50 protein-coding genes are annotated in these 57,131 nt (G+C 66.4%); 26 read left to right on the forward strand and 24 right to left on the reverse strand.

Going from position 1 to position 57,131, the window contains the following annotated elements:
* The first annotated feature begins 1 nt into the window (after position 1).
* Both DES52_RS09970 and DES52_RS09975 read left to right on the forward strand, forming a co-directional pair.
* Complete coding sequence (locus DES52_RS09970; protein ID WP_110886675.1) at positions 2–367, forward strand: roadblock/LC7 domain-containing protein; 366 nt, start codon at positions 2–4, stop codon at positions 365–367.
* Positions 368–535: 168 nt separating this feature from the next.
* Positions 536–1,015 carry a hypothetical protein gene (locus tag DES52_RS09975; protein WP_110886836.1) on the forward strand — a complete coding sequence of 160 codons (480 nt, stop codon included), beginning with the start codon at positions 536–538 and terminating at the stop codon, positions 1,013–1,015.
* Between the two features lie 32 nt (positions 1,016–1,047).
* Here the strand turns inward: DES52_RS09975 and DES52_RS09980 are convergent, their stop codons facing one another.
* Positions 1,048–1,425 carry a hypothetical protein gene (locus DES52_RS09980; protein ID WP_146237245.1) on the reverse strand — a complete coding sequence of 126 codons (378 nt, stop codon included), beginning with the start codon at positions 1,423–1,425 and terminating at the stop codon, positions 1,048–1,050.
* 109 nt (positions 1,426–1,534) lie between these two features.
* Between DES52_RS09980 and DES52_RS09985 the strand changes: the two genes are divergently transcribed.
* From DES52_RS09985 to DES52_RS10000, 4 genes are all read left to right on the forward strand, one after another.
* Positions 1,535–1,900, forward strand: coding sequence for a roadblock/LC7 domain-containing protein (locus DES52_RS09985; protein ID WP_110886675.1), 366 nt, complete (start codon positions 1,535–1,537; stop codon positions 1,898–1,900).
* A 40-nt stretch (positions 1,901–1,940) separates the two neighbouring features.
* Positions 1,941–2,417, forward strand: a complete 477-nt coding sequence (locus DES52_RS09990; protein WP_110886677.1) for a hypothetical protein — start codon at positions 1,941–1,943, stop codon at positions 2,415–2,417.
* An 81-nt stretch (positions 2,418–2,498) separates the two neighbouring features.
* Positions 2,499–2,687 (forward strand): hypothetical protein, encoded by a 189-nt coding sequence (locus DES52_RS09995; protein ID WP_146237246.1) that lies wholly within the window; start codon positions 2,499–2,501, stop codon positions 2,685–2,687.
* 298 nt (positions 2,688–2,985) lie between these two features.
* Positions 2,986–6,420 (forward strand): EAL domain-containing protein, encoded by a 3,435-nt coding sequence (locus DES52_RS10000; protein WP_110886679.1) that lies wholly within the window; start codon positions 2,986–2,988, stop codon positions 6,418–6,420.
* Between the two features lie 220 nt (positions 6,421–6,640).
* Here DES52_RS10000 and DES52_RS10005 read toward each other — a convergent pair whose 3' ends face one another.
* Both DES52_RS10005 and DES52_RS10010 read right to left on the reverse strand, forming a co-directional pair.
* A complete protein-coding gene (locus tag DES52_RS10005) occupies positions 6,641–7,927 on the reverse strand; it encodes a D-alanyl-D-alanine carboxypeptidase/D-alanyl-D-alanine-endopeptidase (protein ID WP_110886680.1) in 1,287 nt (428 codons plus the stop codon).
* Between the two features lie 104 nt (positions 7,928–8,031).
* A complete protein-coding gene (locus DES52_RS10010) occupies positions 8,032–8,649 on the reverse strand; it encodes a DJ-1/PfpI family protein (protein ID WP_170130987.1) in 618 nt (205 codons plus the stop codon).
* Positions 8,650–8,744: 95 nt separating this feature from the next.
* Between DES52_RS10010 and DES52_RS10015 the strand changes: the two genes are divergently transcribed.
* From DES52_RS10015 to DES52_RS10025, 3 genes are all read left to right on the forward strand, one after another.
* The gene (locus tag DES52_RS10015) at positions 8,745–9,431 is read left to right on the forward strand and encodes a hypothetical protein (protein WP_110886682.1); all 687 of its coding nucleotides are present in this window, start codon (positions 8,745–8,747) and stop codon (positions 9,429–9,431) included.
* A gap of 57 nt (positions 9,432–9,488) precedes the next feature.
* Positions 9,489–10,751, forward strand: coding sequence for an MFS transporter (locus DES52_RS10020; protein ID WP_110886683.1), 1,263 nt, complete (start codon positions 9,489–9,491; stop codon positions 10,749–10,751).
* A gap of 174 nt (positions 10,752–10,925) precedes the next feature.
* Positions 10,926–13,574: a GAF domain-containing protein gene (locus DES52_RS10025; protein ID WP_110886684.1), complete on the forward strand. Its 2,649-nt coding sequence runs from the start codon at positions 10,926–10,928 to the stop codon at positions 13,572–13,574.
* A gap of 52 nt (positions 13,575–13,626) precedes the next feature.
* On the opposite strand, the gene DES52_RS10030 is transcribed toward DES52_RS10025, so the two are convergent.
* Entirely contained in the window at positions 13,627–14,139 is a 513-nt protein-coding gene (locus tag DES52_RS10030) for a GNAT family N-acetyltransferase (protein ID WP_110886685.1), read from the reverse strand.
* A gap of 93 nt (positions 14,140–14,232) precedes the next feature.
* Here DES52_RS10030 and DES52_RS10035 point away from each other — a divergent pair, with 93 nt between their 5' ends.
* Complete coding sequence (locus tag DES52_RS10035; RefSeq protein WP_110886686.1) at positions 14,233–15,879, forward strand: sensor histidine kinase; 1,647 nt, start codon at positions 14,233–14,235, stop codon at positions 15,877–15,879.
* Between the two features lie 40 nt (positions 15,880–15,919).
* Here DES52_RS10035 and DES52_RS10040 read toward each other — a convergent pair whose 3' ends face one another.
* Entirely contained in the window at positions 15,920–16,588 is a 669-nt protein-coding gene (locus DES52_RS10040; protein WP_110886687.1) for a GntR family transcriptional regulator, read from the reverse strand.
* 48 nt (positions 16,589–16,636) lie between these two features.
* Between DES52_RS10040 and DES52_RS10045 the strand changes: the two genes are divergently transcribed.
* The 5 genes from DES52_RS10045 (at position 16,637) to DES52_RS10070 (ending at position 21,382) form a co-directional block, all read left to right on the forward strand.
* Positions 16,637–17,770, forward strand: a complete 1,134-nt coding sequence (locus DES52_RS10045) for an ArgE/DapE family deacylase (protein ID WP_110886688.1) — start codon at positions 16,637–16,639, stop codon at positions 17,768–17,770.
* 22 nt (positions 17,771–17,792) lie between these two features.
* Positions 17,793–18,941, forward strand: a complete 1,149-nt coding sequence (locus tag DES52_RS10050) for a diaminopropionate ammonia-lyase (RefSeq protein ID WP_110886689.1) — start codon at positions 17,793–17,795, stop codon at positions 18,939–18,941.
* A 252-nt stretch (positions 18,942–19,193) separates the two neighbouring features.
* Entirely contained in the window at positions 19,194–19,652 is a 459-nt protein-coding gene (locus DES52_RS10055) for a hypothetical protein (RefSeq protein WP_110886690.1), read from the forward strand.
* Positions 19,653–19,780: 128 nt separating this feature from the next.
* Complete coding sequence (locus DES52_RS10060; protein WP_110886691.1) at positions 19,781–20,545, forward strand: hypothetical protein; 765 nt, start codon at positions 19,781–19,783, stop codon at positions 20,543–20,545.
* 447 nt (positions 20,546–20,992) lie between these two features.
* On the forward strand, positions 20,993–21,382 hold the full coding sequence (locus DES52_RS10070; protein WP_110886837.1) for a tautomerase family protein: 390 nt from the start codon (positions 20,993–20,995) through the stop codon (positions 21,380–21,382).
* 6 nt (positions 21,383–21,388) lie between these two features.
* Here DES52_RS10070 and DES52_RS10075 read toward each other — a convergent pair whose 3' ends face one another.
* Both DES52_RS10075 and DES52_RS10080 read right to left on the reverse strand, forming a co-directional pair.
* A complete protein-coding gene (locus DES52_RS10075) occupies positions 21,389–22,279 on the reverse strand; it encodes a DUF1349 domain-containing protein (protein WP_110886693.1) in 891 nt (296 codons plus the stop codon).
* Positions 22,280–22,393: 114 nt separating this feature from the next.
* Positions 22,394–23,746, reverse strand: a complete 1,353-nt coding sequence (locus DES52_RS10080; protein ID WP_110886694.1) for an alpha/beta hydrolase family protein — start codon at positions 23,744–23,746, stop codon at positions 22,394–22,396.
* A gap of 245 nt (positions 23,747–23,991) precedes the next feature.
* On the opposite strand from DES52_RS10080, the gene DES52_RS10085 reads away from it, so the two are divergent.
* Positions 23,992–26,487, forward strand: coding sequence for an Ig-like domain-containing protein (locus DES52_RS10085; protein WP_110886695.1), 2,496 nt, complete (start codon positions 23,992–23,994; stop codon positions 26,485–26,487).
* A 312-nt stretch (positions 26,488–26,799) separates the two neighbouring features.
* On the forward strand, positions 26,800–28,812 hold the full coding sequence (locus DES52_RS10090) for an AAA family ATPase (RefSeq protein ID WP_110886696.1): 2,013 nt from the start codon (positions 26,800–26,802) through the stop codon (positions 28,810–28,812).
* A 105-nt stretch (positions 28,813–28,917) separates the two neighbouring features.
* Here the strand turns inward: DES52_RS10090 and DES52_RS10095 are convergent, their stop codons facing one another.
* Positions 28,918–31,443 (reverse strand): HelD family protein, encoded by a 2,526-nt coding sequence (locus tag DES52_RS10095; protein WP_110886697.1) that lies wholly within the window; start codon positions 31,441–31,443, stop codon positions 28,918–28,920.
* Between the two features lie 340 nt (positions 31,444–31,783).
* On the opposite strand from DES52_RS10095, the gene DES52_RS10100 reads away from it, so the two are divergent.
* Both DES52_RS10100 and DES52_RS10105 read left to right on the forward strand, forming a co-directional pair.
* Complete coding sequence (locus tag DES52_RS10100; protein WP_110886698.1) at positions 31,784–32,119, forward strand: SH3 domain-containing protein; 336 nt, start codon at positions 31,784–31,786, stop codon at positions 32,117–32,119.
* Between the two features lie 127 nt (positions 32,120–32,246).
* A complete protein-coding gene (locus DES52_RS10105) occupies positions 32,247–32,564 on the forward strand; it encodes a cupin domain-containing protein (protein ID WP_110886699.1) in 318 nt (105 codons plus the stop codon).
* A 10-nt stretch (positions 32,565–32,574) separates the two neighbouring features.
* On the opposite strand, the gene DES52_RS10110 is transcribed toward DES52_RS10105, so the two are convergent.
* Positions 32,575–33,852, reverse strand: coding sequence for a deoxyguanosinetriphosphate triphosphohydrolase family protein (locus tag DES52_RS10110; protein ID WP_110886700.1), 1,278 nt, complete (start codon positions 33,850–33,852; stop codon positions 32,575–32,577).
* A 206-nt stretch (positions 33,853–34,058) separates the two neighbouring features.
* Positions 34,059–34,622 (reverse strand): hypothetical protein, encoded by a 564-nt coding sequence (locus tag DES52_RS10115; protein ID WP_110886701.1) that lies wholly within the window; start codon positions 34,620–34,622, stop codon positions 34,059–34,061.
* Positions 34,623–35,266: 644 nt separating this feature from the next.
* Between DES52_RS10115 and DES52_RS10120 the strand changes: the two genes are divergently transcribed.
* Positions 35,267–36,409, forward strand: coding sequence for a hypothetical protein (locus DES52_RS10120; RefSeq protein WP_110886702.1), 1,143 nt, complete (start codon positions 35,267–35,269; stop codon positions 36,407–36,409).
* A 70-nt stretch (positions 36,410–36,479) separates the two neighbouring features.
* Here the strand turns inward: DES52_RS10120 and DES52_RS10125 are convergent, their stop codons facing one another.
* The 3 genes from DES52_RS10125 to DES52_RS10135 all read right to left on the reverse strand — a co-directional run bounded on the left by DES52_RS10125 (position 36,480) and on the right by DES52_RS10135 (position 40,554).
* Complete coding sequence (locus DES52_RS10125; RefSeq protein WP_110886703.1) at positions 36,480–38,561, reverse strand: ATP-binding protein; 2,082 nt, start codon at positions 38,559–38,561, stop codon at positions 36,480–36,482.
* A 219-nt stretch (positions 38,562–38,780) separates the two neighbouring features.
* Entirely contained in the window at positions 38,781–40,190 is a 1,410-nt protein-coding gene (locus tag DES52_RS10130; protein ID WP_146237247.1) for a hypothetical protein, read from the reverse strand.
* A gap of 169 nt (positions 40,191–40,359) precedes the next feature.
* Positions 40,360–40,554 (reverse strand): hypothetical protein, encoded by a 195-nt coding sequence (locus DES52_RS10135; protein ID WP_110886838.1) that lies wholly within the window; start codon positions 40,552–40,554, stop codon positions 40,360–40,362.
* Positions 40,555–40,770: 216 nt separating this feature from the next.
* On the opposite strand from DES52_RS10135, the gene DES52_RS10140 reads away from it, so the two are divergent.
* Both DES52_RS10140 and DES52_RS10145 read left to right on the forward strand, forming a co-directional pair.
* The gene (locus tag DES52_RS10140) at positions 40,771–41,166 is read left to right on the forward strand and encodes a MerR family transcriptional regulator (protein WP_110886705.1); all 396 of its coding nucleotides are present in this window, start codon (positions 40,771–40,773) and stop codon (positions 41,164–41,166) included.
* 62 nt (positions 41,167–41,228) lie between these two features.
* On the forward strand, positions 41,229–41,990 hold the full coding sequence (locus DES52_RS10145) for an MBL fold metallo-hydrolase (RefSeq protein WP_110886706.1): 762 nt from the start codon (positions 41,229–41,231) through the stop codon (positions 41,988–41,990).
* 34 nt (positions 41,991–42,024) lie between these two features.
* Here the strand turns inward: DES52_RS10145 and DES52_RS10150 are convergent, their stop codons facing one another.
* The 3 genes from DES52_RS10150 to DES52_RS10160 form a co-directional block, all read right to left on the reverse strand.
* On the reverse strand, positions 42,025–42,585 hold the full coding sequence (locus DES52_RS10150) for a hypothetical protein (RefSeq protein WP_110886707.1): 561 nt from the start codon (positions 42,583–42,585) through the stop codon (positions 42,025–42,027).
* A gap of 71 nt (positions 42,586–42,656) precedes the next feature.
* The gene (locus DES52_RS10155; protein ID WP_110886708.1) at positions 42,657–43,634 is read right to left on the reverse strand and encodes a metallophosphoesterase family protein; all 978 of its coding nucleotides are present in this window, start codon (positions 43,632–43,634) and stop codon (positions 42,657–42,659) included.
* 121 nt (positions 43,635–43,755) lie between these two features.
* Complete coding sequence (locus tag DES52_RS10160; protein WP_245900896.1) at positions 43,756–44,598, reverse strand: alpha/beta fold hydrolase; 843 nt, start codon at positions 44,596–44,598, stop codon at positions 43,756–43,758.
* Between the two features lie 218 nt (positions 44,599–44,816).
* Between DES52_RS10160 and DES52_RS22900 the strand changes: the two genes are divergently transcribed.
* Complete coding sequence (locus DES52_RS22900) at positions 44,817–44,978, forward strand: hypothetical protein (protein ID WP_170130988.1); 162 nt, start codon at positions 44,817–44,819, stop codon at positions 44,976–44,978.
* A gap of 231 nt (positions 44,979–45,209) precedes the next feature.
* On the opposite strand, the gene DES52_RS10165 is transcribed toward DES52_RS22900, so the two are convergent.
* From DES52_RS10165 to DES52_RS10185, 5 genes are all read right to left on the reverse strand, one after another.
* Entirely contained in the window at positions 45,210–45,617 is a 408-nt protein-coding gene (locus DES52_RS10165) for a response regulator (protein ID WP_110886710.1), read from the reverse strand.
* On the reverse strand, positions 45,614–47,122 hold the full coding sequence (locus tag DES52_RS10170) for a sensor histidine kinase (protein ID WP_110886711.1): 1,509 nt from the start codon (positions 47,120–47,122) through the stop codon (positions 45,614–45,616). The genes DES52_RS10165 and DES52_RS10170 overlap by 4 nt, the downstream gene beginning before the upstream one ends.
* Complete coding sequence (locus tag DES52_RS10175; protein WP_110886712.1) at positions 47,119–47,574, reverse strand: response regulator; 456 nt, start codon at positions 47,572–47,574, stop codon at positions 47,119–47,121. The genes DES52_RS10170 and DES52_RS10175 overlap by 4 nt, the downstream gene beginning before the upstream one ends.
* Positions 47,564–50,317, reverse strand: a complete 2,754-nt coding sequence (locus DES52_RS10180) for a GAF domain-containing protein (protein ID WP_110886713.1) — start codon at positions 50,315–50,317, stop codon at positions 47,564–47,566. The genes DES52_RS10175 and DES52_RS10180 overlap by 11 nt, the downstream gene beginning before the upstream one ends.
* A gap of 176 nt (positions 50,318–50,493) precedes the next feature.
* Complete coding sequence (locus DES52_RS10185) at positions 50,494–51,681, reverse strand: sensor histidine kinase (RefSeq protein WP_110886714.1); 1,188 nt, start codon at positions 51,679–51,681, stop codon at positions 50,494–50,496.
* Positions 51,682–51,766: 85 nt separating this feature from the next.
* Between DES52_RS10185 and DES52_RS10190 the strand changes: the two genes are divergently transcribed.
* On the forward strand, positions 51,767–52,243 hold the full coding sequence (locus DES52_RS10190) for a response regulator (protein WP_110886715.1): 477 nt from the start codon (positions 51,767–51,769) through the stop codon (positions 52,241–52,243).
* A 375-nt stretch (positions 52,244–52,618) separates the two neighbouring features.
* Here the strand turns inward: DES52_RS10190 and DES52_RS10195 are convergent, their stop codons facing one another.
* From DES52_RS10195 to DES52_RS10205, 3 genes are all read right to left on the reverse strand, one after another.
* The gene (locus tag DES52_RS10195) at positions 52,619–54,268 is read right to left on the reverse strand and encodes a CocE/NonD family hydrolase (protein WP_110886716.1); all 1,650 of its coding nucleotides are present in this window, start codon (positions 54,266–54,268) and stop codon (positions 52,619–52,621) included.
* A gap of 529 nt (positions 54,269–54,797) precedes the next feature.
* On the reverse strand, positions 54,798–55,280 hold the full coding sequence (locus DES52_RS10200; protein ID WP_110886717.1) for an ATP-binding protein: 483 nt from the start codon (positions 55,278–55,280) through the stop codon (positions 54,798–54,800).
* 299 nt (positions 55,281–55,579) lie between these two features.
* Positions 55,580–55,795 carry a hypothetical protein gene (locus DES52_RS10205; protein WP_146237248.1) on the reverse strand — a complete coding sequence of 72 codons (216 nt, stop codon included), beginning with the start codon at positions 55,793–55,795 and terminating at the stop codon, positions 55,580–55,582.
* Positions 55,796–56,229: 434 nt separating this feature from the next.
* Between DES52_RS10205 and DES52_RS10210 the strand changes: the two genes are divergently transcribed.
* Together DES52_RS10210 and DES52_RS10215 are read left to right on the forward strand one after the other, a co-directional pair.
* Positions 56,230–56,490, forward strand: a complete 261-nt coding sequence (locus DES52_RS10210) for a cold-shock protein (protein ID WP_110886719.1) — start codon at positions 56,230–56,232, stop codon at positions 56,488–56,490.
* Between the two features lie 217 nt (positions 56,491–56,707).
* Positions 56,708–56,944, forward strand: coding sequence for a hypothetical protein (locus DES52_RS10215; protein WP_110886720.1), 237 nt, complete (start codon positions 56,708–56,710; stop codon positions 56,942–56,944).
* The last annotated feature ends 187 nt before the right edge of the window (positions 56,945–57,131 follow it).

Here is a 57,131-nt window from a genome sequence, read left to right on the forward strand (position 1 = left end):
CATGAGCAAGCAAGAGCAACTTCAAGCCGTGATCGACCAACTGCGCGTCGCCCTGCCCGACCTCAAAGGCGCCATGATCGCCTCCACCGACGGCCTGCCCATCGCGACCGCCTTGTCGCGCGGCTCGGACCCCAACCGCATCGCGGCGATGAGCGCCACGGCGTTGGGGTTGGGCAAGCGCATCAGTGACACGGTGGGCGTCGGGGAGTTCAGCGAGACGAGCGTGTCCGGCAAGGACGGGCAGATCTACTTGTACTCGGTGGGCAGCAAGGCGGTGCTGGCGTTGGTCGCGCCGCTCGGGGCGAACGTCGGCCTCATCCACCTCGAAGCGCGCGACTCCGCCCGCTCCATCAGCGACATCCTCTGACAGCGTCTGGAACGTTCCGTGCGCCTTCTGCAAGCGCTGCTCGGCACGTGGGCGAGCATCACGCCGCGCCCGCCGCTTCCCCGATCTCCCGAACGTCTCGACTTCGACCGCCCGTCGCCCGTCACCCCTCCCCCCCTCTCACCGCTCGTTTCAAGGAGTGAACCTGATATGACTGCCACGACTGCCCGCCCCCTTCGCCTCGACCTGGGCGATTTCAGCTCCATCGTCTGCTTCAAAGCCGTCATCACCGGCGTCGAGGACACTCTCGGCGAAGACGGCGCCGCCGTGGTGTTCATTCGCGCGGGTAAAGTGCGTGGACGAGCCTTGGCGACCTCGCTGAACCTCGCGAACACGAACGTGCCCGTCGAGCAACTCGCGCCCTTGCTCGATCAAGCGATCGGACAGTCCGGCACGCGCTTGTGCGCCGTGACGAAGTCGTACCAGTCGGGCGAGGACATCGTGATCGAAACGCAAGAGACGGTGTGCAGCGCGGGCGAACCCGACGGAAGCGAGCGCAAGTGCACCTTCACGCTCGGCGCGGTATGGGGCGCGCTCGAAGCCGTCACGGGCGGCATGTTCCTCGGGGAGCACACCGAGAGCGTGCTGCGCGGTGGCACCAGCGACAAGTTCGTCTTCTCGCCCCTTTGAAGGACGAAGTCGTGAGCGCTTTCGTCGACCCTTCAATTCAACGTGGTCACACCGTCGTACGGAAGCTCTCCACGCTGCGCACGCAGCCCGTCCAACTCCTCCTTCAACGCTTGCACGCTGTCGTACAACGTCGTCGTGGTGTCGCGCGTCCAGTCCAGCAGCGTCTCCAGCACCGTCGATTCCACGCCCGACGAGGCGTCGAGCAGCGAGTGCAGCCGGTCCATCAGCGCGTGCGTTTGCTGCAAACGCTCCAAGACCTCGGACGTCTTGCGCTCGAACTCCGGCGCGTGCGACCGCCAACCCGCGTACGCCGGGTCCGCCTGCAACGCTCGCACCAGCGCGACGTACCGGTGAGACAACGCTTCCTGCTGACGACACGCCATCCGCAGCTCCTCGGGTAAGACAGACACGTCTCAGCTTACACACCCGCTTCCGACGCGTCGAGCGACTACTCGACGCGAACAGCGAACCCCCTTTGGCTTCAGGGACTTCCCGAGGGAAGTCGAGAAAGGAACGACCATGAGCAAGCAAGAGCAACTTCAAGCCGTGATCGACCAACTGCGCGTCGCCCTGCCCGACCTCAAAGGCGCCATGATCGCCTCCACCGACGGCCTGCCCATCGCGACCGCCTTGTCGCGCGGCTCGGACCCCAACCGCATCGCGGCGATGAGCGCCACGGCGTTGGGGTTGGGCAAGCGCATCAGTGACACGGTGGGCGTCGGGGAGTTCAGCGAGACGAGCGTGTCCGGCAAGGACGGGCAGATCTACTTGTACTCGGTGGGCAGCAAGGCGGTGCTGGCGTTGGTCGCGCCGCTCGGGGCGAACGTCGGCCTCATCCACCTCGAAGCGCGCGACTCCGCCCGCTCCATCAGCGACATCCTCTGAGCGTTTCCGCGTTCACACTGCCTTTTTGGAGGTTCTTACCATGACCGCGACCGTTTCGACGTTGCGCCCCACCCTGGGCGATTTCAGCTCCATCGTCTGCTTCAAAGCCGTCATCACCGGCGTCGAGGACACCCTCGGCGACGACGGGGCCGCCGCCGTGTTCATTCGGGCGGGTCGCGTTCGCGGCCATCAACTCGCCAAGAGCTTGGGCTTGTCCAACGCCGAACTGCCGATCGAGCAAGTGGCGTCGGTACTCAACGAAGCGATCGGCAAAAGCGGGACGCGGCTGTGCGCGGTCACGAAGGCGTACCGTGACGGCGAAGCGATCGTGGTGGAAACGCAGGACACCTTGTGCAGCGCGGGCGAACCGGTGGGCGGCGAGCGGAAGTGCACGTTCACGCTGGGAGCAGTGTGGGGCGCGCTGGAGGAAGTGTCGGGGACGATGCTCCGGGGTGTGCACACCGAGAGCGTGCTGCGCGGCGGAAGCTGCGACAAGTTCGTCTTCACGCCCTTCTGAAGTCGAAGGGTGCTGAGGTGGGGCGGCACGAGGACGACACTTCGCGTCAAGAGCGACGACCGGTCGCATTTCGAGGACTCCATGACTCGTCAAGAACAACTGCAAGCGGTGATTCACGAACTGCGGCTGGCGTTGCCCGACCTGCAACGCGCGCTCGTCCAGTCCACGCACGCCTTGCCCGGCGCCCTTCTCGGAGCGGCCACCGAAACAATCGATCGACGCGGAGACCGTGACGTGACGCGTTCAAGTGACGGCGACACGACGACGTGAAGCCGCGGTGCCGAGCCTGAACTCATCTCCTCGTGGGTGCGTGGTGCCGCCCGAGCGCGGCCTCGAAGGATTGTTGTCCCTTCGAGGCCGCGCTCGTCGTGGCTTCCTCGCTTCGCCGCGGGTGCGAACGCCAAACGCCGACGCCGCCCAGGACACACGGTCCTGCTTCGAGGCGACGTGCGTCCCCGAGGAAAGGTCGGCGAGATAGGTCCGGCTCGGCGGCCGCTTCAAACATATGCACATGATGAAGACTTTTCTCAGATTTCCTTTAGAATAGGCGGATCGAGAGGAGCGCGCGATGCCGACAGGGCTCAAAGAACAGTCACACCAGCGTGAACTGAGCTTGTACCACATCCTCGACGCGCTTCCGGAAGAAGCCTTCGACCGTATCGCGCGACTCGCCGCGCAGCACTACCGCACGCCCATCGCCCTGATTTCCCTCGGCGACCGAGATCGGCGGAAGCTCACCGCCTGCCTTGGCCTCGACGCGCATCAAGCCGACCGCTTCCTCGGCGCCCGAAGCTTCGACGGCGCGGACCTCCTCGTCGTTCCCGACGCGGCACGCGACGCACGGTTTGCCGCCGATGACCTCACGGTCGGCGATGCCCACGTTCGCTTCTACGCGGCCGCGCCCGTCACCACCCTCCAAGGTGACGTCCTCGGCATGCTGTGCATCGCCGACACCGAACCTCGCCCGTTCGGCGAAGACGAGGCCGCCTTCCTGCGTGAACTCGCCGTGATCGCGGCCCAAGCGCTCGAACTGCACGCCTCCACGACTTGGCGCATGTACGAACGCGCCATGCTCGAAAGCGTCACAGACGCCATCGTCGGCGTCGACGCCGCCTTCGACGTCTCGTACCTCAACGAGGCCGCCTGTCGCTTGTACGACGTCACGCCAGGCCACGTGGGACGTCCCCTGGCCGAGCTCTTTCGCGCGGCCTTCCCCTGCGACGACGACGAGCGAACGTACCGCGAAGCGATCCGCGAGCGGCGCGCTTGGTCGGGAGAGGTGCATCACCACCTGCCGTCCGGACGGACCCTGCTCGTCAGCCTCCTTTTGAACCCGCTCGTCGACGCGACCGGAGAACGCGTCGGCATCCTCGCGTTCATTCGGGACATCACGAGACAACGCGCCGAAGAAGAGCGCCTGAAGCTCCTCGAGAGCGTCACGGTGAACGCCAACGACGCGGTGCTCATCACGCCCGCGCGTCCCATCGACGCGCCGAACGGCCCTGAAATCATCTACGCCAACGACGCTTTTTGCCGCATGACCGGCTATACCCTCGAAGAAGTCATCGGCCGAACGCCGCGCTTTCTGCAAGGCCCCAAAACCGACCGTGAGCAACTCGGCAAGATCCGGCACGCCCTGGAAACTTGGACGACCGTCACGGTGGAACTCGTCAATTACCGCAAGGACGGCAGCGAATTCGTCGTGGAGTTCAGCGTCGTGCCCGCCGGAAACAAAGACGGATGGTACACCCACTGGATCAGCATTCAACGCGACGTCACCGAGCGACGCCGCCAAGAAGAACGCTTGCGCCTACTCGAATCCGTGGTGGTGCACGCCAGTGACGCGATCATCATCAGCGAGGCCGAACCCGTCGACGCCCCCGGGCCGCGCGTGCTCTACGTCAACGACGCGTACACGCGCATGACCGGGTACGAACCGCACGAGATCATCGGACAAAGTCCGCGCATCATGCAAGGCGAGGGAACCGACCGCGCGACGCTCGACCGCATTCGCGCCAACTTGAAAGCGTGGCGACCCGTCAACGAGACGGTGCTGAACTACACGAAGGAAGGCCGTCCGTTCTGGGTGAGCCTCGCCATCACGCCCGTCGCGAACGAGGCAGGGTGGTACACGCATTGGGTGAGCGTGCAGCGTGACGTCACGAAGGAAAAACGGCAGTTGGAGTTGGAGCGTGACCGCCGAGCGGTCCTCGAACTCGTCACGGCCGGTGCGCCCTTGCCGCAAGTCCTCACGGCGACCCTCCAACTCCTCGAGCACCAACTCGAGGGCATGACCGCGTCCATCTTGCTGCGGCAAGACGACCACTTGTACGAGGGCGTGCGGTCCGCCTTGCCGCTCGAGTACCGAGAAGCCGTGAACGGCTTTCTCATCGGCCCGGGCATGGGCACGTGCGGCGGCGCCGCGTTCGAGCGCCGCACGATCGTCACGGCGGACATCTTGACGGACGAACGCTGGATTCGCCACCGCCACCTCGCCTTGCGTCACGGCTTGCGCGCGTGCTGGAGCACGCCCATTCTCAGCAAGAACCACACCGTCCTCGGCACGTTCGGCGTGTACGCGTACGAACCTCGCGCTCCGACCGCCGACGAGCTCGCGCTTCTCGAGGACAAAGCGCGGTTGGTCGCCGTGATCTTGGAACGCTATCAAGCGCTCGACGACATGCAGCGCCTCGCGCTCTACGATCCGCTGACGGGACTCGCCAACCGAACGTTGTTCCACGAGCAGCTTCGCAACGCCTTGGCGTTGCGCGATCCGGCCGTGTTCGTCGGGGTGGGTCTGCTGGACGTGGACCGCTTCAAGCTCGTCAACGACACGCTCGGGCACGGGGCGGGCGACGAGTTGCTGTGCATGATCGCGCGGCGCCTCGCCCACAACTTGTCGAGACGCGCGAGCATCGCCCGCATGGGCGGTGACGAGTTCACCTTGCTGCTCGAGCACGTCACGAGCGAAGGCGAGCTCGAACAACTCGCGCAACGCGCGCTCGACGTCTTTCGCGCGCCCTTCCTCGTCTCGGGCCAGGAGTTGTTCGTGCAAGGCAGCCTCGGCTTCGCGCTGCATCCCAAAGACGCGAGCGAACCGCAAGACCTGCTGCGCTTGGCGGACGTAGCGATGTACCACGCCAAGCGCAAGCATCTCGGGTGGGCGCTGTACACGCCCGACATCAAGACGCCCAACACGCGCGCCATCCAATTGGAAGCGGCGCTCAACCGCGCGCTGGAACGCCACGAGTTGACGCTGCACTACCAACCGCTCGTGCACGCCCACGAGGAGGACCCGTGCGCCGTCGAAGCGTTGCTGCGCTGGAACAGCCCCGAGTTCGGCAACGTCAGCCCGGCCGAGTTCATCCCGATCGCCGAGGACAGCGGCCTGATCGTCCCCATCGGGGAGTGGGTGCTGCGGCAAGCTTGCCGAGACGGCGCCGAACTGCGTCGGCACTGGCCGGACTTGAAGATCGCCGTGAACTTGAGCTTCAAGCAGTTCAGTCACGCGAATCTCGTGTCCGTCACGCATGAAATCCTGCAAGGCACGACCTTGCCTCCCGACGCGTTGACGCTCGAGATCACGGAAAGCGTCGTGATGGAGTACGACGAGGTGATGCCGAAGATCGAAGCGCTGCGGGCCTTGGGCGTCAGTTTGGCCATCGACGACTTCGGCGTGGGGTACAGCAGCTTGAGCTACCTCAAGCGCCTGCCCGTGCAAGCCGTGAAACTCGACCGGAGCTTCATCGTGAACGCGCACGTCGATCCCGAAGGCGTGGACGCTCACTTGGTCCGAGCCATGGCCTTGCTGGCGCGCGGGATGAAGATCGGGCTGGTCGCCGAAGGCGTCGAAACGCGAGCGCAAGCGGCGTTTCTTCGTGCGGCGGGCGTGCAATCGCTGCAAGGCTGGCTGTACAGCCGCGCCGTTGCGTTCGAGGACTTGCTCGACGTGTTGACGCGCTTGCGGCCTCGCGCGACCCTTGGGCCCGACCTTCGAGCTTGACGAGCGCAAGGGCCACGGAGAGCTCCTCGCGTCCAGCCCGTGAAAAGAGAAAAGCGGCGTTTCCGCCGCTGATAAAACAAGTTGATAAAACAAGTATAGCGTCTTATGCACGCCGAGCCAAGACGTATTCGGAGCGCCGCCTCGACGTCACGAGAGCAAAAGGACTCTCGCGGTTCACTTCGAGCCGGGGACGTCCTCGCCGACGGCTTCACGTTGACGCTCAGTACGCACCGGCGATCGCCTTGACGAGTTCATCTTGAAAGGCGCGCAACTCCGAGCCGAACCCGCCGTAGCCGTCCATCAGCAAGCTGAACGCCAACACCCGCCCCGACTTCGCCACGACGTACCCTGACAGCGCCGACGCCCCGACGATCGTTCCGGTCTTGGCGCGCACGTCCAATCCCGCGTTCACGAACCGTGTCGCGAGCGTTCCCCCGTTCGCTGCCGCTTGCGAAGTCGCCGTGCCCGTCCCGCCCACCGCGAGGGCTTCCACGAAGGGATTGCGGTGCGTCTTGAACGCCTCGAGCGGCGTCAAAGTCTCGCCCGGAGCGAGCAACGGCGTGCGGTAGGCGAAGCGAAGCAACTGCACCACCGCGTTGGGCGTGAGGCGATCGTTGCGCGACAAGCCCGAGCCGTCCACCAGAGAAATGCCCGCGCGGTCCACCCCGGCTCGGTCGAGGAAGGCGGCCACGGACGCCCGTGCCTGCGCGGGCGTCACCGAAGCCCCCTTCTCGCTGACGCCCGTCAACGCGAGGAGGTGCTCGGCGGCGGCGTTGTCACTTGGCTTGAGCGTTCGCGCGAGCACCTCCGAGAGGGGCGCGCTTCGCACGGACGCGATCACCGTGTCGTCCGGGGCGGCCTGTCCTTGCCGCGCCGCGCTCGTCACGCGGACGCCCGCGTCCTCCAGCGCCGCGCGCAGCGCCTCCCCGACGGCCGAGGCGTACCGCTGAGGTGCCGACGGGGTGAACGGCTCCGCGCCACTGGACGGCCGGAGGTCGCCGACCCGCACGGCGCTCACGAGTTCCCCGTTGTCGGGCAGCAGCCACGGACGAGCGAGCAGGGAATCGTCGATGACGAGATCGCCGACTTCGAGAACGCCGGCGTCCGCGACTTGCCGCGCAAGGCTCGCGAGAGAGTTCGGGCCGCTCGACGTGAAGGTCGGATCGCCCGAACCGACGAGCGTGAGGCGCGTGACGCCCGTGTCCGCACCGCGCGCGAGCAGACGCGTTTCCAGCTGGACCCGAGGGCCGAGGGCGTACAGGAGGGCGGCGGCGGTGGCGAGCTTGGTGTTCGAGGCGGGCTGGAAGGACTCGTTGGCGCGCACGTCGATGAGGCGCTCGTCCGTCGAGAGGTCTTGAACGAGCACGCCGACGTGAACGGCCCTGACTTTCTGGCCGGGCGAGGGAAGGGGTCCGCGCGCGAGGATGGCTTGAACGGCCGCCGGGGGCGAAGCGGCCGTGGCAGTGGCGAGCAGGGCGAGCGCGAGGATCAGGATTCGTGAATGCATCGGGGCTCCATGAAAGGCGAGGGGAAGCGGCGCGCGGCCTCGAGTTGGCGTCGCGAAGTCGCGTGGACGCCGCCCGTGCGAAGTCGGTTCGTGAGGAGACGCGCTCAGGACGTCATGATCTGCGCGTTCAACGCGGGATTGCCGTGCCCTCGGTAGAAGGTGCGCGCACCTTCGACGTTCACCACCGCTCCCAAGGCTTCCGCCACGGCCAACCCGAACTCGACGAAGGCGTGGCCTTGCGCCGTGATGACGTTTTCGGAGCGCACGACGTCCCGAAATTCGAAGGTTCCCTCCGGAAAGACACCCAGAACGGCACGTTGCTCGGCCGTGAAGGTGACGGTGTAGGGTACGCCGTCCAAGACGCCCGCTTGCCCCAAGGCGAAGGGGCCGCCGCACACCGCTCCCAACAACGCGCCCCTAGCGTGCGCGCCGCGAAGCAAGGCGCTGAGGGCGGGTTGATCGGCCAACACGGCCATGTCGGCCGCCCCGGGAACGAGGATGGCGGCGAACTCTTCGGATCGCACGTCGTCCAGCGAGCGCTCGGGTTGCACGAGCAGGCCGCCTTCTCCGCGAACGGGTTCGCGCGAAAGGCCGACGTTGACGACTTGATAGCGACGGTTGAGGAGCGTCAAGGCGACCGTCACCTCGAACTCCGAGAACCCAGGGTAGACGAGGACGGCCACGAGCGGTCGTGAAGAGGATTCGGCAGAGTGAGGAGGCACGTCGGTCAGGGTAGAGGGGCCGACGTGCGGTGTCCAGAGGCTGCCACCGACGACTCGTCGGTGACGCGGGCTTCTCGGCGGAGTAAGTTGGAAGGGTGTCGGCGTTGCCTCGCGATGAGCTCGAAGTCACGTCCCGTGGTGCGGCGAAGCTCGTGTTGGACGCGGTGACGCGGGCGAGTCTGGAGCCGTTCATGGGCGTCGAGCGAAGTGCGCAAGCGGCGGCGCGTGAAGCGGGCGTGCCGTTGAGCACGATGACGTCGCGCATTCGCGTGTTTTCACGTCACGGCCTGCTCGCTCGAACGGGAGAGCAAGCGCGGCGCGGGCGACCGATGCCGCTGTACCGCGCGCCTCGCTCGCTGTACGTGCCGTTTCACGTGACGCCGCTCGTGTCCGACCAGTTGCTGTCGAGCGCGTCGTTCGAGTTCATGCAGCGGCGGTTGATGCAGAGCGTCGGAGCCGCGTGGGTGGAGGCGGCCGAGGCGCGCGGCTGGACGTTGGGATTGCACGTGTTTCGTGACGCGAGCGGCTTCGTGGCTCAAAACGTCAGTCCGCGCCCGGCACCGGGAGAAGACCCGAACGTGTTCTTCGAGGACTTGTTGTCGGCCGAGCAACCCGCCGTTTGGGACACGTGGGGCATCTTCGCGTTGCATCACGAGGCGGCGAAGGCCTTTCAGCGGGAATTGCTGGCGCTCAAGATGCGGTACGCGGCGTTGATCGATCCGTCGGCTTCGCGCTCCTACATCGTGCGGCTCGCGATCGCGCCGCTCGTCGAAGAAGAGTAGCGTCTCAACGACGAGCGGCCGGTGGTGCTCGTCGTTGAGACGCTCGCACCTTGAGGCATGACGATTTCGTTGCTGCGAGGTGACTTCGCGCTCGTCTGGTGGAGCGGGCTGATCAGCATGACGGGTTCGTGGATGCTGTCGGCGGCCCTGCCGGCCTTCGTGTACTTGACGACCCGCTCGGTGCTCGCCGCGAGCTTGATGTTCGTCGCGTCGCTGCTGCCTCGCGTGCTGCTGGGCGGCTGGGCGGGTTCGCTGGCCGATCGGTACGATCGACGCGTGCTGCTCGCCGCCTTGAACGCCTTGGCCGCGCTCAGCTTGCTGCCGTTGCTGGCCCTCGACGCGCGCTCCTTGTGGTTGGTGTACGTCGTGGAGGTGCTCGAAACCCTCGTGCTGCTTCCGCTCGGTCCGGCCGAGAATAGCTTGCTGCCAGCCCTCGTCTCGAATGACACGTTGCCTCGAGCCAACGCGTTGAACGCGCTGAACAACAACCTCGCGCGCCTCGTCGGCCCGGCTCTCGGCGGCGTGATGTTGACGTGGGGCGGCTTGGACTTGGTGGTGCTGGTAGACGTCGCGAGCTACGTCTTGGCGGCGCTGCTGATTTGGCGGGTGCGGTACCGAGGCGCGAAGTCCATGACTTCGGAGGAGCCCGTGAAGCGCGCGTGGCGGTCGGGGCTGGCGGTGGTGTGGCGCTCGTCGGCTTTGCGGTTGCTGACGCTGGCCATGGCGGTCGGAGCGATCGGGGAGGGCGTGTTCGGCGTGCTGCTCGCACCGTTCGTGACGAGCGTGCTCGGCGGAGACGCCCGAGCGTACGGCCTCGTGATCAGCGCGCAAGCGATCGGGGGTTTGGTGGGAGGGGTGGTGGCCGCTCGGTACGCGCATCGCTGGGAAGCGGCGCGGTTGCTGACGTGGGGCTCGGTCGGGTTGGGGTTGGTGGATCTCGCGATGTTCGTGTACCCCCTGTGGTTGCCGATCGTGCCGCCCGCCGTGGCGTTGATGGTCCTTGCGGGGATTCCGGCGAGCTTCTCGGGCGCGGCGTGGGCGACGTTGATGCAGCGGCACGCTTCCGACGCCGTGCGCGGACGCGCCTTCGGCGTGGCCGGGCAGTTGTCCGCCGTGGGGGTGTTCGCGGGCGTGGGAATCGCGAACTTGGCTCGCGAGGCGGCATGGATCGTTCCCGTCATTTCGACGCACGCGGCGACGTTGCTGCTCGGCGGAATCCTGCTCGGCGCACTGGGACGGCGAGCAGGCTTGTGGAGCAGGGGAGAAGTCGACCTCGACGGCCGCGGCGCGGCGCCTGCTCGTTCGCAGAGCGAGGGGTGAGCTGGCCGCGACACGAGGAGTGCGTCGTCACCGCCGAGTGGACGCGCGTCCGCCCGAACCTGCATCGATCTTCTCTAAAGGCGACCTCCACGTCGGCGCGCGACGTTCGCGTTTCCTGACGACCCTCGGCGGTGGTAGCCTGACGAGGCACGACCTTGTCAGGAGCCTTCGCCTGTGACCGACCCGAATAATCCGACTGCGCTCCTCGACGCCATCCAAGACGTCTTGTACGCCGTCGACCAGGAATTTCGATTCACCTTTATCAACGCCGCCGCTCAACGCACGCTGAACCTCACGCCCGACGCGCTCGGCCGCACTTTGTCCGAAGTGCTGCCGCAAGCCGCGACGGGACAAGGCTACCCGTTGTTGCTGCGCGCCATTCAAGAGCAGCGGCCCACGCACTTCGAGGTGTACTCCCCGGTGCGGCGACGCTGGATTCGCGTGGACGCCTACCCTTGGAACGGCGGTTTGATCGTGTATCAGCACGATATTCACGAGCGGCACCAGGCAGAAGAGCACGCGCGCGCCCTCACCACGGTCAGCATGCACTTGCAGCACGCGGTCACGCCGCGCGAGGTCGCGTCGCTGCTGGTGCAGGTCGTGCCCGCCGCCTTGGGCGCCGAAGTCGTGGTGGTCGCGTTGCTCGACGAGGACGGCGAACAAATGCGGAGCGTGGCTGCCACGGGCTTGGACGAGGGCCAGCAGCGACGCTGGAGCGAGTTTCCCCTCACGGCCCCCGTGCCGATCGCCGTGACCGCGCGCGAAGGCCGCGCGGTGTTCGTCCCGACGCGCGAGGACGCTCGGCGCGATTATCCGGCGCTGCTGAACGCCATTCATCCGCACGAAGCGTGGGCCGCCTTGCCGCTTCGGGTGGAGGACCGCACGTTCGGCGGACTGGGCCTCAGCTTCCCGACTCCGCGCTTGTTCGACGAGGCCGAGCGCGCCTTTTTGCACGCCGTGGCCGCGCAGGCCGCGCAGGCGTTGGAGCGTGTGCGGCTGCTGGAGGCCGAGAGCCGCGCGCGCGAATACGGCGCGTTTCTCACCCGCGCCAGCGGCGAGCTCGCCGCGTCCCTCGATTTGCCGACCACCTTGAAGAACCTCACGCGCCTCGCCGTGCCCGACCTCGCCGATTGGTGCGCGGTGTACGTTCCGGACGGGGAGGAACTTCGGGTGCTGGCCATGGCGCATCAAGATCCCGCGAAAGTCGAGTTGTTGCGCGACACCATCACGGCCGTGCCCCTCCGCCTGGACGCGTCGGGCGGCGCTCCGCAGGTGTTGCGTACGGGCGAGCCGTTCTTCGTTCCGGTCGTGACGACCGCGATGATCGACGCGCTGGGCCGAGACCCGCAGCACACCCGGCAGTTGCACACGCTGGGCTTGCGGTCTTACATGGGCGTGCCGATGGTCGCGCACGGTCACACGTTGGGCGTGCTGGCGTTCGCCTTGGCAGAGACCGAGCGTCACTACGACGCGGAGGACCTCAAGTTCGCCTTGGAACTCGCGCGAAGAGCGGGCGTCGCGCTGGATCACGCGCGGTTGTACGGCGAGGCGCAAGCTTGGGCGGCGACGCTGGAGCGTACCGTGGCCGACCGCACCGCCGAACTCGCCGCCCGTACCCGCGCGCTGGAGGCGTTCGGCGTGCTCAGCCGAGACCTCGCGACCGAAACCGACCGCGTGAAGCTCGTGACGCGCGCCCAAGAAATCCTCCTCTCGTTGCTGCCGCACGCCGTCGCCGCGTACTTCGAGCAGCAGGCGGGACGCTGGAAGCTGCGCTGCCTCACCGGAGAACTTCCCGACGAGGCCTTCAAGGCCGCGCTGGAAGTTGGGCTGGAGCGGGGCCAGGCCCCTTCGTTCGACACGCCGTTCGATACCAACACCCCGCTGTATCTCAATGCCTTCAATCCGCAGCCTCGCCACGTTCGGCCCGAGTCCGTGGCGCAGTTGAAGTCCGTCGCGTCCCTGCCCGTCGGGGCGGGCGAGCATTTGTACGGCGTGCTGGTCATTGCGCTGTACGAACAGCACGGCTGGACTGCCGTGGACCGCGTGGTGCTCGAGACCGCTCTGAGCAAGCTGCGCTTGGCGCTCGAACGCGCCGAGGCCGTGGAGGACTTGGCGCGCCGCACGCGTGAACTCGAGGAAGTGAACGCGGAACTCGACGCGTTCACGGCGACGGTGTCGCACGATCTGCGCGCGCCGTTGCGTCACCTTCAGTCGTTCAGCTTGCTGCTGCGCCGCGCGCTCGGCGACGAGGTGCCCGAGCGCGCACTTCGGCCTCTCGGCATGATCGAGTCGTCCTCGGCGCGTCTCAGCGTGCTCGTGGAGGCGTTGCTGTCGTTCGCGCGCATGTCCCGGCAGGCGTTGCGGATGCAGGACGTGGACTTGAACGACTTGGTTCGCTTGGCCGTAGAGGACTTGCACTTGGACGTGACGGGACAGAAGGTGGAGTGGCGCATCGCGCCGCTTCCGGTCGTGCGCGGAGACGCGGTGTTGTTGCGCCAGGTGCTGGTGAACTTGCTGGGCAACGCCGTGAAGTACAGCGCGGGACGCGAGCAACCCATCGTGACGGTCGACGCGCGTGAAACGCCGAGTGAGGAATCGGGCGAGGTGGTGCTGCGCGTCCAGGACAACGGCGTGGGGTACGACCCGAAGTTGGGGGACAAATTGTTCGGGATGTTCGCTCGATTGCACCGTGTGGACGAGTACGAGGGAAGCGGCATCGGCCTGGCGACGGTACGCCGAGTCGTGCAACGGCACGGTGGGCGCGTCTGGGCGCAAAGCACGCCGGGAGAGGGCGCGACCTTCTACGTCGCGTTGCCGAGGTGAGCGCCACCGACGTCGACTCGCCGAACGGCGCGGCGAACGAAGTCTCCGTGCTTCAGAGGTTTGGCCAGCCGAAGCGCACTTCGCGCAGTTCGCCTTCGGGGATGCGTTCTCGCTTCTCGCCGTCCTCCACGCCGCCCATGCGTCGGTAGAAGCCGCGCGTGGGATTGGCGTCCAAGACCCACAACGCCATCGACGCCGCGCCCCGGCTTCTCAAGGTTTCGACGAGCGCTTCGAACAAGGCCGCGCCGACACCTCGACCTTGCGCCTCGCGAAGCAGGTACAGGGCGTACAGTTCCGCGTCGTACCGCGGATGGTCTCGGGGCGGTCCGCCGTTCACGAAACCCACCACGCGACCGTTCGCTTCGGCGGCCAACGCCACTTGCGTGGCGTCGCCGATGAGATGCGACCAGCCGCGCGTTCGGCGTTCGCGCATCTCGTCGCTCGTCATGCGGTCGAGAAAGGCGCTCGGGACGAGGCCGTCGTACGTTTCGAGCCAAGACGTCACGTGCACGCGCGCCAAGCTCGGCGCGTCGGCGAGGCGGGCGGGTCGAATCGAGAAGGACACGCCGACACCGTACCAAAGGAAAACGATTCGAGGCGGGCGCCGGGAACGTGGCGAGGACGCGCCGTCGCGCGATCACCCGCTATTCTTTGAGACATGTCGTCCGAGCGCGCCACTCTCCGGACCACGTTGTTCAGTGACGAGTTGCAGACGGTCAGCGTCGCGCTCGCCGCTCCCAGCGCCGAAGAGCAAATTTCCGAAATCGTGCTGCACCCGGCCATCGAGCACCTCGGGGCCATCGCGGGCGGCGTGCTGCTCGTGAGCGCGGCGGGAGACCGCTTGGACCTCGTCGCGCGGCAAGGTTACGAAGACGGAGCGCAGACCATTTGGCAAGACGGTCCCATCGACGCGCGTACGCCTGCCACGGACGCGTTGCGTACGCGCGAAGCCTTGTTCTTCGAGCACGTCGACGCTCTCAAGGCGGCGTACCCGGATCTCGAACGGCAAACGGGCGCGGTGAGTCCCGTGGCGAGCGCCGTGCTGCCGTTCGTCTTCGACGGGCACACGCTCGGCGTGCTCGTCCTCGACTTTCACGAACCGCACGCGTTCACGCCCGCCGAGAAGCAGTTTCTGCGCACACTCGCCGCGCAGAGCGCCGTCGCGCTCGAGCGCGCTTCGCTGCACGCGCGACTGCTCGGCGAGCAGCAGCAGAAAGTCGAGATTCTCGAGAGCATCAGCGACGCCTTCTACGCGGTGGACTTCGATTGGCGCTTCACGTACATCAACCGCCGCACCGAGTACATCTGGGGTCGCAAACGCGAGGAACTGCTCGGCAAGGTGTACTGGAACGAGTTTCCGCAAGCGGTCGGAAGCGAGCCGTACCACGCGCACTTCGAAGCGATGCGCGAGCGCCGCGTCGTACGCCTCGAAGCGATGTCGCCGATCGTCGGCATGTGGGTGGACATCACCATCTACCCGACGCAGGGCGGCGTGTCGGTGTACTTCAAGGACATCAGCGAACGCAAGCGCATCGAAGCGCGCCTGTACGAACTCAACCGCGTGCTCGAGCGGCGCGTCGAAGAACGGACGCGCGATCTGCAAGACCTCAACGCGGAGTTGCGCGCGTACGCCATGGGCATCTCGCGCGACTTGGCCGAACCCATGCGGCGCGTACACGGCTTCGTGGGGTTGCTGGAGCGGCGCTTGGCCGACCAAGTGGACGACCGAGTGCAAGCCTTGTTCGCGCAGGTGCGCGACGAGGCCCGACGCGTGGAAGGACGCATGGACGAACTGCGGCAACTCGCGCTCCTGGAACGGCGGGAGTTGCGCGAAGAGCTCATCGCGCTCGATCAACTCGTCGTGCAGGTGCGCAGCGACCTCGAGAGCCTGCTGAAAGGCCGCAAGGTGAAGTGGCTGTTGGGAACGCTGCCGACCGTGATGGGCGACGCGTTGCTGTTACGGCAGGTGCTCGCGGAGTTGCTGGCGTTCGCGCTGGACGCCACGCGCGAAGTCGAGACGGCGCTGATCGAAGTGGACGGCGAGACGCGGGGCGGGCAAGTCGTGGCGTGGGTGCGGCACAACGGCGCGGCGCTCTCGGCTCAGGAGGCGCAGCAGTTGTTCGAGGTGTTCGGCACTCCTCAAGCCGAGAGTTCGGGCACGGTCCGCATCGGATTGGCGAACGCGCGGCGCATCGTCTCGCGGCACGGCGGGCAGTTGTGGGCGCAGAGCGCGTCGGACGGCGCGGGCGGCGTGTTGTTCTTGGCCTTGCCCGACAAGATCGGAGCGCCGGCGACCGATTCGTGACGCTCGGCGCTCCACGGCGCGGCTCCGGTCAGTGCTCTTTTCAAGGTGTGAGGACGCGTCGAAGGCGACTCAGGCTGGCTCGCCAGTTGTTCTCCAAGGCGCGCACGGCCTCGCTCGTATCGCCCGAGCGCAACGCGTCGAGGATGCGCGCGTGCTCGTCGAGCGACGCTTCGCCCGAGGAGGTCGCGTTGAAGTACGCCAGTTCGACGCGGCGAAGCTTGCGTTTGAGGCTTTCGAGCGTTCCTTGAAGCTCGCGGTTGCCCGACCGCGCGATCCAGACGTCATGAAAGGCCGTGTCGGTCTCGACGGCTTCACGGGCGTCGTGGTCGCGCAGGGCGACTTGAAGCCGCGCGTCGAGGGCACGCAGGCGCTCCAAGTCGGGCGCCGTGAGGGCAGGCGCGGCGAGACGAAGTGCGAGCACCTCCAAGGCTTCCACGACGAGGTACAACTCGGCCGCCTGCTCGACGCGCAGCGGAGCCACGCGCGTCCAGCGGTTCAAGGCGGTCTCGACGAAGCCCTCGTCTTCGAGGCGGCGCAGCGCTTCGCGCACCGGCGTGCGGCTGACTCCGAGTCGCTCGGCGATCTCCTGGTCGCGCAGAGGCTCTTCGGGCGCGAGCGTGCCGTCGATGATCCAAGTGCTGAGCTGCGTGTAGACGTCCTCACGGGCGAGAGAACGGGCGCGTTTCGAAGCGGTGGGCGGAATCGGCATCCTGGACTTCGATTCTACCTCGCGAGATGTGACATGTAATATACTACCGTGCTTGAGACTTCGAGTGACTTGCTGGCCGCCCTCGTCCGCATCGACTCCACCAATCCCGCCCTCGTTCCCGGCGCGCCCGGCGAACGCCGAATCGCTCGGTTCGTCGCCGAGTGGCTCGCGGCCCACGACATCGAAGCCGAACTCGACGAATCCACCGAGGGACGTCCCAGCGTCATCGCCACCGTCAAAGGCACGGGCGGCGGACGCTCCCTCATCCTCTGCGCCCACCTCGACACCGTCGGCACCGAAGGGATGCCCGACCCCTTCGACCCCACCACGCGTGACGGACGCATGTACGGACGCGGCACCTACGACATGAAAGGCGGCCTCGCCGCCTGCCTCCTCGCCCTCCTGGACGCCAAGAACGCGAAGCTGCGCGGCGACGTCATCCTCACCGCCGTCGCCGACGAGGAGCACGCCAGTCTCGGCATGCAGTCCGTCTTGCAACGCGTCACCGCCGACGCCGCCATCGTCACCGAACCCACCGAACTCGACGTCTGCATCGCCCACAAGGGCTTCACGTGGCACGAAATCACCACCTTCGGACGCGCCGCCCACGGCTCCCGCCCCGACCTCGGCGTCGACGCCATCACTCACATGGGCCGCGTCCTCGCGGGCCTCGAAAGCCTCGGGCGCGCCCTCACCACTCGCGAGCCGCACCCGTTGCTCGGCCACGCCTCCCTGCACGCCTCCCTGATCCACGGAGGACAGGAACTCTCCAGCTACCCCGAACGCTGCACCCTACTGATCGAGCGACGCACCCTGCCCGGCGAAACCCCCGAGGACGTCACCCGCGACATCGACGCGCTCCTGAGCGACCTGCGCTCCGACGCGGCCTTTCACGCCGAGCACCGCCTCACCCTCGCCCGCGATCCGTTCGGCGTCTCTCCGGACGAAGCCATCGTCCACGCGCTTCGCGAGGCCGCCACGAACGTGCTCGACGCCGCTCCGAAGCTGATCGGGCAGACCTTCTGGATGGACGCCGCCTTCCTCGCGGCCGCCGGCATCCCCACCGTCGTGTTCGGCCCGCGCGGCGCGGGCGCGCACGCGACCGAAGAATGGGTGGACCTCGCCTCCGTCGACCGCTGCCGAGACATCCTCACCGCCACCCTCCGCGACTTCTGCGCCTGACCCCCGCTCGAAAGGAGCTTCGATGCCTACCAGCGATTCGGCGCGCGCGCACTTCAACGCGAACGTCACGACCTTTCCCACGGCCGTCAACCCGCAAGTGCAGGACTTCCACCGTAAACTTCCCGGCTACGACCGCACGCCCCTCGTCCGAGCGCCACACCTGGCCGAGGCGCTCGGCGTGCGTGAAGCCTGGGTGAAGGACGAATCGAGCCGCCTCGGCTTGCCCGCTTACAAGATCCTCGGCGCGTCCTGGGCGACGTACCGGGAACTCGACACGCGCTTCGGTCCCTTCGAATCGTGGAGCACCTTGAGCGAACTCGCCGAGCAGCTTCGCGCGCACCGTCCACTCACGCTCGTCGCGGCCACGGACGGCAACCACGGCCGCGCCGTCGCCCACGTCGCCCGCCTTCTCGGCCTCGACGCGCACATCCTCGTTCCGCACGACATGGTCCCGGCCCGCATCGACGCCATCGCGGCGGAAGGAGCGCGCGTGGACGTCGTGCGAGGCTCTTACGACGAAGCCGTTCGTGCGGCGGCGCGGCACGCGGACGCTCGTCACCTCGTGATCAGCGACACCGCCTGGAGCGGTTACGAACGCGTTCCGACCTGGGTGATCGAAGGATACGCGACGATCTTCTCGGAAATCGACGCGCAACTCGCCGAGCAAGGCGGTCGTCCCCCGAGCGTCGTCGCCGCTCAAATGGGCGTCGGCGCGCTCGCCGCCGCCGTCGTTCGGCACTACCGCGCGCCCGGCCGCGTGACACGAGTCGTCGGCGTGGAGCCGACCCGCGCGGATTGCGTGCTGCGATCCCTCGAAGCAGGGAAACCCACCGAGGTTCCCGGGCCGCACTCGTCGATCATGGCGGGCCTCAACTGCGGCAACACCTCGCCGCTCGCGTGGCCGGTTCTACGCGACGGTCTGAGCGCGAGCGTCGCGATTCCCGACGCTCGCGCCGAGGAGGCGATGCGGCTGCTCGCGCTCGACGGCGTGACCTCCGGAGAAAGCGGCGCGGCCGGAGCGGGCGGCCTGCTCGAACTTCTGGCGGGCACGTTCGCCTCCTCGGCGCGCGAAGCGCTGGGTGTGACGAAGGACAGCACGGTGCTGGTGATCTCGACGGAAGGCGCGACGGACCCCGAGGCGTACGCGCGCATCGTTGGAACGAAAAGCTGACCCGACCTCCACGCGGGCCGCTTAACGCTTCGAAGCGTTAAGCGGCCCGTGTGACATCACGTCTCGGCTCGAACTCGAAGGGACGAAGCCCGGGCGGACGCGAAACAGCACGCCTCGGAATTCCCGATCGCGCCCTTCGGTGTCGAAGGAGGCCTACGCGAGTCGTGAATATCTCGTACGCGGCGCTTGAACACGGCACGGCGACACTGTCGCCATCAGAAGCGAGACCGCTTCACCTCAAGGAGACTCCCCATGACCCGCACGATCCGCACGCTCGCCCTCGCCGCCCTCACCCTCACCACCGGCCTCGCCTCGGCGTCCAGCGTCTTGTCGTACGTCGCCACGTACGACGCGCAAGGCTACTACAGCAACGTCGCCACCTTGGACGCCAATCAAAACGGTGTCACCACCAGCCTCTTCGTGCCCGCCAGTCTGCTGGGCCTCGACGACGTCTCCGGCACGGACGAGAGCGGCAGCGTACAACTCACGGCCATCACGACGTCGGTCAGTGGAGTGTCATTCGACCTGAACGCCGCCTCCATCGCGTCGACCGCTCTGCAAGACGGCATGCTGCGCGTGGACGTGATCGCGTACAGCGACGGGTGGCAAGGCAACGGCGTGTACCCGGTGGTGTTGACGTTGAAGAACACGTCCACGGGGCAGAGCGTGGACGTGCAAGCCAACGTCGTCGTCACCAACAACGCCGAGTAACGGGCGGGAAGCACAGCTTTCACATCCTCGCCAGTTTTGAACACGCCCTGCACGGCTTTTGAACGACCTTCTCGCAGAATCACACCAGGTGGACCCAAGACGCCACCCGACCCACAAGGAGACCGAACATGACCGACCCCAAGAAACTGCTCGTTCCCGTCCTCGCCACCCTGCTCGCCAGCAGCGCTTTCGCCGCCACGCAAGCACAAAACCGCTCGAATACCAATACCACGACGCCTCGAACCAACACGCAAACGCAGCAAGCACCCCAGCAACGCGGCGACCGCCCCGCGCCGCGCGGTCCGCTCACGGTGAAGTACTACGCCGGCAATCCCCTCGAGGGCGGCAAAGTCCTCTCTACCGCCACGATTCAACCGCCCGCACAAAACGCCACGACGCCCACCAATCCGTTCGCGAACGCGCCGAAAGGCACGACGCACGTCGCCATCAGCGACGGATTCGGCACGCGCATTTTGACCCTCCAGGACGCGCAAGCCCAGCCGTTCGGAGACCGCGACGGGTTCGGTCGTGGACGCGGTGGTCCCGGCGGCTCGGGTGGCCGAGGTGACCGTGGCGCGCCGCCCGCCCGGCAGAATCAATCCGGCTCCCACGACCAACCGGGGACGTCGCAGAACGGACGCGTGAACCGCGACGACGCGAACGGATTGCGCTTGCCGGGCTTGCGCGACGCGAGCAGCGTGACCTTCTACGCCGCCAATCCGCTCACGGGTGGTCAAGCGCTGACGACCGTCAAGCTGAGCAACCCGGTCACGACGCAACAGCAGCAAGCGCTGACGCAAGCGGCGGCGAAAGCGAAATTCGCCGTGATTCAACGCGGCAACGGCGACACCATGATCGTCGACCTCAGCGCCCAGCCGACCGCGCCTCGCTGATCTCCGTCCGTCCTCCGATAGGGGCGCCCGTTCGGGCGCCCCTTCGACGTCGAAAAGGAATGTCCGCGCGTGCCGATCGCCCTTCTCACGGCGCTCTTCTTGCTCGCGCCTTCGTCGCTCGAAGTCCCCGGCCCGTCGGTGCCCGCCCAGGAGCGACTTCGATGACGAGGGCACCGCGGCGTTCTCACGTGACCGGCTCGACCTCCCACTATGAAGCGGGACGTCGTCAGGTTCATCCGCGAACGACGAAAGGACGAAGGCCACGAACGTCGAAATCGACGATGTGCAAGTCGACGTTCTGCCCTACCGTGAGAGTGTGCCCCGTGAACGACGAAGTGCGCCAAGAGCTCGAAGGAAGCCGACCGTGCCACGAACGAGACAGCCGACCCAACCGATGACCGCGAAGGAGCCGGGACGTCAATGCGAGCGTCACGCGAGGAGGACGCCATGACCCAAATGAAGATTTACGGCCACCGAGCCCACCTCGGGCCGCGCCGCGCCGCCGTTTCGGATACTCTGCACCGCGCGGCCGTGCAAGCTTTCACCCTTCCCGAGGACAAACGCTTCCACCGCTTCTTCCTCCTGGACGAGGAGGACTTCGTGACGCCCGCCGACCGTGACGGCACGTACACCATCATCGAGGTGCTGTTGTTCACGGGACGGAGCCTCGCTGCCAAGCACGCCTTCCTCACGCTCGTGTTCGACCTCTTCGCGCGTGACTTGAACATCGAGCCTCGCAACGTCGAGGTGGTGCTGCTCGAAGCGCCTCGCGAGCACTGGGGAATTCGTGGCGTCACGGGCGATCAGCTCACGCTGCCTTACCAAGTCGACGTCTGAGCGCACTCAAGGCTGAGCGAAGGACGGGAAGGCGAGGGAACGAAGGACGTCCTGCGCGGCGACGTTCGCGAGCCCACCGAGGCGCCACGCCGTCGGCACGATCGGCCGCTGGAAGCGCACGAAGTCCACGCGGCCCCGCAAGTCCGGTTGACCGTCGGGTAGGACGTGGCCGTTCGCCCACGCGGGCTGGTACGCGCCGCGCTGCAAGAACTTCAAGATGGTGTCGTAGTCCGTGTAGGCGTTCACGCCCACTTGCAACGTCGCGGGCAGATCCGGCCGCTCGAAGACGCGGTGAAGCGCCCACGCTTCTCCCTCGAAGCGATGAAGCAGCACGAACGACGCGCCGATTCGCGCGAGCCTCAACTCCACCCAGCCGGGACGCGCGGGCGTGAGTTCCAACGTCGACGCGCTGCGCACGGTGGTCTTGGCTTCGAATTGCGAGACGCCGCCGTCGCCCGTCCCGACCGTCAAGAAAAGCCAGTTCTCGTGCCCGGCGCTCCACGAAGCCGCCGTGTCCGAACGTGGAGCGCGCGCCATCAAACCGAGCAGCGAAAACGCCCTGTCCGGCACGCCGCCGCGCCGCCCCGTCACGAGGACCCGCGTCGTCACCACGAAATCCCCGGTGACGAGCTTGAACAGGAACGGCGCCTGCCAGTCTGCGTACCACTCGCTCGTTTGCGGTTCGACGTACAACTCGCCGGGAAACGTGGCGTTCACGTCGAGGGCCTTCCAACGGCTCGGCCAGCCTTCGACTTCGTCGGCGCGCCGCCACGACGACAAGGTCCGCGCGTCGGTGAACTCGTCGCTCAAAGGCGTCAAGTCATCGGCGGCGAGCGCGGGTACGGCGCCGCTCAGCAAGGCGGCGAGGAGAATTCGGCACAGCGATCGTGCGGACATGCATCGCTCCTTCCCGGACGTGCTCGTCCAGTGCCTCGACCTTACCGAACACGAGCCGAACGCGCATCGTTCATTTCAACCGAGCGAAGCGCGCGTCGTTCATCGCCTCGCCCCTCAGCGGTCGAGGTCCACGCGAAAGGACTCGGCGGGTTTCACGTCGCGCTCCACCCACGTTCTCAAATCGTTCCAAGCGCGCTCCGATTGCTGCGGCGTGAATCCACAGTGCGCCGCGCCGACGGCGGGACCGAGCAGGCTCAAGACCGGCAGCGGCAAGGCCTCGTTGCGGGTCGGCAACGTCTGCTGCGCGAGGTGGCCCAACTGCTGCGCTCGCGCGACGCGCTCCCGTAACCGCTCCTCGTGCTCGTAGGACACGAGGGGATCGTACGCGTTGTGCACCGTCAGCAATTTCACGGGCATCTCGCCGATGCTGCCGAACTGGCGATTGAAGCGCGTGACGGCTTGCGGATCGGCGCGGTACCGTTGGATGCCTTCGTTCAAGGCGGCGTTTTCACGCTCGCTCAACAAGGACGAGCGGTACCGCGTCTCGTGATTGTCGAGAATCGAACCGCCCGCGTCGGCGGTGAAGTCGTCGATACCCACCAATTGCGGCAGCAAGCTCACGACCAGCGTGGAGAACTCCGGGCGGCTTCGAACGCCTGGAACGGCGCTGAGCGTGCGATTCAAGATTTGTGCCGCTTGACTTCGCGCGTCGAGTTTGGCGTGAACGTACAACTTCAACAAAGTCAAGGTGACGTCTCCCATCGTGGCGCTCGGCAAGGCGCGCGTGACGTCGTGCGTGCCCGGCAAGGCGTACGGCGTGTCCTCGCTGAAGTAGTTGTAGAGCGCCCGGACATGCGTGACGTAGTTGACGGTGTCCTCCCAGTCGCTGACGACGCCGCACACCGCCAACGCTCCCGCGAACTCTCGGGGGTACCGCTGCACGGCGAGAACCACGACGCTGCCGCCCATCGAGCCGCCCGTCGCGTAGGCGCGAACGGAGCCCAAGCGGTCCGTGAAGCGCTTCAAGGCGACCGTGTTCTCGATGGCCGACGTGACCGCGAAGCCGCGTTTGTCGAAGGCGCTGTAACCGACCGCGAAGCCTTGCTCGTACACGGTCTTCAAGAGGCCCTGCGCGACTTCCGGCGTGGTCGGATCCGACGGAATCACGTCGGGCGTGCCGTTCGGATCGGTGTACCCGTGCGCGAAAAGGACCGTCTGGCGATTCCAGGCGGGCGGGAACCGCAAGGCGAACGCGCGACCTCGCAACTTCCCGTTCACCAGCATGCCGCCGTCACGCGTGACTTCGGAAGTGAGCTCGGTGACTTCGGCGTCGGGTGCGACCGTTTGCAGACGAAGTCGCAGCTCGGCGGCGAAAGCGGACCGTGCGGCGCTGGCGGTGAGGGGCACGGGCGTGCACGCGGTGAAGAGCAAGACGCCGAGCCAGGCGGTGGGCGGAGGAACACGCATACAGAAAACGATAATCGAAGCTCGCTCGACCCTTCCGCCATCCCGCGGCGCCGAGGCCGAGACGAGCAGGAATCAGGAAGTCGCGGCCGGCGTCATGAACCGCGGCCGGCCGACCTTCGCCGCGAAGCTTCTTCGGCGCAGTCACGTGCCACGCGCGTATCGAGCGGTCATGGCGTCACCACCGCGCCGCCCCTACCTTCGAGTCACTCGATTCCGCCCGTTCCAAGCGGGCTTCAGGAGGAACCATGTCTCGTATCCGCTCGCTGTCCGCCATCGCGCTGTTGTCCTTGACGCTCTCTGCTTGCAGTACCTTCACGCCTCCCACCTCGGCTTCGGACGGGGAGGGCGCCGTGATGGAGGCGGCGGCGCGCCTGCCCGTCGCCCGCTTGGAAGTCACGCCGACTTCCTCGCTCCTCACCGCCATCGGCGCGTCCACCACCCTGCAAGCCACCGCCTTCGACGCTTCGGGCCGCAAGGTCAGCGCGAGCGTCAAGTGGACGTCGAGCAACCCGGCCGCCGTCACCGTCGACAGCAAAGGCAAAGTCACCGCGAAGGTCGCCGTCGGGTCCAGCCAGATCACGGCGGACGTGGGCGGCGTGAAGTCCAAGCCGGTCCTCGTGACGGTCGCCAAGCTCAACGACAACGCCTTGGTCGTGAGCGACGCGCAGATCGCTTCGGGCGCCGTTGCGCTCCTTCCCGCGCCGAGCGGTTCCTTGACGGGCGCGCGCTTCCAGGTGACCTTGAGCGGCGTGCATCCCAAAGCCGGGCAGGTGCTGTTGTCGAGCGGCACGTCCCCGATCAGCGGGCGGGTGTTGAGCAGCGTTTCGAGCGGAGGGCAAGCGGTGGTGACGCTCGAGACGGTGCCGCTCGGAGACATCTACCGAGAGCTGAACGTGGCGCAACACGCGACGCTGACGTCCAGCGACGTCGTGCCGCTGACGGGCGCGCAAGCGCCCGAGAAGGTCGAACGTCACGCGGACGGCAGCCTCACCGTCAGCTACCGCCTCCCCAAGAACGAAACTCGCCGCTCGGCGATGCGAGCGCAAGGGCTCCCGAACGTGACGTTGCCTGGGCCGTTCGCGAAGGTCGAGTGGAGCGTGGGGCCGTTCAAGTGCAACAGCACCCTCGACACCTTGCTCTCGGGCGATCTGCTGAGCTTGAAGATCGAGAACAAGATCGAGGTGGACTTCGCGGTGATGATGGCCAACGGTCAACTGCAGAACTTGGTCGCCGTCACGTCGGGTGAATTGTCGGGCACCATCACGGGTGGGTTCGACGTGGATCTCGGCGCGCAAGGCGAGCTCAAGTGCAAGGCGATCTTCGCGGAAGTGCCCGTGCCGATTTCCGGTCCTCTCGCGATGATCATGGCGCCGACCGTGCCGATCGGGTTGAGCGTGGGGCTCGAAGGCAAGCTCAAGCTCGGCAAGGCCCAGTTCGCCGTCGAAGGCAAAGTCACGTCGAAGAAGAGGCAGGGCATCACGTACAGCGACGTGACGGACACCATCACGTCCATCGACGAGGGTGACACGACGACGACCTTGACGCCGAAAGTGAAGCTGCCCAACTTCTACGACGATTTCCGCTTCGAAGGCAGCCTCGCCGTGCAAGGCGTGACGGGGCTCAACATCCGCGCGTTTCCCTGGCTGGGCGGACCGTCGATCGAAGCGGTGGAGCTGACGTTCGGCCCGAAGCTCGAAGGCAACTTCTCGACGGAAACGGCGCAGGCGGGCGCGAACGATTACGCGTCGAGCTACACGTTCAAGCAGGTCGTCGCGTTGACTCCGGGGTCGACGTTGCAGGACCTCGCGGGCTTGGTGAGATCGCGCGGCCAGTGGAAGATCGGCAACTTCGGCGTGCAACGCGAAGTGACGATCTCACGCTCTCCCAACGGCACGCTGAGCGGTCCCGCGCAGGCGAAGGCCGGGCAGGCGACGGTGATCAACGTGGACCTCAACCCGGCCAACATCGAATTCGTCGACGGTTGGTACAGCCCGTCGGAAGTGCGGTTGTACCGCGACCGTGACGGCGTGCTGACGTACGTGGGCGTGGCGACGCCGACCCCGTGGCAGACGCACTTCGAGTTTCCGTGGACGCCCGCCTCGTCGGACGTCGGGCAGACCGTGACTTTGCGGGCGTTCGTGTCGAGCGGCCTCTTGAGCTTTCCGCTCGAACTTGGCGACGACGCCAAGATCACCGTGGCCGTGAGCGCGGCCGACGCCGATCCGCTGCCGCCGCCCGCTCCTGTTCCGTCTGCCTGGTACGGGACGATCACGCACTCATGGAGTCACGACTCGCAGCAGACGTCGAGTGACGGCAGTCAGTACACCAAGCACGAAACGGGCAAGCACACCTGCACCTTCGGCGCGATAGACGCCAGCGGGCAACAAGCCTTCGACTGGACCTACACGGTGGACCACTGGTCCAAATCTCTGTATGCGGACGGCAAGTACTGGATCTACACGGCGCAGGGCGATCGGTCAGGCAGCACCACGCGGTCGGCGGGCACCTTGGGCATCGACTACATGCCGGAAGATTACATCACGGGCATCAAGAAGTTTTACTGGTGGAATGACCAGCTCACCGAGTTGGGCAACTGGTGGCTCCCGATGAACACGTCACGCTTCTGCAGCCTCGGCGGAGTCGTCGACGAAGACCCGTCCCCGGACGTGATTCGAGGCCAGTCCATCTTCGATTCGCCCGAGGGCTCTTCGATCACCACCGTGAACCTCACGCGCAAGTGATCGCGCTCCCGGTGGAGGGCAAGACGACCACGCCCTCCTCACGGCCAGAACAACCATGAAGCTATCAGGGGTGAACGACAGCGTTCACCCCTGAATCTCGACGGTGAACGGACCGTCGTCAAGGTGAACGTGGACGAGGCGATCACCCCTTGGATTCACGCGTTCGAGTGCACGGGCAACCTCGGCGTCGCTGTCTGCTCGCCCGTGCGGTCATCCTTCCACCACCGCTCGCCTCGACGAGCGGCGAGGCGGCGCAGGCGAAGAAGCGTCGTGTCATCTTGTCGCGCCAGACGTTTGTTACACTGCTCGTGAATGGACATGCAGGAGCGCTGGGAGGTGCGGGCGTTCGCAGAAGCGCGGCTGGTCGGACCCGCCGAACGATCGGTGGCGCTCGATCGTCGTACGGCCGCGCTGCTGGTGTACTTGCTGCGCGAGGGAAGCACGCCCCGCTCTCGCCTCGCGGGCTTGTTGTACGCGGACGTGGCCGAAGTCACCGCACGCAACAATCTGGCGCAATTGCTGTTGAGGCTCAAGCGCTCGGTCGGTGAGCCGCTCGTCCAAGGCGACGCGCTTCTCGAAGCCTCGCCGGCCGTCACCTTGGCGTTCGACCTCGAGACGACCTCGGCGCAGACGCTGTTGAGCACCTTCGACTTCTCGGATCTTCCCGACTTCGAGGATTGGTTGATGGCTCGCCGCGAGCAGCTTTCGGCTTCACGCGAAGCGCACCTCGCTCGGCGAGCGGCGGAGCTGGAGGAGGCCGAACGGTATGCCGAGGCGACCGAGGCGGCGCTCGCGCTCCTGAAAAGCAATGAGTTGTCCGAAGAAGCTTGGCGGCGCGTGATTCGCTTGCGCTACCTCGCGGGCGAGCAGCAAGCGGCGCTCGAAGCGTTCGAAGCGTGCCGTCGCGTGTTGCGCGACCAGTTGGGAGCGGAGCCGTCCGCCGAGACCGAGCGGCTCGCCGACGAAGTGAAGCGAGGCGCCCAAGCCACCGTTCCTCGAGTGACGGTCGTGCCACAGCGACCTCACGGCGCGTTGCGCTCGCCCGACTTGGTGGGACGCGAACTCGAGTGGGCGGCCATGGAGGACGCGTGGGCGCGTGGCTTGCCGATCTTTTTGAGCGGCGCGCCCGGCGTCGGCAAGTCGAGGCTCGCGTACGAATTCGCGTCGAGCAAAGGCGCCGTCGCACGCCAAGAAGCGCGTCCGGGCGACGCGACCGTGCCGTACGCGGCGGCGGCTCGCAACTTGCGCCGCATCCTCCGCGCGTACCCGGACGCCGCGTCACAACCGTGGGTGCGACGAGAACTGTCGCGCATCCTGCCCGAACTCTCCGATGACGGCGCGCCGCTCGAACCGATGCGCGAGGAAGCGGCGCGAACGCGCTTCTTCGAGGCGGCGGCGAGCGTGCTGGCGCACGAGGCGGCGCACGTCGTGTGCACCGTGGACGACGACACGCAGTACTACGACCGCGCGAGCTTCGAACTCGGCGAATTCATCTTCTCGCAAGCGACGCTGCACGCGCCGCCCGATCGAAGGCCCCGCTTGATCTCCACCTTCCGCTCGAACGAGCTGCCCGACGCGTTGGTGAAACGTCTGCAGGTGTTGTGCGAGCGCGGCGCGGCGCTTCACTTGGAATTGCAACCCCTTTCGGTGGCGGACGTGGAGCGCCTCGTGGCGTCGCTGGACATGCCGACGTCCGCGCGGCACGCCACCGCCTTGGCGCACTCGACGGGCGGCAACCCGTTCTTCGTGCTGGAAACCGTTCAGCACCTCGTGGAGACGGAGCACCTCGACGACACGCTGCCCGAGCGATTGCTGCCACGAAACGTGGGGCTCACGATCACGAGTCGACTCGCGCGCTTGTCGCCCTCGGCGCTCCTCGCCGCGCGCGCCGCCGCCGTGCTGCAAAGCGACTTCGACCTCGACCTCGTCGCCCACATGCTCGGCGCGCCTTTGTTGAGCGTCGCGGAACTGTGGGAGGAGCTCGAAGCGGCGTCGGTCGTGAACGGCACGCGCTTCACCCACGACCTCGTCTACGAAGCCGTCGAAGCAGACATTCCCGCCACGGTACGCCGCATGCTGCATCGCCGCGCCGCGCAAGCCCTCGAGGAGCGCGGCGCGATGGCGGCGCGTGTCGCGCGGCATTGGCAGCAGGGCGAGGACGCCGCGCGAACGGCACCTTGGCTGTTGAAGGCGGCGCGGCAAGCGGCGAGCGCCTTCCGCGTCGGCGAGGCGCTGGAGTGGTGCGCGCACGCCCAGCACTTGTACGAGCGCCTCGGTGACGCGAGCGGCTTGAACGAGGTCGCCCGCGTGCGGGCAGCGCTGTGAGTCCTCGCGGCAAGGTGACGCCCTCACGCGAAGGCGCGTCACTGTCCGGTGGACGTCGCTGACGTGTTCCCGGAAAAGTGACGCGGCCTTCCTTGCGCGAAGCTCCTACGCTTCGAGAAGCGGGTGAACGACGCCTTGATGCACGAGCGCCAACGCGTGCTGTCCACGCGTCACCGCCACGTACAACAACCTCAGGTCGTACTCCACGTCTCTGGCGTACCCGCTTTCGTCTGCCCCGACCACCACGGCGGCGTCGAACTCCAACCCTTTGGCAAGGTGCACGGGCACCACCACCACCCCGCCTCGGTAGCGTCCCGTTTCGTCATGAATCGCCGTGGCGTCCACGTCCTCGTCGACGAGCGCGCGCGCGAACTCCACGCATCCGCCCGCGCGACGGCGAATCACCGCGACGTTCGCGAAGCCCAGCGCTTGCACGTCCTTCACGGCGCGCGCCGTCACGAGTTCGAGCGACTCGCCCGGCGGGCACGGAACGCGCCGCACGTTCGCGCCGTCACGCGGCACCGCCTCGGGCAAGTAGCTTTCGCCTTTCGCGTACGCCGCCGCGACGTTCGCGCTGAGATCCGCGATTTGCCGAGTCGAACGGTACGTGCGCCGCAAGAAGCGCGTCGAGCCGACTTCCCCGCCCATCGCCGCGAGGGCTTGGTCCCAGTTGGACACGCCGCGGTAGCCGTGAATGCCTTGCGAGGCGTCGCCGAACAGCGACAAGGCTCCCGAGCGGGTCACTTCGCGCAGCAAGCGGTACTGCAGCGGGCTGAGATCTTGCGCTTCGTCGACGAGAACGTGATCGTAGCGATCCTGCCCGCGCGCGAGCTTGCGGCCCAAGCCGCTCGTGACGGCCTTGACGCACAAAGCCACGGGCAGTTCGAGCACGTCGACCCACCCCATGCGCCGCCCGGCGGTCGCGCCGCCCGCCTTCATCGCCGCCGTGGACACGTGCACTTTCAAGAGCGGGTCCGCCGAGCACAAGGCGCGCACGCGCGCGGGGTCCAACAAGCCCTTCGCGGCGTCGCGCAACACGTCGGGACGGGTGAGGAGACGCCGCGCTTCGTTCAAGGGCGTGTCGATCGAGAACACGCGCGAGGACAGCGCGGCGAGTTCGCGTTCGAGTTGCCGCTCGATGGCGAGGCGCGCTTCGGCGTCGTCGCGCTTCGCCGCTTTCATGAGGCGCGTCACGAGGTCGCGCTCGAACGTACGCCGCAGGCCGTCGACGGTGGCTTCACCGCTCGCGCTTCGCTCGAGCGCGCTCGTGAGCACCGCGTCGAGCATGCGCGGCGTGAGTTCCACCGTCACGGTCTTCGCCTTGCCCTTGTCGTCTTCGAGGACGAGGTCCGTCTTGAACTGCAACCGCTCGAGGCGTTCGCGAAAGCGCGCTTCGAGCGCGCGGCGCACCACGTCGAGCATCTTCGCGTCGCCCATCGCCTTGGCGCGAAGCCACGCCGTCTGCTTTTCCTTGCGGTCCGCGTCGCCGAGCAGCAAGTTCAACGTGCGGTCGACGACGGCGACCTCACCGCTTTGCCCGAGTTGATCGAGCATCCACGCTTCGGGCGTGACGATCGGAAGACCGTCGAGTCCGAGCGGTGAAAGCACCTTCGACGCGAAGTCCGCCAGCACGCGGTTGGGCATGAGAACGAGCGACGCGCGTGGATCGATGCGCTCGTGAAGCTCGCGGTCCTTGAACGCCAGGTACGCGGCGCGGTGAAAGGCGACGCTCGTCTTGCCCGACCCGGCAGGTCCTTGCACGACGAGCGGGGCGCGGCCCGCCGCTCGGATGAGGGCGTCTTGTTCGGGTTGAATGGTGGAGACGATGTCGCGCATTCCACCGGACGCGGCTTCCGAGAGGCGCGCCATGAGCACGTCCTCGCGGCCCTTGCCGCTGAGGGCCGCCGCCGCCGCCGCCGCTTTGGCCGCCGCTTCCTCGCGTGAAGCGCCGATCGGCACGGCCAAGCCCGCGAGGTCTTCCGCGCCCGGCTTGAGGTACAAATCGGCGATCCCTTGAAGTTGGCGGTCGCGAATGTCCGTCGCGCGCTTCAAGAGGACTTCTCCCTGGGCCTTCCCGGCCTTCCACGTCACGGCGTCGTTGTAGAAGAGTTGCCCGACGGGACTGCGCCAATCGGTGGTGGAGTACTGCCCGCCGGGATCGTAGAACGGGTACTTCGCCAAGCTCAGCACCGTGACGCGCCCGCCGATCTTGACGACCATGCGCCCGAAGTACGGTTGGCGCAACTGCAAGCTGAGCTCGGCCGCTTCCGCTTCACCGTCGAGCTTTTGAACGAAGCCCGTGTCGTCGTCCGCGCCGAGGTCGAGGTGGTCGATGTCTTCGAGCTTGAGGATGCGCCGCGCCATCGTCTCGACGGTGCCTTTGAGGTGCGTCGTCTCCCGCGCGAAGTCGGGGTGATCGTGGCCGAGAGACTTCGCGCTCACCTTCGGAACGTCGAGGCCGCCGCGTTGCGCGAGCGGCACTTGCGGCCGCTTCGACTTCTTTTCGCGCACGGCCGTGTGCTCGTCACGCAACGTCGAGTCGGCGTACGTGTCGACTTCGCCGAGCAGTTCGTTCATGTCCGCGCGCGAAGGCTTGTTGCGCGCGCGTCGGGAGCTGTCTTCCGCAGTCATCGCGTCATTCTCGCAGGTGACCGGCGCGACCGGATGACCGACCGCTCGAAAGCAGGAGCGCGCCGCCGAGCCCTGCCTTTCGCTGATAGCCGCGACCGAGCGGCCTTCCCGAACGCTGCCCGCTCGAACTGCGGCACACCGAGCCTGGGCAAGCGGCGGGCCTGCCTGGGCCCGACGTGAAGACCACGGTCGTCTGGACAAATTGTCTGAGAGCTTCATGGTGTGAAGACCACTCCCATCGTGGCTTTGGAAACATTTCGCACCATGAACGACGGCGACTCGCCCCAAGGGTGACGCCCGAAAGCACGACGTTCACGTAGGACGCGAGAGGAGACGATGTATGAGCAACTTCACGCTGAAGGGCCGATGGCATATCGATTCGTCCGAAACGTCCCGTCACTTCGTCGGGAAAGTGCAAGATCCCGGCGTGACCGGCCTGCGCCCCGGTGACGTGGTGACCGTGACGTACCAGCATCAGCACGATCGTTTCGTCGGCCACACCAACGATTCGCACGTTCAAGGAGGGTACAGCCTGGAAGGCATGCCCTCGCAGACGTTCGTCCTCGCGAGCTTCCTACGCAAAGACGGCGTGGTCGGACGCGAAGCCGAGCACGCCGGCGAAGAACAGTTGTGGGGCGGTGACCTCTACGACCGCGCCAGCCTCTCGCCGTCCTGACTTCGAGCGCGGCGACATCGGTGTTCGGCTTGGAGCGTGGGCCGAACACCGATGAAGCGACCTGCCTCCTCGAAGGGTGAGCGCCCCTGAAGAGACCGAGCGGCTGGTCGCGTGCTGAGATGAAAGCATGACAAGACACTTCAGCGAAGACGTCGGCACGAAGCTTCTCTTCGAAAACGAGCGGGTGCGCGTGTGGGATTTGCGGCTCGCCCCGGGCGAATCGCTTCCGGCTCACGTACACCGACTCGACTTTTGCTTCATCGTCGTTCAAGGAGGCGCGCTGCGCCACGTTCACCCCGACGCGGCGAGAAGCGAGGACGTGAGGTACGTCGACGATCAAGTCGTGTTCCTCAAAGCGGGCGACGGTCTCTTGCATGAACGGCTCGTCAACGTCGGGGACGCACCGTACCGAAACCTCATCGTGGAGCTCAAGGAACGCGCTTGAACGGAGGCGTTCAAAGAGGCGTGAACGGCGAGCTTTGCCGAGCGCTGAACAACCGCTGATGGTACTGGCTGGCCTGCGCGTCCGTCATGTCGGCGATGAAGTCACACACGACGCGGGCGCGCTCGCCTTCGGAAGGCAGGACTTCGAGCGCTTTGCGCACGTTCGAGGGCAACACGGCGGCGCGAATGTCGTCGAGATCGCCGAGGGCCGTATCGAGCAGCAATTCGAACAAGTCCGTTACGATTCGCACGGCTTGACGCGCGTACACGCCCGTACGCTGATCGCGCAAAATCAATTCTTGCGTGATGGCCTTGAGCATCACGCACTCCACGGCGATGTCCTCGGGAACGCGCAAGGTGAAGTCGAAGGAGGATCGCGGCGCGCCGAGGCATTCGATCGCGGTCGCGGTGACGAAGCGGTGCACGTACGCGGCTTCCACTTCGCGAACGCGCGCCGTGGACGGTTGCAAGCTTCGCCCGTCGTCGAGACGCGCGTGAAGGTCGCTCAGCACGCCGCGCACGTCGCTCTCGTCGACGCTCGCCCAAGAGCGGCGTGCTCGGTGCGTCACGCGCTCGACCGCTTCGGAGGTCGTGAGGGTATGGTGCGACAGCAAGCCGCTCGACACGCCGTCCTCCAAGTCGTGCACGCTGTAGGCGATGTCGTCCGCCCAATCCATGATTTGGCAGATGATGCTGCGCGGCAGCACGGAGCCCTCGGGCACGTCCGCGTAAAGCCAACCGGCGTCGTCTCGCGCGTCGTCGTCATAAAGCGCCGGAACGTCTCCTCGACCGCCCGGGTACTTCAAGACGCCCAGCAGCGCGGCGCGCGTGACGTTCACGCCAGGATGACGCGTCGTGAGCGGCTCGAGTCGCGTCAGGATGCGGTACGTCTGCGCGTTTCCTTCGAAGCCGCCGTAAGAGCGCATGCAGGCGTTGAGGGCGTCTTCGCCGTTGTGGCCGAACGGTGGGTGACCGAGGTCGTGCGCGAGCGCCGCCGCTTCGGCGAGACTGCCGGGCAAGCCGTGGTTCGACGCGATCGTCCGCGCGATTTGCGCGACGTCCATGGCGTGCGTGACGCGGGTGCGCATGAACCCCGACCAACCGGCCGTGAAGATCTGACTTTTGCCTTGCAAACGCCGAAATGCCCCCGAGTGGATGATGCGCGCCCGGTCCCGATCGAACGGATCTCGGCGGTCGCCTTCCGAGGTGGACGCGTCGCTCGGGTAGCGCCGTTCGGTGTCGTGCGCGCCGTACCAGTCGTACGTCCCTTCGCGACGTTGACAACTCATGCGCGCAGGATAGCGTTTGCGAGAAGCTCCTTGAATTCATCGACCGTGGAGTCGCGCTCAGAAGGCAAGAAGGTCGCCGGGTGACGAGAAGCGAGGCGTCCGCCCCTCGACGAAATCGACGTGCCGTGGAGTGTCTCGCGCACTCCGAGGTCTCGCTTCTCATGCCTTCCTTCACGCCCGAGCGAGCCTTCGGGTGGGTCGCACGCTCAGCGGTTGGACGACTTCCAATCGCTCACGAGTCGGTTCAGCAAGCTTCGCGTGTTCTTCAACAAATCGGCTCGGACCTCGGCCTCGGTGGGATTGACCTTGCCGTAGCTCACCGCCGACCAGCGAAGTTCGCCGCCCAGCCAAGAACTCGCGCCCGGCTTGGTCTCGTTCTCCACGTACGTCGACACGCGCGTCTCGACGGAGGCGCTTCCCCGAATCGGACGCACTTCCAAAACCATGTTGAGGCTCGCGTCCGATTTCTTGCACACGTGCTCTTCGCGGTAGCGTACGCCCCCGGCGCGCAACAGCGTCTTGACGTCGGCGTAGGCTTGGCCGTCCAGCCCGACGAGCGACATCGTGAGCCCCGCTTCGGTCGACGCCGTGACGGTCAGCAGGGGACTCAGGCACAAGACCGCGCCTTTCAGGTCGACGCCCGGAGCGGCGAACGCCGTGGAAAGCACGCCGAACGAGAGGGCGGCGGGCAGGTGCCGAAGGAGGTTGGAGCGGGGCGAGACGGGACGGGAGGAGGCGAAGGGCGTCGGGCGGAATTCGGTCGTCTTCATGGTTTTCCTTCGGGCTCGCCTTCGACTTGGCCGAATCGCGAGCAGGCTCGAGCGAGGAGTGAGGAGCGGCGATCGCGCCTTGCTGTCGGCGCGGAAACTCGCCTTCGCGTCAAGAGCGGGCTTCGAGCGGCGGGCCACGCTGAAACAGGAACATCGAGGATTCGCGGGCGGCCCGGGCTTGCCGTGGAACGCTCTCACTCGGCCGAACTTGTGGCGCCGCGACGAAGAGGCATCGACCGTATCGAGGGGTGGCGGCGGACGGCGGGCTGGACGGCATGGTTCCTCCTGTGGAGACGCCGTGGCGCTCCGAGTCGTGATCGAACCTTAGATCCACGCCTCTGATTGCGTCGTGATCGGGCCGCGACGTCGCCCTCGCGAGGAAAACGATGCGTGCGGGCAGCCATCCAGGGGCGTCGGAGTATCGAACGCCGTTCAAAGGCGACCACCGCCCTCGATCACGACGCAATCAGGCCGTCCGAGGCATGGTGTCCTCGTCGCACGGCAAGGAAGACGCCAGCCGTCACCCTCGACGTCCCGAAGTTTCTAGACGCGAGAAGCCGCCGGCGTCCCCCTCGCCCGGATTCCTACCGCTCGATTCCCGCCTCGCTCGCGCTCCACGCGCCCCCCATCCACAGGAGGACATCATGAAACGACCCTTGTTGCTGTGCGCCCTGCTGAGCGCCGCCATCGCGAGCGGTGGCACGGCGCAGCCCGTTTGGAACGGCTCGCAGGGACTTCCGCCCGGCGTGAAGCCGAACACGAGCACCGCCGCGCCGCCTGCGCCCACGTCCACCTTCGAATCTCGTGGATCGTCGAACCTCAAGGGCATTCAGCTCACGCCGCTGCAAGCCGAGGTGAAGGTCGGCGCGAGCTTGACGCTCGATCTCGTCGCGTGCGTGAACTTCGCGGCGAGCGGCATTGCCCTCCCGCCGAACACGCCTTCGTATCTGTGCGAACCTTCGTTCTTCACGAGCACCGCGAAGAACTGGTCGGTGAACGGCACGCCCGGCGGCAATGCCAGCGTCGGCACGATCAAAGCGGGCCAGGGGGGACAAGCGGTGTACACCGCTCCCGCCAAGAAGCCGAGCCGCAATCCGGTGGCCGTGTCGGTGGAAGTGAACGATCCCGAGCTCGGGCGCGTCACCCTCGTCGCGAACGTGCAAGTCGTCGAGCCCGCCTCTTGGGAAGGCACGATCACTTACACCGAGGAGGGCACGGACGTCTGGAAGATGCGCGACGGCTTCCAAGGAGCGGGCATCGAGATCGCGAAGCAAACGCAAACCTTCAAGGTCGTCGGCTCGCGTGAGGAAAGCCCGACGAGCACGGTGCTCGTGCTCGAACAGGTCGGCTCGGCCTCCTACTCCGATTCGGGCCAAATGGAAAAGCGCATCAACGAGATTTGCCAGGCGTTCGGGCCGACGATCTTGCGTCACCACTTCGTGTACGGACGCAGCTTCGAGATGAAAGGCGAGGTCAAGGCGACCATCGAGGCGCGCCTGTTCCTCGCCAATGGCCGCTACTCGCTGGCGCTCGCCCCGCAAAACGTCCTCATGATCGGCCAGGACCGCAAGACCGACATTTACAAGGACGGATGCGCGAACACGACGAACGACCGTTCGAACACCAAGCAGACTCGAACCACGGCCGACCTGCCGACGTTTCCGATCGAGGGCCCGGTGTTTCCGTCGCGTCCCGACATGCTGCGAGGCCAAACCGAGGGCACGTCGGAGTTGTTCGTGCAGAAAACGGATTGGAAGCTCGGCTGGACCTTGACGAGAACGCGCTGAACGCGCGATGGCCTGGGCGGACCTTCGTGCCGCGCTCGCGTGGACGAGCCGAATCGAGGAAGGCGCCGTTTCAGACGGACGGTCGGGTCGGCGCCTCTTCGGTCGGCGCGGCGAGTCGTGCGAGCGCCGCTTTCGCCTCGGCCGCTTCGCTCCGATCTGCCTGGCCTTCCAAAAGCTCGGCGGCCAGGGTGTAGAAGCGCCGGGCGTCGGCGAGCAGGTACTGATCGTGCGCCTCGCGCGCGGCGCGCAAGTACGCTCGGGCGGCGAACTCCGGTTTGCCGCCCTCCTGCCAGTGGTGTGCTACGCGCGCCGCGCCGCCCAACCCGCTTTCCAGCGTTCGCGCGGCGGCTCTGTGCAGCAGTGAGCGCACCGAACCCGGAATGCTCGCCGCGACCGCCTCGTACACGAGGTCGTGCGTGAAGCGCGACCCACCGAGCACTTGAGCCGCTTCGAGTTCCTCCCACGCCTGCGCGATGTCGAGCAGCGGAGCGCCCAGCATCTGCGCGACCTGCTCGGGGTCGAAGTCGCTTTGCAAGATCGCCGCCGCTCGCGCGGCTTGCAGCGCGGGCGGCGAGAGACGTTCCAACCGGCGCCCGATCAACGCCCAGACTTTCTCGGGCAGCGGCAGGGGTTCGGGCAGGGGGCCGTTCAATCGGCCCGCCTCGAGCAGCAACTTGACCGTTTCGAGCAGGAAGTGCGGATTTTCCGCCGAGTGCTTCCACAACCGCCGCCGCAAGGCGGGATCGGGCGGCACGCCGATGTCCGTCATCAATCGGTCGGCGGCCTCTTCGTCCATGGGTTTGAGGTCGATCAGGACCGCGATGCCCTGCTCCACGGTCTGCCGGACGAGCTCGGCGCTTTCGGGCGGAAGTTCGCCTCTTCGGTAAGTCGCGAGCAGCATGGGCATGCCGCCTTGCCCCAGGGGAAACGAGGTGCCGAACATGTACAGACCCATCTGGTTGGTGTGGTCGTCGAAGAACTGCCAGTCGTCGCAGACGTTGGAGAGCAACCCCTCGTGCACCGCGATCGTCCAGATCTTGTGCGCTTCACGAAAGCGCAGCAGTTCCTCGTCGTTCGTGATCGGTGAAGGTCGTTCGTCGGCAGGCAGCAACTCCGGGACGAGACGTGACTCTTCGCGCCGCACCCAAGGCTCCAGGTGCAAGTCGGGAAACCGCGCTGTGTTGATGCGGCCCATGCGCGTCAAGGTCGCCCAAGGCTGCACTCGGTCGCCGGGCCGCCCCGAGTAGACGATGTAGCCGCCCTTGCTCGCGGCGAAGTCCAACGCGAGGCGCGTCTTGCCCGAGCCCGGCTCGCCGGAAATGAAAATCCACTGACCTGCCGTCCACGCCGCTTCCATCCGCGCCCACTCCGCTTCCCGTCCGACGAGGTGCGGAGGACGCAGCACCGCGACGGGCAGTTCGGTTCGCACGGCGGGTGCCGGGACAGGTACGGTGCCTCGCTCGATTTCGCGGCGCAAAGCCGTCGTTTCCGGCAAAGGCTCGGTGCCGAACTCGCGGCGCAGCATGTCCTTGCACCGCTCGTACGCTCGCAACGCTGCCGGACGATCCCCGGAAAGGTAATGCAGCCGCATCACTCGGCGGTGGGCGTCCTCCGACACGGGATCGAGGTCCAGCAACGTCCGAGCGTGCAGCAGGGCCGCCTCGTACGCTCCGGCTTGTTCCAAGCGGATGATCTCGTTGCGCAGGGCGACGCCGCGCCATTCCTCGAACCGCTCGCGCTCGGCGGCGACCCAATCGTCGAGGTCGGGGCAATCGTCGTAGCGCAACCCGGCGAGCAACTCCCCGCGCTGCGTCAGCAGTTCGGACGCTCGCCCTTGGGTGAAGTGATCGCGCATGCGGGCGGCGTCCACCTCAACGGTGGGAGACAAGTCCAGCACGTCACCTCCCGTCACGAGGTCGGTGCTCGCGAACAAGCGCAACTTGCGCAGCATTTGCGAGAGGTTGTTGCGCGCCGTTTGCTCGGGCGAGTCCGGCCACAGCAACCCCACGAGCTTTCCGCGTGGTGTGCCGCCCTCCAACGCCAAGTAAGCGAGGCACGCGGCGAGCTTGCGTTCCGGACGCTGCTCCACGCCGCTGGGCCCTCGAAGATGAACCGAGCCAAGCAGTTGAAGGTGCCAGGGATTTCGATTCATGTACCTCAAGGATAGCCTAAGACGAGGAACGATCGGATGAATCGAAGCGGCGCGCCGCGCGACGCGACTTCACCTTGCGAGGCGGGCGCTCCACCGACCCTCCACGCTCGGCCGAACCGTCGAACACGGGGTGGTTCGCCGCTCGGTGGAATGCCCTCGTCGTGGAATTCGGTGGAAGGGCGGTTCCGAGCAAGGACCGTCCTTCCACCGAATTCCACGTCAGCGTCTCGTCATGGTGAGGGTGCCGCGCCCGAGGTCCTCGCCCTCGTAGTTCGTCCAGCGTACCGAACCCGTGTAACGGTCGCCGTCGAAGCGTCCCTGCACTTTGAGCTCCATCGTGCGGTCGTCCACTTCCAAGCCGATGTCGAGCGCGCCCGTCTCGCTGTTGCCGTTGGCGTACTCCACGCTTTCGCCGCCCCCGCCGAGGATGCGCGGCGAGTCGTCGTACAAGTCGAGCCGCACCTTGAACGTTCGAGTTCCCACGGTGATGACCGCGTCCCACGCGCCCGTCGCCGTCCACTTCGCGGGTGTGGGGCTCGGCTTCGTCGGGGCCGTGGAGTTCGGGGTGTCGAAGCTCGCGGTCGGCGAGCTTCCCGCGCTCGGCGGGGGCGGCGTCATCGTGCCGGTGTTCGCGCCGGGCTTGCTTTCGGGCGGCGTGCCCAGCGGGCGGTTGAAGAGCGTCTCGCCGCTTCCGGACGTGAGTGACAGGACGTGCTGACCGTTCGACTCGATCTTGACGAGGGCTCGCTCGGTGTACGGCTTGACGTGGTTCTTCTGCGTCGAGGTCTTGCTCGGCGTGCAGGTGTACCCGACGGCGGAACTCGTCGTGGGCGTGAACGTCAGCATCGAGCCGTTCTGCGTGACCTTGCCCTTTTCCTGCACGAGCAGTTTCGACGTGCAACCGTACGTCGTCACGACGAGCAGTCCCGTGCGCTCGTACGAGAGGTCGTCGCGCAACTTGAGGATGACGCTCGTTCCGCTCGCTTCCGCCCACTTGCCCGTCGCCGTGTTGTAGTACTCGATGGGCGACAGGCGCCCGCTGTGCCATTCGCCGCGCAACTCGGGGCGAAGACGGGTCGCTTCCGGCGAGGGCGGAGCAGGCTTCTCGGGCGTTCGGCGCACGTACGTCGCGCTTCCCTCTTTCGTCTTGAAGGTGAGCTCGCCCTTGGCGATCGACCATGTCATCGTGGCCGTCTCCGACACGGCCTTCGACGTGAGACTCGCTCCTTGCCGTCGGCATCCGTTGTTGAGGCGGTCGGGTGAGTAGCCGAGCTTCTTGTCGACCTTCGAGGTCTTGAAGGTGATGTTGCCGCCCGAGACTTGATAAGTGCCGCGCTCCACCGTGACGCTCATGCTTTGGCACGTGATTTGGTAGCCGGACATCCCGAATCCTTGAAGCGATTGAAAGGACTCGAATTCGCTGAAGACGTACGTCCCGTCCTTGTTGAGCAGCAGACGCCGCGCGTCCGCGTTCGCCCCTCCGAAGTCGGACGTGTAGACGCCCTGGGGGTACTGAGGTCCGACAAGCCACTCGCCGACGAGGGCGGCGGGCACGTTCGCGGCGAAAGCGCCGTGGGCAGGCCAAGCGAAGATCATTGCGGTGAGCACGAGGCGTCGTCGAAGAGTCATGAACGGTCCTTTCGCGAAGCGCGGCGAGATGAACGCGCTTCGAACTCCGCACACCTTGTCAGACGAAGGATGGTAGACCGATGGCGGCCTCGCCGTTCCTTCCAGGACCGCGAAGGGCGAGGCCGAACTTGCTCGGCCTCGCCCTTCGCGGAGGATCCTGGGTGGCGTGTCAGCGCCTCAACAAGACGCCGTAAAGGAACTCCACGCAATCGTCGATGCTCGCGAAGTGCTTCTTCTCGCCGTGCCCACCTTCTTGCAAGGACGCCCGCCAGCGCGGCGCGCTTGCCTCTGGGTCGTACCAGACGCGCAGCACGTATACGCGTCCGCTCGGACTCAACAATTGCCCTTCGAGAGGTCGTGTCATGATCGTCTCCTTCGCGCACGCGACTCGAGTCGCGCTGTCCGTAGGGTGCGCGTCGAGGGGTGGTGCTCGCATGACGAAGCCCAAGGGTCGGGGAGAATGACCGCTTCGAGGTCCTGACTCCGCGCGGGCGTCCGCGAAGCTCGAAGGAAGCCTCGACCCGTTCGACGTCGCTTCCCTCTTGACCCTGACATAGATGTCAGGGTTTACGCTGGTTCCGTGGAGAAGTTGCGCATCGGACAAGTCGCGAGGGCCACCGGCGTGAGCGTGCGCGCCATTCGTCACTACGATCACCTCGGCCTGCTCACCACCGCTCGCGCCGACAATCGGTACCGCGTCTTCCACCCCGAGGACGTCGAACGCGTTCGGCTCATCCAGCTGTTCCTCGGCGTCGGCTTCACCCTCGACGAGGTTCGACGTTGGGCGCCCTGCTTCCAGCACGGCCCCGGCCCTCTCGACGTGCCCGCCGAGGAGATCCGGGCCTTGTACGCGCGCAAGATCGCCGACGTCGACGCGCACATCGACGCCCTCAAGCGCCTGCGCGCCAAGCTCGCCCGTCACGTGGGCCACCTCGACGAGCACGATCCGCACGCGCCGATCTCTCCGACGTTCTGATCGGCCTGCGCCTCTCACCTCACCCGTCGACGCGGCGTGAGCGGTCCCTTCATGGAGCTGACATGCGACTGCAACTCATTCGAAATGCCACCTTGCGCCTCTCGTACGCCGGTCACGAACTTCTCTTCGATCCGTGCCTCGCGCCGCTCCACAGTCAACCCAGCTTGGCGGGCAAAAGCCTCAATCCCACGGTCGCGCTGCCCGTCGCGCCCGAGGACGTCGCGCGGAACGTGGAACTCGCGCTCGTCTCGCATCTGCACCGCGACCACATCGACCTCGACCCGCCGCGCCTTCCCAGCAACCTCCCTTTGCTCGGGCAGCCCGGAGACACGGCCGCGTTGCGCGGCGCCGGTTTCACGAACGTGACCCCCGTGGACGGCGACTGCACTTGGAACGGCGTACACGTCACTCGCACGCCCGGAGCTCACGGGACCGGCAAAGTTCGAGAAGCGATGGGCGAGGTGAGCGGCTTCGTGCTGCGCGCCGACGGCGAACCGACGGTGTACCTCGCGGGTGACACCATCTTGAACGAGGACGTCCTCGCCGTCCTTCGAGACGTTCAGCCCGACGTGATCGTCACCCACTCGGGCGGCGCGGTCTTCATGGGCACGACGATCATCATGGACGCCGAGCAAACCGTGGCGGTCGCGAACGCCGCGCCCGACGCGACGGTCGTCGCGGTGCATCTCGAGGCGTTCGATCACATGACCGTCACCCGCGCGGCCCTGCGTGACGCCGCTCGCCAAGCAGGGCTGAGCGCGCGCCTGCTCGTCCCGAACGACGGTGAGGTCTTGGTGCTGGGCCGCCGCGCTGCCACGGCGTGACCCACGAGCCGCCAAGGCGCGTCCGTCGGCGCGATCAAACGCCGAGGTTCCCGCTTGAGCGCGCCCAAGCGACGACGCGCGAAGCCGTTTGGCCGGGCGTGAGCGAAGTCGCGTCGAAGGTGCTTCCCGGCCAAGCGACATCAGGGCGTTCATGCCAACGCTCCCAGCGCATCTCGCTCCAGCCATCCTCGATCAGCACGTCGGGTCGCCAATCCGGGTAGACTTCGTGCGCGCGCAGCCACGCCGCCCAATTCAGCATGTCCTGCGACGCGAGCCCGTCGCCTCGAGCGCGCAGGCGACGAATACGCTCGACGTCCCCCACGTCCAGCAGCAAGTGCCGCACGTCCGACAGACGCGCTGACGAGGGCGCGGCGAGCACCTCGCCGAGCGGACACGGTCCCAGCAACCCGAAGTCACCGGCGTGTTCGAGCGCCGTTTCGATCCAGCCTTCCAGCAATCGTTGCCGCTCGGCCTTGCCGCCGCCTTGCCAGCGCTCGTCGAAGTCATGCCAGCGCACCGAGGGGTGCGCGGCGCGTAACAGAGGAAGGAGGGTGGACTTGCCCGAGCCGGACGCGCCGCCGAGAACGAAGAGCATGCGCGATGCTATCGCCGACCTCGCGAGGCTTGCATCGTTCGGGTGGCGTACCGCCACCTTCCTGGGACGGGTCAGCGCAGCTCGCTCACGCGTTCCACGCGACCCCCAAAGCCGTTCAGGAACGGCGGAAGCGTCGCCACGTCGATCTCCGCTTCGGAGTCCGCGTCGAAGGTGCGCAGTCGAATCAGCGCTTCCCCGGACCGCACTTCCATGAGCGTCACGGTGGAGCGGGCCGTGCCCGGATGACCGAGCAGGTCGCGCCCGCCGATCCCACCGCTCGCCAGCACGTTCAACCGTCCGCGCCGCCCGGGGTAGAACGCCGCGTGATGCCCGCTGACGTACGTGTGCACTCCCAGGCGCTCGAAGAGCCCGCGCAGCGTCTCGCCGCCTTGCAGAACCTCACCTGCTCGGCTGCGGCCCTCGGACACGCCGAACAAAGGCAGGTGACCGACGACGACGCGCATCGCGGCGGACGTCGCCGCTTCGCTCGACAGTTGCGTCTCTATCCACGCGCGGTCTTGCAACGTCGCGCTCGACGCGTCCACCATCAGGAAGAACACGCCGCCGTGCACGAACGAGAAGGCGAACGGAAAGCGCGAGTCGTCCACGAAGGCGAGCGGAGGACGCCGCGCTTGCCAGTACCGCGCGAGGGCCGCTCGGTCCGCCGCGAACACGAAGCGACCGTTGGCGTCTCTCGCACTCGAACCATCGTGGTTGCCGACCGCGAACCCGTACGGAATGTTCGCTGCGCGCAACTTGGCCGTCACGTCGCGGTCGAAACTCGCCCACATCGCGCGCCGCGTGTCGTCTGTCAAGGCGAGCTTCTGACCGGCGACGACGTCTCCGGCGGACAGGAACAAGTCGGGCTTGAACTCGTTCACGACGCGCCGCATGACCTTCGCGAGCGCCGGGGGGTACGACGTGGAGCCGTACGGTCCGTTGAAGTCGCTCAGGAGGACCACCCGCAAGCCGGGCGCGTCGGTGGCGTTCGTGGAAGAGGGCGACGAGGCCGCCAGTACAAGCAGCGCGCACACGAGCAGTCGACGCATGCAGCGGTTCTAGCATGCCGTCGTAACGCCCACGTCGACGACCGCTCCACGAAAAGGCGGGAGCGATGCGACCGGTCGGGGTCGGCGAGGCTCGAGTTCGCTCGCCTTCACTGGTGCCGAGTCAGCCGAGGTGCGCGCGAAGCCACTGCAGGGCCGTCACGCCGAAGTTCAGCACGGAGATGTGCCCCTCGCCGACGCACAACCGCAACTCCGCCCTGGGGCAGCGTCGCGCGAGCCAACGAGCGTGCGAACTCGGAATCATCCGGTCGTCCTCGCCGTGGAGGAGCAGCACGGGCGCGTTCACCTGCGCGGGATCGAAGCCCCAAGGCGCCACGTACGCGAGGTCGTCGTCGATCAAGGCGCCTGGACCCGCCGCCACGGCGGGATTCACCACGTCGAGGAGCCAAGACCACGTTCCCGCCAGAGCGGCGTGGTCCGCCGCCGTGAACACGGCGGGATCGAAGACGGCCTCGGCCTCGTACCGTTCCTTCTCGGCGCGTCCCGCCGACGCCGCGCGAAGAGACGCCGCGCTGGCCTCGGACATGCCTGCGAACCAATCGAGTTCCTGCGCGTCGAAGGGAGCGAGTCCGGCGATGCTGACGGCCGCCCGGACCCGCTCCGGAAGTAGCGCCGCGCAGGCGAGGGCGTGCGGAGCGCCGCCCGAGTGACCCATCACCGCGAATTGCTCGATCTCCAGCGCGTCCGCGATGGCGGCGACGTCCGAGGCGGCAGAGGCGACGTCTCGGCCCGGCTTGGCGGTAGAGCCGCCGTAGCCGGGCCGGTCGTACGAGAGCCAGCGAAGGCCGAGATCGGCGGCGGCGGCGAGCAGGGGCGCGGGCGGCGCCCCGATGTTCGGCGTTCCATGATGCCAGAACACGCAGAAGTGCTCGCGCCTCGAAGTCGCTTCCGTGTCGTACACGTGAAGCGTTCGACCGTCCGGAAGCCGAAGGTTCGTTTCTGTCACCACTCGCGTAGTGTACCCGGCTCCCGATTCGGAAGCGTCGCGTCACGGCCGCGGCGCGCGAGGACGTGGAACGGGAGGAAACGAGGTCTTGGTGTACGCCTCGCCTCCGCTCTTCGACCTAGTGATGGGTGCGCTACTGCGCCGATGCGCGTGGAGGTCCTCCACGCGCATCATGAAGGCAGCCGAGAAGGAACACCGACCGGCGAAAGGAGGCGAGGATGAACGCCCAATCGTACGTCGCCCAGAACCGCGCCGAGGAGCTCCGCGCCGAAGCCGAACGCGCCCGCCAAGCCCGTGCCGCCTCTACGCCGCACGCCCGCCCGAACCTCCTTCGACTCGTCAAGGTCCTCCTCCTCGCGCGCCAACCGCGCCTCGCGTGATTCGCGGCTCTACCGTCGATTCGTCCCCCTCCCGACCGGGAGGGGTGATCTTTCGTTTCGAACTGTTCGCCCGTTTGACTCCACTCGCGCGGATGCACGCGAGTCGCGTCGCCGCTGCGATGAATATGCGAGCGGGGGAGAGGACGCGTGCGAATCGCAACTCCGCGCTATCGGCGCGGTAGTGGAACGTATGCTGCCCGCGCGAATCGCGGCGGCCATCGTCGTTCGTCTTCAGTCGTCGGGTGACGTGTTCAGTCGCAGCCAGTACAGTCCGAGCGTGGCGATCAACTGATCCAACGCCGCCGATTGCACCGGCTTCACCAGATACGAATTCGCTCCCGCTTCGTACGCTCCCTGCACGTCCCGCGCGTCGCGCGACGACGTCAGCATCACCGTTGGAACCACCGCCAAGTGAGGTTGTGTTCGCAGCCACGTCAGCACCTCCAAGCCCGACAAGCGCGGCAACTTCACGTCCAGCAGCACCAACGCCACGGCGTGATCCGCGCTCAGGTGCGCCACGGCGCGCTCTCCGTCGCTGAGGACCACCAAGTCCACTTTGAGGTTGGCTTTGTGAAACGCTCGCCGAATGAACAACACGTCATCCGGGTTGTCCTCCACCAACACCACCCGCGGAATCACGGTGATGTCCGCACGACGGGCAACTCGAACCAAAAGCAGCTGCCTTCACCCGGAGTCGCCGTCACGCCCACACGACCGTACATACGCTCGACGCCCTTCTTCACGATCGCGAGGCCCACGCCCGTCCCCGGATACTCCTCGGTCGTGTGGAGCCGTTCGAACACCCGCCAAATGCGTTCTTGATGTCGCGCTTCCACTCCGACTCCGTTGTCGCGCACGAGAATCCGTGCGTACTCGCCGTGCAGTTCGCTCCACACGTCCACGGCGGGCGTCCGGCTCGGCGGCACGAACTTCACGGCGTTCGTCAGCAAATTCGTCACGACGAGCAGCAACGTCTTCGGTTGTGCGAGCACCACGGGAAGGTCGTTGGCGACTTGCACCCGCGCGTGCTTCGAAGCGAGCAGTTCGTGCAGGTGTTCGAGGACGACGTCGAACAGCGCGGTGAGCGCGGTGGGTTCGAGCGGCAGTTCCACGCGGCTCAAGCGGCTGTACTCCAGCAAGTCGTGGATCAACGCGTCCATGCGCGCGGCGCTTTGCGCGATGCGGCGCAGCATGTCGCGCCCGTCCTCGTCGAGCGCCGCCCCGTAGTCTTCTCGCACGGCTTCCGCGAAGCCTTGCATGGAGCGAAGGGGCGTGCGCAAGTCGTGCGCGACCGTGTACGAAAACGCCTCGAGTTGCTCGTTCAACACGCTGAGCTCCGCCGTGCGCTCCTCGACGCGTCGTTCGAGCGTGACGTTCGCTTGCTGCAAAGCCTGCTCGGCGCGCACACGAGACGTGATGTCCCAGTTCACCTCCAAAATCGCGCGTGGCGTGCCCTCGGCGTCTCGCTGCAAGGCTTGGCGGCTCAGGACGTGAACGACCTCCCCGTCGTCGCGTTCGTGCCGCAACTCTCCTTGCCAGAACCCCTCGTTCAGCAAGGCGGCCATGACGGCGTCGGGTGATATCGGAAACACCGTTCGAAGCAGCGCGTGGCTATTTCGTCCGAGGGCTTGCGCGGCGGTGTAGCCGTACATCTTTTCCGCCTCGCCATTCCAGGCGGTGATGACGCTGTCGGGCGTGCGGACGATCACGGTTTCGTTGGCGAGCGCGAGCAGTTCGGCTTGCTCTCGTTGCATCTCCTCCGCTCGCTTCTGCTCGGTCACGTCCACGACGACGCGGGCGACGCCGACGATTCGATCGGTTTCGTCACGCAGCGGGTACTGCGTGGTACTCCACGTGCGTCGCTCGGAACTGGCGGGTACGAAACCGCTCATGACCTCGTTGATGGACGCGACGCCCGTTTCCAAGACGCGCCGAAGGCTGAGCGTCGAGGTGCGCGGCAAGTGCGGCAGCACCTCCTCGATGGTGCGGTTCAAGTGCGCTTCCCGAGGAAGGCCGTTGAGGGCGGCGAGGGCCGCGTTGATGTGCACGTACCGCAAGTGCGTGTCGAACACGGCCAAGCCCATCGGGGCGTGCTCGAACGTTTCTTCGAGCAGGCGGCGCGCGAGGACCGGGTCGGGCGTCACGAACCTTCCTCCTCGCCGAACTGCAAGTCTCGCCAGAAGCGGCCGATGGCGCGCATGGTCGCCACGAAGTCTTGGTACTGCACAGGCTTTTGCAAGAAGACGCTCGCGCCCGCCGCGTAGCTCTCCGAGCGATCCGCGTCCTTTTCGGACACGGTGAGCACCACGACGGGAATGTGGCGCATACGCGGATCGTTCTGCAGTTGACGCAGCACGTCGAGACCGCTTCCGTCGGGCAAACTCAAGTCCAAGACCACCAGCGCGGGGTCGTCTTCGGCTCGGTCGGCGTACTCGCCGCGGCGGTACAGGTAGTCGAGCGCTTGCGCGGCGCGCGTCACGGCCGTGACTTGCGTCGCGCCACGCTCGGCGAGCGCTCGCTGAGCGAGCATCACGTCGTCGTCGTTGTCTTCGACGAGCAGGATGTGCCGTGGAAACTCGCGGGGGTCAAGCGTCATGGAGCCCGCCTTCTTGGCGGGGAAGCGCCACGTGAAAGGTCGCGCCTCGATGCAACTCGCCCGTCGCCCAAACGCGTCCGCCGTGCCGAGTGACGATGCGCTGCACCGTCCACAAGCCCAGCCCGACGCCTTCAAATTCGGTGTCGGTGTGCAACCGCTCGAACACGCCGAACAGCTTGGCGGCGTACTGTGAATCGAAGCCGACGCCGTTGTCCTCGATGGTCACGACGACTTCGCTCGGCATGACGTTCGCGCGCACGGTGATAAGAGCCTCCGAGACGTTGCGGGTGTATTTCAGGGCGTTGCCGAGCAAGTTGGCGAACGCGATGCGCAGCGTCGCCGCGTCGCCGAAAACGCGCGGCAAGGGCGCCACGCGCCACAGAACGCTTCGTTCTTCCTGCTCGGGCTCGAGGTCGCGGCGCACTTGATCGACGAGTTCGTTCAAGTCGAGCTCGGTGAAGGTCAGCGGTTGCCTTGCCGCGCGGGCGAAGGCGAGCAGACCTTCGATCATCTCGCTCATACGCTCGGCGGAGAGGCGAATGGTGTCGAGAAACTTGCGGTCGCGTCCTTCCAAAGTCGTGACGCGCGCTTCGAGCAGACGCGAGAAGCTCAGGATGTGACGCACGGGCGCGCGCAAGTCGTGAGAGATCGAGTGGGTGAACGCCTCGAGGTCAGAATTGAGCAGCTGAAGTTCGTCCGCGCGCCGCTCGAGCGCCGCGCGTTGCTGCTGCACGAGCGCCATCGCGTTGACGCGTTCGAGCGCGAGGTGCAGTTGTCGCGCGGCCGTCTCGAGGACGACGCGGTCACGCGTCGTCCAGCGGGGATGGCGGGCGAGTCCGACGACGAGGATCGTCGTTTCGTTCGACACGGCGGGAACGGGCACGAGCGCCAACGCGGTGATGTCAGTCGGAAGAGGAATCCTGGCGCGCAAGTTCGTCACCTCGGCGGCCTCCAAGTACAGCGGGGTGCCGAGCTTCAGTGTTCGTCGGAGTAGCGCCGCCACCCTTCGCTCCTCGGCCGGGTCCGGGATGCTGTCGATGAAACGCGAGGCGTGCGTCTCGTCCACGGCGCGCACGTGCCACCGACCCGCCGCGTGCGTGTAGGTGACGATCGTCGCTTCCGGAAGCAGGTCGAGCAGACCTCGCTGCACCGAGCGAATCAAGTGCTCGGCGTTCGCTTCGACGACGAGTTCGCGAGCGAGCGAGGTGAACGCTTCGAACACCCGATTGCGGGCCGAGAGTTCCTCGCTGGTTTTGATCAAGCGGTACGTACGTTCCTCGACGCGGTCTTCGAGCGTCGCGTTGAGCTCGGCCAACGTCCGCTCCGCTTGTTGGCGTTGGGCGAGTTCACGCTGGGTGTGCTGATGCAACTGCGCGTTGTCCAACGCCAAGGCGGCGCGGCGCGCGAGGTCTTGTGCGACGCGCAAATCCTCCTCGGTGTACGTGCGTTCCTCGCCGAAGGTGAGCAGTTCGAGGACGCCAAGCGCCCGTCCGCGAGCGACGAGCGGCACGTCGATCACCGAGCGTAACTCGATGCGCTCGATGAAGTCCACTTGCTCGGCGGGCAGGATCGAACGCAGCGCCGCCACGTTGACGACGGGCAGGAGGATGGCCTCGTTCGTACGGAACGCCAAGCCGACACCGGCGGGCGCGTCGGGCGGCACGGGATAGGTTTGCCAGTACGCCTCGAGGCTCGGAAGCCACGCGGCGTCCTTGTGCGTCACGACGAGCGGTCTCAGTTCCCCGGTGTCGCTCGGGAGAAAGACGCCGCAACAATCGGCGAGGCGAGGCACGACGAGGTGCGCGATGTCGTGAAGTACCGCTTGCGGATCGAGCGAGGAGGACAGCAACTCGCCCGCGTACGCGAGGAGATCGGCTCTTGCCCGCAACGCCTGCTCGTGCTCCAGCGCCCGAGTTCGCTCCAACGCCTGCGCGGTGTGCGCGGCCAAGTCCGCCAGGACGACGCGCTCGGCTTCACCGAACGTCCGCTCGTGATCGTACTCGAGGACGAGCGCGCCGACCTTGCGCGTTTTCCCTTGCAAGGGCAAGGCGGCGACGGCGAGCGGTTGCGCGCGTTCGAACGCTTCGCGAGGCGGTTGGAGCGCGGTGAAGCTCAAAAACATCGGGGCTCCGGCGCGAAGGGCGAGCGCTGCGGGCGAGTCGTCGTCCGCGCGAACGTGCGGCGAAGGAGACGAGGCGCGTCCCGACGCGTCGAGGGCGGCGAGCACTTCGAAGTGCTCGCCGCCCTCGACGAGCCGCATCACGACGCCCGAATCGGCGCCCGTGAAGTCCAGCGCTCGCTGCAAAACGAGGCGCGTGACGTCCGCCGTGCCCGTCGTCTGCAAGACTTCACGGGCGAGGTCTTGCAGGCGGGCGCGAAGCGTCTCGTCGTGCTTGCGTTGCGTGATGTCACGGAAATGCACGCCCAGCCCGTCGCCGTACGGAAAGATACGCATCGCCAACCAAGCGTCACGCCGAGGAAACAGGCCCTCCACGTCGATGGTGAGGCGTTCGTGCATCGCTCGGCGTCCGGCGGCTTCCAAAGGCGTCCCGAGCAAGTCGGGAAAGAGCGTCCAGAGATTCTTGCCCAAGAGCGCCTCGACAGCTTGCTCGACGAAAACCGCGCCATGTTCGTTGACGTACGTGATGCGCCATGTCTCGTCGACAGTGAAGAACGCGTCGGGCAGGCTGTCGAGAACTGCCGGAAGGTCGACGGGAGAGGAGGCATGGTCGGGTGTCGTCATCGAAGTACTGCAAATTTTACGAAGGCGGCACGTCCGAATGACATGACCTCACTCCATTCTTCTCGAAATCAAGAGAGTATGAAGAATTTACTCATCTTGACGAAAGCAGCCAAATCGAGCCGTCCACGCCGATTCGCCGACTCGGTCGCGAACGAAGGGTCGTGCCCGACGGACTCTTACGCCTCTAAGTCAGCGGAGGGCAGGGTGAAGCGTACCGTCGTGCCGCTCCCCTCGTGCGGTTCGATCCAGATGCGGCCTCCATGCCGCTCCACGACGCGGCGGCACACGGCGAGGCCGATGCCGTTTCCACCCGTCAAGGTGCGGTTGTGCAATCGCTGGAACATATCGAACACCTTGTCCGCGTACTTCGGGTCGATGCCCATTCCGTTGTCGGCGAGGGCGAAATGCACCCACGCGCCCATCTTCCACGCCGCCAAAGTCACCCTCAGCGGTTCTTCGCGGCGGAACTTCAAGGCGTTGCCGAGCAGATTCGCGAGAAGCTGGCGCACTTGCGCCGCGTTTCCCTGCACGAGCGGCAAACTCCCGCACTCCGCGTGCGCGTCCTCCGGCCACGGCAACGCGCGGCGCACGTCCTCCCACACGCGCCGCACGTCCAGCGTGCCCAGAGGCGGTTCGTCCGTGACGTTGGCGAGGGTCAAGACGTCACGCACGAGTTGCCGCGCGCGAAACACCTGCTCGTTGATGTGCATGAGGTACGCGTCGGCCCGCTCGTCGAGCTGCCTGCCTTGATAGCGGTGCCGAAGGATGTCCGCGTACGCGCCGAGAATGCGCAGCGGTTCCTGAAGATCGTGCGAGGCGACGTACGCGAATTGCGAAAGATCACGGTTGCGCCGCTCGAGCTCCGCGTTCTTCGCTTCCAAAGCCAACTTGCTCGCCTCGACTTCACGCGTGCGCTCCTGCACGCGCGCCTCCAAAGTGCGGTTGAGCTTGAGAATCTCGAGTTCAGCGTGCTTTCGGCGCGTGATGTTCTCGTGCGTGACGACCGCGAAGCACGTGCCGTCCTGCTCGAAGCGCGTGACCCGCGCGACGAAGTAGCGCTCCTCGGTCGGCGAGTGACAAGGGTACTCCAACTCGAACGTCTTGACGCGCTGCGCGAGAACGTCACGAATGCCCCCGGCGATGCGAAGCGCGTCGTCGCGGTCTTCACCTTGAGTTTGGTCGCAGACGCGCAGGTAGTTCGATCCGACGCCGCTGCGACCGTCATCGCCATTTTCGCGCGCGAATGCCGCCCACGCGCGGTTCACGGCGAGAATCTCGCCGTTCTCGTCGAGAATGGCGATGTTCGCGCAAAGGGCGTCGAACGCGCCAATCGCGAATCGGTCGGGAGTGGCGGCCGTGACCACGCCTTAAGGTAGCATCAAGGACTGGCGAGCACTGTCAGTCGAATCTGCAACTCGAACGGGGCCGGCACTGCCGTAGGCTAAGGAAATGCGTTCCAAATCCTTCACCTTGCTGCTCGTCGAGGACGAACTCGCCGACGCGGCCCTCTTTCAAGACATGCTCGCCGAGGTAGGCGGCAGCATGACGGTTCATCACGTCGAACACGGCCAAGCAGCGCTGGACTTCCTCACCCGCCAAGGTGAGCACGCGGACGCGCCGCGCCCGGATCTCGTGGTGCTGGATCTGAACATGCCCGTGATGAACGGACACGAGTTCCTCGCGCAAGTCAAGCAGCTGGAGCGGGTGCGAAGCATCCCGGTCCTGGTGCTGTCCACGTCGGACCGCCCGGAGGACGTGCATCGGTCGTACGACGCGCAGGCCAGCGGGTACGTGGTGAAGCCGGGAACATACCAGGAGTACACGCGGGTGCTGGAGACGGTCCAGGCGTATTGGCAAGGCGTGCTGAGCCTACCGAGCTTCGCCGACCTCCAACTCGATCACCGCACCCCCGAGCGCGACCACTGAGACCGCTCGAATCGAGCCAGCGTCTTTTCGCTCGCCGCGCCGTGACCTTCGACGACTCGCCGCTCGTGAGTTCGTATCGTCGAGGCAACGCGGAAGACTGCATGTACCGAACGGCCCGACTCGCGCTCGTTGCCTGACCTCACCTGCCACCTCGCAAATCACGACGCACGACGCTTCGCCCCTCGGAAACGGCCCGGTCGTCCTCGACGGAACGCCCGCGCGCACGTACTTCTCCCGGTTCACGCGAGTCTCCGTGCACCCTCGGCTGCTTTCGAGTCACGCCCGTCAGGGTCGGGCCGACCGAGCGTCGCTGAACAGACCGTCGGGGAGGACGAGGAGAGGAAGCTTGCGGACGCGCGGGACCACGCTACGTCATCAAGACGTCACGGGCAGGATGAGGCTCGACACGCCTCCTTCGCCGTGCGCGACGATCCGGTGCGACACCGCCATGCGCGCGCTCAACGCCGGGTCGAGACCCGTGCCGAGGTTGCGCGCGTACTGAGGATGCGAACCACCCGAGATCAGCACGCGCACGCGCGTCCCGGCCGCGAAGCGGTGCGCGACCGCGTCGAGCGCCACGCGTACGCTCGACGTCCGGTCCGCGTCGCTCAAACGGCGAAAGCCGTCGCTGACGTTACGACTTCCACCTCGCGCGTCCACTTCCACCAAACGCACGAACACGTCCGCGTGCGGATTGTCGCTGTGGTGCGCGAGCTCCACCTCGGGTACGCCCGCCACTTCCAGCGGCTCGGTCAACTCAAGGCTCGTGAACGTCAAGACGTCCGCGCGGGCCGAAAGCGCGCGGACGTCTCGGTACCCGCCGTTCGTCAAGAGCTGCCCGCCGATCGTCGGGGTGGGCGTCGCCGGATCGTACGTGAACGTGGACGGCGCGGCGGTGGCGGGCGGCGGGTCGGCGCTCAGCGCGCCGCCGGGGTGCAGGTACAGCGTGCTCGGACGGGTCGGCGGGGGCCACGCGGGCAAGTCACGCCACGTCTTCGCGCCCGTGACGAACACCCGTACGGGCGCGGCGCGACGACGAGCTTTTCCGCCGAGGTGCTCGTCGAACCACTCCAGGCTTTCGCGCGTCATGACGTCGTTGCCCTCGCCGTGGGCCCACGGCCCGACCGTGAGGGCGACGTCCACGCCCCGTTCGTGCAGCCGAGCGTACTGCGTCAAGGTCTGATCGAGGAAGATGTCTTGCCACCCGCCTATCAGCAGCACGGGAACGCGAACGCGCTCCAAGGCTTCCCCGAGTCGCCGCGACTTCCAGTACGGATCGTTCGCGTTCGTTCGCGTCAGGAAGTTCGCGTACGACGCCGCGAACGGTCCCCCACCGAGGTGATGCTCGCCTGCCGGAAGGAGGGGCAGCGCGTCGAACGCGGGGTCAAGACGCCGTTTCGCCGTAACGCGGTCGATCAGGAGGCCGAGGGTGCCGCGTTCTTGCCGCGAGACGGAGTCGAACCACGACAGCAGCAAGTCCAGGCGGAAGGCGCCCGCGCCGTGCGCGGAGTGGTAGACGTCGTGTACGCCGATCTGGATGACGGCGGTCTTGAGTTCGGGTGGTGGGTCCATCAGCAGCGCCCACTGCGTGAAGCCGAGGTACGAGGCGCCCAGCGTGGCGAAGGTGCCGTCGAACCACGGCTGCTCGCGCAACCACGCGACGGTGTCCGCGCCGTCCTCGACTTCGCGCGCCATGGGCTCGAACGGACCGCCGCCCGAGCCGAAGGTGCCGCGCGTGCTTTGCAACACCACGCGGTAGCGGCGCGCGGCGAACGCCGTGGCGAAAGTCGCGGCGAGGAGGTCGCTGCGACCGTAAGGATTGCGAAGCAGCAGCGTGCCTCGCACGTTTCCCGTCGGCGTGTACACGTCCGCGAGCAGGCGAGCGCCGTCACGCATGGAGATCGGCACGGCGCGCGTGACGGTGTAGGGCGCGCCCGGCGGGAGCTTCATGACGCGGGTGTTGAGGGCGTCGAATGCCCGCAGCAAGCGTGAAGGTGGTGAGGCGGCACGATCTGGGGTCGTCATCGAGAAGCTCCTGTCGGGCGGGTCCGCGCGGGTCAAGGACGTGAGAGGCTGGCGTGGTCGTGTTTTTCTACTGTAGTCCGTGTCGAAGCCTTCGAGGAGACGCGTCCTTTCGGTCACGGCGCAACACCATGTAATTCGGTCACTCGTTGGGATGCTCAGGCTGCGTGAGCGGGCGCTACAACGGCACGCGTGCAGGTGCTGAAGTGCTTCTTGCCCGAAGCGTCGTGGCAGCGTCGAAGCGAGGTGTTCCGCCGTGGCGGCCATTCGTGGTATCCGACGCACTCGCACGGCGGCGCGGACTTTCGGTCGTGAGGAGATCGAAGCCGTTCTTGTCGTACGCTTCCCGGTATTTCGAGCAGCGCCCTTGGCGTCTGGATCACGAAGTGGCCGAGACGTTCGTCGAATGGTGCGGCGAAGTGAGCGGCGGTGAACTTCGAGAAGCCATGACCGTGGACGCGCAACACGGTTCATGCGCCGGGGAGGAGGTCGGCCTTGTGATGGGCCTCCAGCGTGCCTGCGTCTTTCGAAGTCATCGTTGTTCTTCTCGTGGTCTTTCTTGCAGCGAGAAGGTGTCACCTTCGAGGCGCACGTCGAAGAGCGCGTCGAAGCCCTCGGCGAACGTCGGGGACTGCAGGCGCTTCGAGGTGGCGAACACGGCGACGTCCGGCACGCGCGCTTTGCCTTCGCGGTTTCGGTTGCGCGCCAGCGAGCCACGCACGTCCGGTACGAAGAAGTACCCCGTGACGGTCGCGCCAAAAGCGCGTCCGATCGAGACGAGGTCCGCGCGTTCTTCCACCGCCGCGTTGGTGTTGTCCACGACCACGCTTCGTCCCGCTTGCAAAGCCTCACTGACGAGTTGGCGTTGCCGCCGTGACTTGTCGCGGTTGTTCGGGAAGAGGTCCTTGCTGACGAGCACGTGCGTGACCGCGAAGCGTGCGCGGTAGAAGGTGGACTTCCCGGCGCCCTGTAGACCGATGAGCAGCGCGAGTTCGAGCGGCGAGGAATCGGGCATCTCGTCAGCGGGAGGGCCGCGCGTCCCAAGGTGCCGATGGGCACGTACCCTTCGAGGCTTCCCCCCCGCCGAGCGGAATTCGGGCGGACGGCGGATGGAACGAGCTCATTGGATCGCGATTCATGGCGGCCCCTGCGCCGAGTGTAGTGCTTCCGCTCGGCACAAGCATGGGGCGCGTCGCGTTCGCCGAATTCGGGGGAGGGTGCGAGGAGGCGCCGCGAAGACGAGCACCACGGAATGAGAGGCGAGGGCCGATGTCCACGTCGGCCCTCGCCTCTCATTCCCGAACCGCGCCTCGGTCAGTTGCTGAGAGGCGGCGGATCGTCCTGCAAGCAAAGCAACCCCTTGAGGCGCTCGACGACGTCTCCGTACGCGGACGCCCGACCGTCATGCCACGCGCGGCGACGCTCGTCTTTTTCCTGCAGGGCTTGAGCTTGCTCTTCGAGCCGGTATTGTTCGAGGGACGCCAAAAGCGCACGCATCTCGTTCGTCCGGGCTTCTGCTGAAATGGTCACGGTCACTCTCGTTTCGTCCTGCTCGGTCCGAGCCTTCGTCGTTCGGTCGGTTGGACGTACTGGCTCGGATGGATAGAGGCGGGTTCGACTGGACGTCCGCCGCGTTCATGGAAGCGCGAGCCGAATGAAGCGAGACGGTCGGTGGGCCGCGTGGGCGGTGGGGCGCCCTCCCTCGGGACGAAAGCAATCCAAGGCAGAGCGAGCATGCACGGTCTTGAAGTGGGCAAGTGTCACAGTAGGGGGTGCCTGACGTCCACATTGTTCCATGACTGCCTTTCGGCGAGAAGGCTGGGTCTTTTGTGGTCCGTGCCAGGATTGGAAACGACAAGTCGAGTTACACTGACGAAGTAGTTTTCCAAAGGACGCAGTGAATGAGACGCGCACCGGGTGAATCACGGTGGGCGACTCCGTTTTTGGAACGCGAGGAGTATGACATGGCTGTTGGTAAAGTGAAGTGGTTCAACGCAGAAAAAGGCTTTGGTTTCATCGAGACGGCGGGCAGCGCCGACGTGTTCGCGCACTTCAGCGCCATCCAAGGTTCGGGCTTCAAGAAGCTCAACGAAGGCGACGAAGTCGAATTCGAAATCGAGCCTGGCCAGCGCGGCAAAGGCCCGCAAGCCAAGAACATCGTGGTGACGAAAGCGGCTCCCGTGAGCGAGTACGCCGAACGTCCCCGTCGCGACAGCCGCTGGTAATTCGGCGCGCCGCGACGAGCCTGCGATAAGAGCAGAGAGAATCGAACTCGATTCTCTCTGCTCTCGTTTCGAGCGCGGACCATGAACCGTACGTCCCCAAAACGATCTCGAGGTCGTGTGCAACTTCCGCCTTGACCGAAGCGCCGTGATGCGGTGATCTTCGAACGTTCAAGGAATCCGGCACGACCAGCCGCGAACGTCGGCGAACAGGAGACGAATGCCGAAAGACGACATGGCCATCGAAGCCCACATTCCACCAAAGGCCATTCACGCCGCGCTCGCGGCCTTGCGCTTGCAAGACGAGGTGGCCGACGTGCAGTGGGACGTCGCGAAAAGCAAGCCGTCACGACCCACGAAAGTGTACTTCCAAGCGGAACGCATCGAAGCCTTGCGCGAAGCCAAAAATCGCTTGGAGCGCTTGTTGAACGAGGCGGGGTACGATCTGTACCCGTGAGCCTGAGCGCTCAAAACCCCAATTGCTGAAGTGCCGCGCTTTATGCTTTATGCGCGGCACGAACGCTTTTTTTCGTCTGGCGGGTGAAAGCTCGGGTCCTAGACGCTTGGGTCGAGGATGACCGCGCGCCCTTCGGCCTTCCCAGGCTCGTGGGCGCTGATGGCAAGGCCAGCTTCGGTCGGGAGGT

It is taken from the genome of Deinococcus yavapaiensis KR-236 (assembly GCF_003217515.1).
In the GTDB taxonomy this organism is placed as follows: Bacteria; Deinococcota; Deinococci; order Deinococcales; family Deinococcaceae; genus Deinococcus_A; species Deinococcus_A yavapaiensis.

What these genes read in the sequence shown, in the direction of transcription:
- DES52_RS10050 (WP_110886689.1), top strand. Translation starts at nt 17,793, where the DNA reads ATGCCTACCAGCGATTCGGCGCGCGCGCACTTCAACGCGAACGTCACG.
- DES52_RS10100 (WP_110886698.1), top strand. Translation starts at nt 31,784, where the DNA reads ATGAGCAACTTCACGCTGAAGGGCCGATGGCATATCGATTCGTCCGAA.
- DES52_RS09990 (WP_110886677.1), top strand. Translation starts at nt 1,941, where the DNA reads ATGACCGCGACCGTTTCGACGTTGCGCCCCACCCTGGGCGATTTCAGC.
- DES52_RS10155 (WP_110886708.1), bottom strand. Translation starts at nt 43,634, where the DNA reads ATGCGTCGACTGCTCGTGTGCGCGCTGCTTGTACTGGCGGCCTCGTCG.
- DES52_RS10035 (WP_110886686.1), top strand. Translation starts at nt 14,233, where the DNA reads ATGTCGTCCGAGCGCGCCACTCTCCGGACCACGTTGTTCAGTGACGAG.
- DES52_RS22900 (WP_170130988.1), top strand. Translation starts at nt 44,817, where the DNA reads ATGAACGCCCAATCGTACGTCGCCCAGAACCGCGCCGAGGAGCTCCGC.
- DES52_RS10070 (WP_110886837.1), top strand. Translation starts at nt 20,993, where the DNA reads ATGACCCAAATGAAGATTTACGGCCACCGAGCCCACCTCGGGCCGCGC.
- DES52_RS10105 (WP_110886699.1), top strand. Translation starts at nt 32,247, where the DNA reads ATGACAAGACACTTCAGCGAAGACGTCGGCACGAAGCTTCTCTTCGAA.
- DES52_RS10195 (WP_110886716.1), bottom strand. Translation starts at nt 54,268, where the DNA reads ATGACGACCCCAGATCGTGCCGCCTCACCACCTTCACGCTTGCTGCGG.
- DES52_RS10125 (WP_110886703.1), bottom strand. Translation starts at nt 38,561, where the DNA reads ATGAATCGAAATCCCTGGCACCTTCAACTGCTTGGCTCGGTTCATCTT.
- DES52_RS10090 (WP_110886696.1), top strand. Translation starts at nt 26,800, where the DNA reads ATGGACATGCAGGAGCGCTGGGAGGTGCGGGCGTTCGCAGAAGCGCGG.
- DES52_RS10085 (WP_110886695.1), top strand. Translation starts at nt 23,992, where the DNA reads ATGTCTCGTATCCGCTCGCTGTCCGCCATCGCGCTGTTGTCCTTGACG.
- DES52_RS10115 (WP_110886701.1), bottom strand. Translation starts at nt 34,622, where the DNA reads ATGAAGACGACCGAATTCCGCCCGACGCCCTTCGCCTCCTCCCGTCCC.
- DES52_RS10120 (WP_110886702.1), top strand. Translation starts at nt 35,267, where the DNA reads ATGAAACGACCCTTGTTGCTGTGCGCCCTGCTGAGCGCCGCCATCGCG.
- DES52_RS10130 (WP_146237247.1), bottom strand. Translation starts at nt 40,190, where the DNA reads ATGACTCTTCGACGACGCCTCGTGCTCACCGCAATGATCTTCGCTTGG.
- DES52_RS10180 (WP_110886713.1), bottom strand. Translation starts at nt 50,317, where the DNA reads ATGACGACACCCGACCATGCCTCCTCTCCCGTCGACCTTCCGGCAGTT.
- DES52_RS10135 (WP_110886838.1), bottom strand. Translation starts at nt 40,554, where the DNA reads ATGACACGACCTCTCGAAGGGCAATTGTTGAGTCCGAGCGGACGCGTA.
- DES52_RS09970 (WP_110886675.1), top strand. Translation starts at nt 2, where the DNA reads ATGAGCAAGCAAGAGCAACTTCAAGCCGTGATCGACCAACTGCGCGTC.
- DES52_RS10005 (WP_110886680.1), bottom strand. Translation starts at nt 7,927, where the DNA reads ATGCATTCACGAATCCTGATCCTCGCGCTCGCCCTGCTCGCCACTGCC.
- DES52_RS10150 (WP_110886707.1), bottom strand. Translation starts at nt 42,585, where the DNA reads ATGCTCTTCGTTCTCGGCGGCGCGTCCGGCTCGGGCAAGTCCACCCTC.
- DES52_RS10190 (WP_110886715.1), top strand. Translation starts at nt 51,767, where the DNA reads ATGCGTTCCAAATCCTTCACCTTGCTGCTCGTCGAGGACGAACTCGCC.
- DES52_RS10020 (WP_110886683.1), top strand. Translation starts at nt 9,489, where the DNA reads ATGACGATTTCGTTGCTGCGAGGTGACTTCGCGCTCGTCTGGTGGAGC.
- DES52_RS10095 (WP_110886697.1), bottom strand. Translation starts at nt 31,443, where the DNA reads ATGACTGCGGAAGACAGCTCCCGACGCGCGCGCAACAAGCCTTCGCGC.
- DES52_RS10080 (WP_110886694.1), bottom strand. Translation starts at nt 23,746, where the DNA reads ATGCGTGTTCCTCCGCCCACCGCCTGGCTCGGCGTCTTGCTCTTCACC.
- DES52_RS10040 (WP_110886687.1), bottom strand. Translation starts at nt 16,588, where the DNA reads ATGCCGATTCCGCCCACCGCTTCGAAACGCGCCCGTTCTCTCGCCCGT.
- DES52_RS10000 (WP_110886679.1), top strand. Translation starts at nt 2,986, where the DNA reads ATGCCGACAGGGCTCAAAGAACAGTCACACCAGCGTGAACTGAGCTTG.
- DES52_RS10210 (WP_110886719.1), top strand. Translation starts at nt 56,230, where the DNA reads ATGGCTGTTGGTAAAGTGAAGTGGTTCAACGCAGAAAAAGGCTTTGGT.
- DES52_RS10110 (WP_110886700.1), bottom strand. Translation starts at nt 33,852, where the DNA reads ATGAGTTGTCAACGTCGCGAAGGGACGTACGACTGGTACGGCGCGCAC.
- DES52_RS10075 (WP_110886693.1), bottom strand. Translation starts at nt 22,279, where the DNA reads ATGTCCGCACGATCGCTGTGCCGAATTCTCCTCGCCGCCTTGCTGAGC.
- DES52_RS10055 (WP_110886690.1), top strand. Translation starts at nt 19,194, where the DNA reads ATGACCCGCACGATCCGCACGCTCGCCCTCGCCGCCCTCACCCTCACC.
- DES52_RS10060 (WP_110886691.1), top strand. Translation starts at nt 19,781, where the DNA reads ATGACCGACCCCAAGAAACTGCTCGTTCCCGTCCTCGCCACCCTGCTC.
- DES52_RS09975 (WP_110886836.1), top strand. Translation starts at nt 536, where the DNA reads ATGACTGCCACGACTGCCCGCCCCCTTCGCCTCGACCTGGGCGATTTC.
- DES52_RS09985 (WP_110886675.1), top strand. Translation starts at nt 1,535, where the DNA reads ATGAGCAAGCAAGAGCAACTTCAAGCCGTGATCGACCAACTGCGCGTC.
- DES52_RS10145 (WP_110886706.1), top strand. Translation starts at nt 41,229, where the DNA reads ATGCGACTGCAACTCATTCGAAATGCCACCTTGCGCCTCTCGTACGCC.
- DES52_RS09995 (WP_146237246.1), top strand. Translation starts at nt 2,499, where the DNA reads ATGACTCGTCAAGAACAACTGCAAGCGGTGATTCACGAACTGCGGCTG.
- DES52_RS10215 (WP_110886720.1), top strand. Translation starts at nt 56,708, where the DNA reads ATGCCGAAAGACGACATGGCCATCGAAGCCCACATTCCACCAAAGGCC.
- DES52_RS10200 (WP_110886717.1), bottom strand. Translation starts at nt 55,280, where the DNA reads ATGCCCGATTCCTCGCCGCTCGAACTCGCGCTGCTCATCGGTCTACAG.
- DES52_RS10175 (WP_110886712.1), bottom strand. Translation starts at nt 47,574, where the DNA reads ATGACGCTTGACCCCCGCGAGTTTCCACGGCACATCCTGCTCGTCGAA.